This window comes from Pseudomonas sp. QC2 (assembly GCF_002859085.1).
Classification (GTDB): Bacteria; Pseudomonadota; Gammaproteobacteria; order Pseudomonadales; family Pseudomonadaceae; genus Aquipseudomonas; species Aquipseudomonas petroselini.
Genome location: NZ_PKKS01000003.1, coordinates 458,955 through 503,937, shown reverse-complemented (window position 1 = coordinate 503,937; position 44,983 = coordinate 458,955). Strand labels below are relative to the sequence as shown.

44 protein-coding genes, 1 tRNA gene and 1 pseudogene (1 of these 46 running past the window's edge) are annotated in these 44,983 nt (G+C 60.2%); 19 read left to right on the top strand and 27 right to left on the bottom strand.

Annotation, left to right across the window (positions count from 1 at the left end; genetic code table 11):
* Positions 1 to 624: 624 nt before the first annotated feature.
* The 3 genes from QCBJ_RS03855 to QCBJ_RS03845 are packed head-to-tail and all read right to left on the bottom strand — an operon-like array spanning position 625 to position 3,864.
* Complete coding sequence (locus tag QCBJ_RS03855) at positions 625 to 2,100, bottom strand: FGGY family carbohydrate kinase (protein ID WP_102060164.1); 1,476 nt, start codon at positions 2,098 to 2,100, stop codon at positions 625 to 627.
* 5 nt (positions 2,101 to 2,105) lie between these two features.
* Positions 2,106 to 3,038, bottom strand: a complete 933-nt coding sequence (locus QCBJ_RS03850) for a transketolase family protein (protein ID WP_012724865.1) — start codon at positions 3,036 to 3,038, stop codon at positions 2,106 to 2,108.
* Positions 3,028 to 3,864 (bottom strand): transketolase, encoded by an 837-nt coding sequence (locus QCBJ_RS03845; protein WP_102060163.1) that lies wholly within the window; start codon positions 3,862 to 3,864, stop codon positions 3,028 to 3,030. Before QCBJ_RS03845 ends, QCBJ_RS03850 begins: the two co-directional genes overlap by 11 nt.
* Positions 3,865 to 4,227: 363 nt before the next feature.
* Here QCBJ_RS03845 and QCBJ_RS03840 point away from each other — a divergent pair, with 363 nt between their 5' ends.
* From QCBJ_RS03840 to tal, 7 genes are all read left to right on the top strand, one after another.
* A complete protein-coding gene (locus QCBJ_RS03840; RefSeq protein ID WP_012724867.1) occupies positions 4,228 to 5,235 on the top strand; it encodes an ABC transporter permease in 1,008 nt (335 codons plus the stop codon).
* A gap of 50 nt (positions 5,236 to 5,285) precedes the next feature.
* Positions 5,286 to 6,218 (top strand): sugar ABC transporter substrate-binding protein, encoded by a 933-nt coding sequence (locus tag QCBJ_RS03835; protein WP_046034656.1) that lies wholly within the window; start codon positions 5,286 to 5,288, stop codon positions 6,216 to 6,218.
* A gap of 14 nt (positions 6,219 to 6,232) precedes the next feature.
* Entirely contained in the window at positions 6,233 to 7,744 is a 1,512-nt protein-coding gene (locus QCBJ_RS03830) for a sugar ABC transporter ATP-binding protein (protein WP_102060162.1), read from the top strand.
* 145 nt (positions 7,745 to 7,889) lie between these two features.
* Entirely contained in the window at positions 7,890 to 8,654 is a 765-nt protein-coding gene (locus tag QCBJ_RS03825) for an SDR family oxidoreductase (RefSeq protein WP_012724870.1), read from the top strand.
* Between the two features lie 17 nt (positions 8,655 to 8,671).
* On the top strand, positions 8,672 to 9,472 hold the full coding sequence (locus tag QCBJ_RS03820) for a glucose 1-dehydrogenase (RefSeq protein WP_102060161.1): 801 nt from the start codon (positions 8,672 to 8,674) through the stop codon (positions 9,470 to 9,472).
* A gap of 62 nt (positions 9,473 to 9,534) precedes the next feature.
* Positions 9,535 to 10,488, top strand: a complete 954-nt coding sequence (locus tag QCBJ_RS03815; RefSeq protein ID WP_012724872.1) for a sugar-binding transcriptional regulator — start codon at positions 9,535 to 9,537, stop codon at positions 10,486 to 10,488.
* 21 nt (positions 10,489 to 10,509) lie between these two features.
* Positions 10,510 to 11,433 (top strand): transaldolase, encoded by a 924-nt coding sequence (tal, locus tag QCBJ_RS03810; RefSeq protein ID WP_012724873.1) that lies wholly within the window; start codon positions 10,510 to 10,512, stop codon positions 11,431 to 11,433.
* 44 nt (positions 11,434 to 11,477) lie between these two features.
* Here the strand turns inward: tal and aqpZ are convergent, their stop codons facing one another.
* From aqpZ to QCBJ_RS03790, 4 genes are all read right to left on the bottom strand, one after another.
* Positions 11,478 to 12,191, bottom strand: a complete 714-nt coding sequence (aqpZ, locus tag QCBJ_RS03805; protein ID WP_102060160.1) for an aquaporin Z — start codon at positions 12,189 to 12,191, stop codon at positions 11,478 to 11,480.
* 90 nt (positions 12,192 to 12,281) lie between these two features.
* Complete coding sequence (locus QCBJ_RS03800; RefSeq protein WP_012724875.1) at positions 12,282 to 13,466, bottom strand: sugar transporter; 1,185 nt, start codon at positions 13,464 to 13,466, stop codon at positions 12,282 to 12,284.
* Between the two features lie 129 nt (positions 13,467 to 13,595).
* A complete protein-coding gene (locus QCBJ_RS03795; RefSeq protein WP_102060159.1) occupies positions 13,596 to 13,958 on the bottom strand; it encodes a hypothetical protein in 363 nt (120 codons plus the stop codon).
* Between the two features lie 86 nt (positions 13,959 to 14,044).
* On the bottom strand, positions 14,045 to 15,043 hold the full coding sequence (locus tag QCBJ_RS03790; protein WP_012724877.1) for a bile acid:sodium symporter family protein: 999 nt from the start codon (positions 15,041 to 15,043) through the stop codon (positions 14,045 to 14,047).
* 86 nt (positions 15,044 to 15,129) lie between these two features.
* Between QCBJ_RS03790 and QCBJ_RS03785 the strand changes: the two genes are divergently transcribed.
* Together QCBJ_RS03785 and QCBJ_RS03780 are read left to right on the top strand one after the other, a co-directional pair.
* Positions 15,130 to 15,918 (top strand): helix-turn-helix domain-containing protein, encoded by a 789-nt coding sequence (locus QCBJ_RS03785; RefSeq protein ID WP_043205518.1) that lies wholly within the window; start codon positions 15,130 to 15,132, stop codon positions 15,916 to 15,918.
* Positions 15,919 to 16,243: 325 nt separating this feature from the next.
* Positions 16,244 to 17,383, top strand: a complete 1,140-nt coding sequence (locus tag QCBJ_RS03780; protein ID WP_256581450.1) for an MFS transporter — start codon at positions 16,244 to 16,246, stop codon at positions 17,381 to 17,383.
* A gap of 23 nt (positions 17,384 to 17,406) precedes the next feature.
* Here QCBJ_RS03780 and QCBJ_RS03775 read toward each other — a convergent pair whose 3' ends face one another.
* On the bottom strand, positions 17,407 to 18,408 hold the full coding sequence (locus QCBJ_RS03775) for an ABC transporter substrate-binding protein (RefSeq protein ID WP_102060158.1): 1,002 nt from the start codon (positions 18,406 to 18,408) through the stop codon (positions 17,407 to 17,409).
* A gap of 162 nt (positions 18,409 to 18,570) precedes the next feature.
* Here QCBJ_RS03775 and QCBJ_RS03770 point away from each other — a divergent pair, with 162 nt between their 5' ends.
* Positions 18,571 to 18,999: a hypothetical protein gene (locus QCBJ_RS03770; protein WP_012724881.1), complete on the top strand. Its 429-nt coding sequence runs from the start codon at positions 18,571 to 18,573 to the stop codon at positions 18,997 to 18,999.
* A gap of 211 nt (positions 19,000 to 19,210) precedes the next feature.
* Here QCBJ_RS03770 and QCBJ_RS03760 read toward each other — a convergent pair whose 3' ends face one another.
* Genes QCBJ_RS03760 through QCBJ_RS03735 form a run of 6 tightly spaced genes read right to left on the bottom strand, consistent with a single transcriptional unit; the run spans position 19,211 to position 25,134 of the window.
* A complete protein-coding gene (locus QCBJ_RS03760; RefSeq protein WP_012724882.1) occupies positions 19,211 to 20,953 on the bottom strand; it encodes an ABC transporter substrate-binding protein in 1,743 nt (580 codons plus the stop codon).
* Between the two features lie 32 nt (positions 20,954 to 20,985).
* On the bottom strand, positions 20,986 to 21,258 hold the full coding sequence (locus QCBJ_RS03755) for a DUF2160 domain-containing protein (RefSeq protein WP_014718862.1): 273 nt from the start codon (positions 21,256 to 21,258) through the stop codon (positions 20,986 to 20,988).
* 10 nt (positions 21,259 to 21,268) lie between these two features.
* On the bottom strand, positions 21,269 to 22,069 hold the full coding sequence (locus QCBJ_RS03750) for a carbohydrate ABC transporter permease (protein ID WP_003232361.1): 801 nt from the start codon (positions 22,067 to 22,069) through the stop codon (positions 21,269 to 21,271).
* Between the two features lie 10 nt (positions 22,070 to 22,079).
* On the bottom strand, positions 22,080 to 22,946 hold the full coding sequence (locus QCBJ_RS03745) for a carbohydrate ABC transporter permease (protein ID WP_025858174.1): 867 nt from the start codon (positions 22,944 to 22,946) through the stop codon (positions 22,080 to 22,082).
* Positions 22,943 to 24,040, bottom strand: coding sequence for an ABC transporter ATP-binding protein (locus QCBJ_RS03740; protein WP_012724885.1), 1,098 nt, complete (start codon positions 24,038 to 24,040; stop codon positions 22,943 to 22,945). The genes QCBJ_RS03745 and QCBJ_RS03740 overlap by 4 nt, the downstream gene beginning before the upstream one ends.
* Entirely contained in the window at positions 24,040 to 25,134 is a 1,095-nt protein-coding gene (locus tag QCBJ_RS03735) for an ABC transporter ATP-binding protein (RefSeq protein WP_012724886.1), read from the bottom strand. The genes QCBJ_RS03740 and QCBJ_RS03735 overlap by 1 nt, the downstream gene beginning before the upstream one ends.
* Positions 25,135 to 25,395: 261 nt before the next feature.
* On the opposite strand from QCBJ_RS03735, the gene QCBJ_RS03730 reads away from it, so the two are divergent.
* Positions 25,396 to 27,207, top strand: coding sequence for a sigma-54-dependent Fis family transcriptional regulator (locus tag QCBJ_RS03730; RefSeq protein WP_012724887.1), 1,812 nt, complete (start codon positions 25,396 to 25,398; stop codon positions 27,205 to 27,207).
* On the opposite strand, the gene QCBJ_RS03725 is transcribed toward QCBJ_RS03730, so the two are convergent.
* The 3 genes from QCBJ_RS03725 to QCBJ_RS03715 all read right to left on the bottom strand — a co-directional run bounded on the left by QCBJ_RS03725 (position 27,204) and on the right by QCBJ_RS03715 (position 31,784).
* On the bottom strand, positions 27,204 to 28,136 hold the full coding sequence (locus QCBJ_RS03725) for a FecR family protein (RefSeq protein WP_102060156.1): 933 nt from the start codon (positions 28,134 to 28,136) through the stop codon (positions 27,204 to 27,206). The genes QCBJ_RS03730 and QCBJ_RS03725 overlap by 4 nt on opposite strands.
* Positions 28,133 to 28,675, bottom strand: a complete 543-nt coding sequence (locus tag QCBJ_RS03720; RefSeq protein WP_102060155.1) for a sigma-70 family RNA polymerase sigma factor — start codon at positions 28,673 to 28,675, stop codon at positions 28,133 to 28,135. Before QCBJ_RS03720 ends, QCBJ_RS03725 begins: the two co-directional genes overlap by 4 nt.
* A 991-nt stretch (positions 28,676 to 29,666) precedes the next feature.
* The gene (locus QCBJ_RS03715) at positions 29,667 to 31,784 is read right to left on the bottom strand and encodes a TonB-dependent receptor domain-containing protein (protein WP_102060154.1); all 2,118 of its coding nucleotides are present in this window, start codon (positions 31,782 to 31,784) and stop codon (positions 29,667 to 29,669) included.
* A 223-nt stretch (positions 31,785 to 32,007) separates the two neighbouring features.
* Here QCBJ_RS03715 and QCBJ_RS30165 point away from each other — a divergent pair, with 223 nt between their 5' ends.
* Complete coding sequence (locus tag QCBJ_RS30165) at positions 32,008 to 32,166, top strand: hypothetical protein (protein WP_012724891.1); 159 nt, start codon at positions 32,008 to 32,010, stop codon at positions 32,164 to 32,166.
* 5 nt (positions 32,167 to 32,171) lie between these two features.
* A complete protein-coding gene (locus tag QCBJ_RS03710) occupies positions 32,172 to 32,798 on the top strand; it encodes a helix-turn-helix domain-containing protein (protein WP_102060153.1) in 627 nt (208 codons plus the stop codon).
* 48 nt (positions 32,799 to 32,846) lie between these two features.
* On the opposite strand, the gene QCBJ_RS30295 is transcribed toward QCBJ_RS03710, so the two are convergent.
* The 4 genes from QCBJ_RS30295 to QCBJ_RS03690 form a co-directional block, all read right to left on the bottom strand.
* Positions 32,847 to 33,344: a hypothetical protein gene (locus QCBJ_RS30295; protein ID WP_163825850.1), complete on the bottom strand. Its 498-nt coding sequence runs from the start codon at positions 33,342 to 33,344 to the stop codon at positions 32,847 to 32,849.
* A 270-nt stretch (positions 33,345 to 33,614) separates the two neighbouring features.
* Positions 33,615 to 33,884 carry a hypothetical protein gene (locus QCBJ_RS03700; RefSeq protein WP_012724893.1) on the bottom strand — a complete coding sequence of 90 codons (270 nt, stop codon included), beginning with the start codon at positions 33,882 to 33,884 and terminating at the stop codon, positions 33,615 to 33,617.
* Between the two features lie 178 nt (positions 33,885 to 34,062).
* Entirely contained in the window at positions 34,063 to 34,776 is a 714-nt protein-coding gene (locus tag QCBJ_RS03695) for a hypothetical protein (protein WP_371916649.1), read from the bottom strand.
* A gap of 517 nt (positions 34,777 to 35,293) precedes the next feature.
* Positions 35,294 to 35,611 (bottom strand): hypothetical protein, encoded by a 318-nt coding sequence (locus QCBJ_RS03690; RefSeq protein WP_177410643.1) that lies wholly within the window; start codon positions 35,609 to 35,611, stop codon positions 35,294 to 35,296.
* Between the two features lie 513 nt (positions 35,612 to 36,124).
* Here QCBJ_RS03690 and QCBJ_RS30290 point away from each other — a divergent pair.
* Both QCBJ_RS30290 and QCBJ_RS03680 read left to right on the top strand, forming a co-directional pair.
* Entirely contained in the window at positions 36,125 to 36,520 is a 396-nt protein-coding gene (locus QCBJ_RS30290) for a glycine zipper domain-containing protein (RefSeq protein ID WP_370636064.1), read from the top strand.
* 111 nt (positions 36,521 to 36,631) lie between these two features.
* Positions 36,632 to 37,504 (top strand): sensor domain-containing diguanylate cyclase, encoded by an 873-nt coding sequence (locus tag QCBJ_RS03680; RefSeq protein WP_102060150.1) that lies wholly within the window; start codon positions 36,632 to 36,634, stop codon positions 37,502 to 37,504.
* 57 nt (positions 37,505 to 37,561) lie between these two features.
* Here the strand turns inward: QCBJ_RS03680 and QCBJ_RS30285 are convergent.
* Positions 37,562 to 37,714: pseudogene (locus QCBJ_RS30285) on the bottom strand (IS5/IS1182 family transposase); the annotation flags it as partial.
* A gap of 104 nt (positions 37,715 to 37,818) precedes the next feature.
* Positions 37,819 to 38,316, bottom strand: a complete 498-nt coding sequence (locus tag QCBJ_RS30280) for a hypothetical protein (RefSeq protein ID WP_256581449.1) — start codon at positions 38,314 to 38,316, stop codon at positions 37,819 to 37,821.
* A 522-nt stretch (positions 38,317 to 38,838) separates the two neighbouring features.
* Between QCBJ_RS30280 and QCBJ_RS03670 the strand changes: the two genes are divergently transcribed.
* The 3 genes from QCBJ_RS03670 (at position 38,839) to QCBJ_RS03655 (ending at position 41,910) form a co-directional block, all read left to right on the top strand.
* The gene (locus tag QCBJ_RS03670; protein WP_102060149.1) at positions 38,839 to 39,708 is read left to right on the top strand and encodes a GyrI-like domain-containing protein; all 870 of its coding nucleotides are present in this window, start codon (positions 38,839 to 38,841) and stop codon (positions 39,706 to 39,708) included.
* 867 nt (positions 39,709 to 40,575) lie between these two features.
* Positions 40,576 to 41,025, top strand: a complete 450-nt coding sequence (locus tag QCBJ_RS03660) for a hypothetical protein (RefSeq protein ID WP_080943311.1) — start codon at positions 40,576 to 40,578, stop codon at positions 41,023 to 41,025.
* Positions 41,026 to 41,094: 69 nt separating this feature from the next.
* Positions 41,095 to 41,910 (top strand): hypothetical protein, encoded by an 816-nt coding sequence (locus tag QCBJ_RS03655; RefSeq protein ID WP_102060148.1) that lies wholly within the window; start codon positions 41,095 to 41,097, stop codon positions 41,908 to 41,910.
* Between the two features lie 467 nt (positions 41,911 to 42,377).
* Here QCBJ_RS03655 and QCBJ_RS03650 read toward each other — a convergent pair.
* A tRNA-Ser gene (locus QCBJ_RS03650) sits at positions 42,378 to 42,468 on the bottom strand.
* A 152-nt stretch (positions 42,469 to 42,620) separates the two neighbouring features.
* On the opposite strand from QCBJ_RS03650, the gene QCBJ_RS03645 reads away from it, so the two are divergent.
* Entirely contained in the window at positions 42,621 to 43,292 is a 672-nt protein-coding gene (locus tag QCBJ_RS03645; protein WP_003174664.1) for a Bax inhibitor-1/YccA family protein, read from the top strand.
* Positions 43,293 to 43,368: 76 nt separating this feature from the next.
* On the opposite strand, the gene murB is transcribed toward QCBJ_RS03645, so the two are convergent.
* The 3 genes in view from murB to kdsB are tightly spaced (each overlapping or abutting the next) and all read right to left on the bottom strand, a layout consistent with a single transcriptional unit that may run on beyond the window.
* Positions 43,369 to 44,388 (bottom strand): UDP-N-acetylmuramate dehydrogenase, encoded by a 1,020-nt coding sequence (gene murB / locus QCBJ_RS03640; protein WP_102060147.1) that lies wholly within the window; start codon positions 44,386 to 44,388, stop codon positions 43,369 to 43,371.
* On the bottom strand, positions 44,385 to 44,849 hold the full coding sequence (locus QCBJ_RS03635; protein ID WP_012724907.1) for a low molecular weight protein-tyrosine-phosphatase: 465 nt from the start codon (positions 44,847 to 44,849) through the stop codon (positions 44,385 to 44,387). The genes murB and QCBJ_RS03635 overlap by 4 nt, the downstream gene beginning before the upstream one ends.
* Positions 44,849 to 44,983, bottom strand: the 3' end of a protein-coding gene (gene kdsB / locus QCBJ_RS03630) for a 3-deoxy-manno-octulosonate cytidylyltransferase (RefSeq protein WP_064055417.1). 630 nt of this gene lie beyond the right edge of the window; the window shows 135 of its 765 coding nt (coding positions 631–765); its start codon lies off the right edge, out of view; its stop codon occupies positions 44,849 to 44,851. Before kdsB ends, QCBJ_RS03635 begins: the two co-directional genes overlap by 1 nt.

Genomic DNA, 44,983 nt, shown 5'->3' with positions numbered 1-44,983 from the left:
ACACACCGCTATCGGGGGCAAGCCCCCTCCCACATTTGCATCGCGGTCTAACCGTTAGATGGCGCTCGGCTGTCGGGCAGCCAGCGGGAGCAAGCTCCCTCGCCACAGGTCCAGCGCCATAGCCAGATTGGTGTAGATACCGAGGCCCCGATGGCGCTGAATCAGTCACCTGATGAATCGACTGGAACACCGCTATCGGGGGCAAGCCCCCTCCCACATTTGGATCGCGGTCTAACCGTTAGATGGCGCTCGGCTGTCGGGCAGCCAGCGGGAGCAAGCTCCCTCGCCACAGGTCCAGCGCCATACACAGAGTGGTGTAGATACCGATGCCCTGATGGCGCTGAATCAGTCACCTGATGAATCGTCTGGAACACCGCTATCGGGGGCAAGCCCCCTCCCACATTTTGATCGCGGTCTAACCGTTAGATGGCGCTTGGCTGTCAGGCAGCCGGCGGGAGCAAGCTCCCTCGCCACAGGTCCAGCGCCATAGCCAGAGTGGTGTAGATACCGAGGCCCCGATGGCGCTGAATCAGTCACCTGATGAATCGACTGACACACCGCTATCGGGGGCAAGCCCCCTCCCACATTTGGATCGCGGTCTAACCGGGAGCACGCGCCTACACGTCACAACAGTGTCCGAGCCAGCGCCTTTTTCCACGCTGAATAACGCCCCGCCATCGCGCAATCATCCTGCGGCTCAAACCGCTCCCGCTGCCGCTCCAGCGCGCCCAGCGCTTCATCACTCACCCACACCCCCAACGCCCTCCCCGCCAGGTGCGCCGCGCCCAGCGCCGAGACCTCCGGCGACAGGCTGCGCACCACCGGGCGTTGCAACAGGTTAGCCAAAAACTGCATCAACCAACGGTTGCGCGTCGCGCCGCCGTCCACCCACAGCTCCTTCAACGGGCTGCCGATGTCCTGCTGCATGGCCTCGAAGACATCCCGGATCTGATACCCAATCGACTCCAGCGACGCCCGCAGGATATGCGCGCCGGAAGTGGCCTCGGTCAGCCCGCAGATCAAGCCTCGTGCATCCGCCTGCCAGTGTGGCGCGCCCAGCCCGGACAGCGCCGGCACAAAATACACGCCACCGTTGTCGGGTAGTTGCGCGGCCTGCTCGGTGAGCACATCCAGGGATTCCCCCGCCACCAGGCGCGAAGCCCACTGCACGGCGGCGCCGGTGTGGACGATGTTGCCTTCCATACCGAACGTCGGTTGGCCGCCGTCATGCCAGGCCAGGGTGGTGGACAGCCCGTGCGTCGAGGCAATCGGGCCGCCCATGGGCGTCATCAACGACGAGCCGGTGCCGAGCGTCGCTTTCACCAGCCCCGGCGCAAAACCGCCCTGCCCGTACAGCGCAGCGTGGGAGTCACCGATCATCGACATCACCGGGATGCCGGCGGGCAAACCACCCGCCGCGACGGTTTCCGCAAAAAAGCCGGCGCTCGGCTGGATGGGCGCCAATGCGGCCAGTGGAATCTGGAACAGGTCCAACAGCACCGGGTCCCAGGCACAGGTGTGCAGGTTGAACAGTTGAGTGCGCGCCGCGTTGGAGTAGTCGGTGGCGAACACCTGACCGCCGCTGAGCTTCCACAGCAGCCAGCTGTCCACCGTGCCCAGGCAGATATTGCCGGCGGCGGCGCGTGCGTGGCCATCCTCAAGGTGGTCGAGAATCCAGCGGAACTTGCCTGCCGAGAACATCGGGTCCAACGCCAAGCCGGTTTTGTCCAGAATCAGTGCCTCATACCCCTGCTCATGCAACTGGGCACACAACGCGGTGGAGCGTCGGCATTGCCAACTGATGCACGGCGACAGCGCTTCGCCGGTATGCCGGTCCCAGGCCACCACCGATTCACGCTGGTTGCTGATCGCCAGCGCGGTGATCGGCCGGTCCACTTGGGCCAGGCATTCTTCGATGGCGGCCAGGGTGCTGTACCAGATCAGCAGCGGGTCCTGCTCGGAAAACCCCGGCTGCGGATGGGTGATGCTCAGCGGCCGCGAGCCCCGCGCAATCACCTGCCCGCGTTCGTTGACCAGCACCGCCTTGGCGTTGCTGGTGCCTTCATCTATCGCCAGGATCAGCGGAGTGTTATTCGTCATCGCCTTCACCGCAACCGAGTGGCAGCCGCCACAATCCCAGCCGCGTCGATGTTATGCAAGGCGCGGGTCGGTTCGCGGGCGCCGGCGGCGGCATATTCGCCATCACCAATACCCAAGCGCACCAGGGCAATGCCCAGCCCGGCTTCGGCCAGCACTTCGGCGACCAGGCTGCCGACGCCACCGTTGATATTGTGTTCCTCGACGGTGATAACCGCCCGCGTGCCACTCAGGGCGCTAAGCAAGACGTCACGCTGCAACGGCCGGATCGACGACAGGTTGATCACCTGCGCCTGGATGCCCTGCTCCGCGAGAACCCGTGCCGCGTCCACCGCTTCATGCACCACCGAGCCCAGGGCGACGATGCTCACGTCCGCGCCCTGGCGCAGGATATCCACCTGCCCCGGCACGAATTGATAGTCGCCCGTGTGCACGTCCGGCAAGGCCTTGCCGTCGAGACGGATATACACCGGGCCGTGGTAGCGCAGCGCATAGTCGACGATCTGCCGGCATTCAATCGCGTCGGCCGGGGCGAAAATCTGCACATTGCCAAAGCCGCGCATCACCGAGATATCGTCGAGGCTGTGGTGCGTGCTGGCCAACGGGCCATAACTGGCGCCGGCATTCAGGCCGAACATTTTGACGTTGGCCTGGTTGTAGCAAACGTCGACTTTGATCTGCTCGTTGGCGCGCGAAATCAGGAACGGCGCCGCGTTGCAGGTCGCGGCGATCTTGCCGCCCAGGGCCAGGCCGGCGGCGACGCTGACCAGCGACTGCTCGGCAATGCCGACATTGATCAACCGCTCGGGAAAACGCTGCGCAAACGGGCCGATCTTGGCCGTGGAGGTGGAGTCGCTGACCACCGGCACCACGTCCAGTCCGGCATCGACGGCGGCAATAAAGGCCTCCACCATGACGCTCGCCAGATGTTCACTCGCCATGATTCAACTCCTCCAGTGCCGCGTTGATTTCATCACCCTTGGGCACGCGGTGGTGCCATTCGGGACGGGCTTCGATAAACGACACGCCCTTGCCTTTGATGGTGTGCGCGATCAGCACCTGGGGCACGCCGGTCTTGGCCTGCATGCTTTCCAAGGCTTCGATCAACTGGCCCACGTCGTTGCCGTCGCACTCGCTGACACGGAAGCCGAAGGCCGCCCATTTCACATCCAGCGGGTCGAGGGGCATGATCTCGGCCGTCAACCCCGCCAGTTGCAACTTGTTCTTGTCGACGATCACGAACAGGTTATCCAGGCCGTACTTGGCGGCAGCCATCGCCGCTTCCCAGTTGGAGCCTTCGGCCAGTTCACCGTCGCCGGTCAGCACGTAGATGCGTTTTTTGCTGCCGGACATCTTCGCCGCCAACGCCAGCCCTACCGCCACCGGCAAGCCGTGGCCGAGGGCACCGGTGTTCAGTTCGATGCCGGGGGTTTTCTGCCGCACCGGGTGGCCCGGCAGGTGGGAGTTGAAGTGTTGGTAGGTGGGCAGCCAGTCCACGGGAATGTAGCCCGCCTGCGCCAGGCAGCAGTACAAGCCGCCGACACCGTGGCCCTTGCTCTGGATATAGATATCGCGCTCAGGGTCTTCGATACGCTCCGGCCCGGTATTGAGAATGCGGAAATACAGGGTGGCGAGGATATCGGTTTCCGAAAGGTCGGCCCCGGTGTGGCCGCCGGCCGGTGAGTCGGCATTCAGGCGGATCACATGGCGCCGGATCAGGCGGGCCTGTTCTTTGATCTGGTGGGCGTCGTACTGGAAGGCATTCATGCAGCGGCTCCTTTGAGGCTGACCACGCGGGGGTGAACGTGTGCAAAGCTGTCTTTGAATATTTATTCAGCAATGACAATATATTTCTATTTAGACGCCGAACGTTCAGCAGGTCAAGTGAATGACCGGTGGAAAAATGAAATAAAAACGGGAAATACCCCTCGGACAAACGGCCAAAATCCCACGCGCGCTTATCTATCCCGTGGCTTTGCGCGGGGTGAAAGTGGCGCCCTAGAGGCATATTGGAAAAATTAAGCGCTTGACTTTGACACGGTGTCACTGGAATCTGAATTAACAGTCAAGTACGCATAAATATTCAACGCGCTTGAAAGCACTCCAAAAAAAATAAATCAGGAGAACACTGTGGACGCCAAAGCTATTGTCCAGCACCCGGCCGAACTCAAGCCGCCCCACCGCCCACGGTTGGTGAAACTGCTCCCCAGCAATATCGGCGGCCCGCTGATCGGCCTGGTGCTGCTGGTGCTGGTCTTCTCCTTCAGTTCCGAATTCTTCTTCTCGCTGCGCAATGGCCTGAACATTCTTGATCAGGTCACGGTGCTGGGCATCCTTGCGATCGGCATGACCGCCGTGATCGTGATCGGCGGCATCGACCTGTCGGTCGGCTCGGTGCTGGCCTTCTCGATGATGATGCTCGGTTGGCTTTACCAGGATCAGGCGGTGCCGCTGGGCTTTGCGATTCCCATCTCGATTGCCAGCGGCATGCTTGCGGGGCTGGTGTCCGGCGGCTTGATCACCTACGCCAAGCTGCCCCCCTTCATTGCCACGCTAACCATGATGTCGGTGGCGCGTGGCCTGGCGAACATCCTCACCGAAGGCCGGCAGATTGTCGGCTACCCGGACTGGTTCACCAGCCTGGCCACGGTGCGTCACTTTGGGTTTCTGTCGGCAACCGTCGGGCTGTTCCTGGTGATGCTGGTGGTGGCCTGGGTGTTCCTGCGCTTTCGCGCCGGCGGCCGTAACCTGTATGCCATGGGCGGCAGCCCGGAAGTGGCGCGCCTGTCCGGCATCAAGGTGCGCGCGATCACCCTGTGGGTGTACGCCATCAGCGGTGCGCTGGCCGGTATCGCCGCCGTGACCCTGGCGGCACGCCTGGACTCCTCGCAACCCAGCGCCGGGCTGAGCCTGGAACTGGACGCCATCGCCGCCGTGGTGATTGGCGGCGCCAGCCTCAGCGGCGGCGTCGGCAGCATCGGCGGCACCCTGGTCGGTGTGCTGATCATTGGCGTGTTGCGCAATGGTCTGAACCTGCTCGGTGTTTCGCCCTTTATTCAACAAGTGGTGATCGGCGTGGTCATCGCCCTCGCCGTCACCATCGATACCCTGCGACGCCGCTCCAGCACTGCCCGTTAAACCTGTTCGACAGTTGACACCCTCCAACAATAAAACCAGGAGTCACCGACATGTTCAGCCCCAAGAAACTGCTGTTGGCCACCGCCCTCGCGGCCGCCACCCTCACCGCTGCCGGCACCACCTGGGCCAAGGACCTGACCATCGGCCTCGCCGTGGCCAACCTGCAGGCCGACTTCTTCAACCAGATCAAGCAATCGGTGGAAGCCGAGGGCAAGGCCAAGGGCATCAAGGTGATCACCGTGGATGCCCAGGGCAACTCCTCCACCCAAGTCAGCCAGATTGAAGACCTGATCACCCGCCAGATCGATGTGCTGATCTACATTCCGGCCGGCGCCACCGCCGCCGGTGTGCCGGTGAAAGCCGCCAAGGCCGCCGGGATCCCGGTGATCGCCGTCGACCGCAACGCCCCCGATGCACCGGGCGATACCTTCATCGCCAGCGACAGCGTGGCCGGTGCCAAGACCCTGGCCGAATACGTCGGCAAGCTCACCGACGGCAAGGGCCGCATCGCGATCCTGCAAGGCCAGCTCGGCACCACCCCCGAGAATGATCGCGCCAAGGGTTTCGAAGAAGGCTTGAAAGCCTTCCCGGACCTCAAAATCGTCGCCCAGCAACCTGCTGAATGGGCCCAGGACAAAGGCTTCGCCGTGGCCCAGGACCTGCTCCAGCGTGACCCGAACATCACGGTGTTCTTCGGCCGCGCCGATGCCATGGCCTTGGGCGCCGCCCAGGCGGTGAAGGTCGGCAACCTCGATCACAAGGTGGTGGTGGTCGGTTTCGACGGCGATGTGGCCGGGCTCAAGGCGGTGCAAAGCGGTGTGCTGAACGCGACCATGACCCAGCAGACCCAGAAAATGGGGCGTCTGGCCGTGGCGTCCGCCATCGACCTCAAAGCCGGTAAAGACGTGCCTAAGGAACAACTGCTGCCCACCGTGCTGACCACCAAAGAAAACGTCGCGCCGTTCCTGCAACAGCACCCGTAGCCTTGGAGGTCGTCATGCAAGCAGCAGCCCTGGACACCACCCGCGCCGACGCGGTGCTGTGCCTGCGCAATATCAGCAAGGCCTACGGGCCGGTGCAGGTACTGTCGCAGGTCAACGTGGACATTCGCCCCGGCGAAGTGTTGGCCCTGCTCGGCGAGAACGGTGCGGGCAAGTCGACCTTGTCGTCGATCATCGCCGGGCTGGTACAGCCTGAAGCCGGGGGCAGCATGACCTGGCTCGGCGCGCCTTACGCACCGGCTTCACCGGGTGCGGCACTGGGCGCAGGGATCGGCCTGATCCACCAGGAAATTCGCCTGCTGCCGCAATTGTCGATCGCCGAGAACATCTTCGTCGGCCGCCTGCCCATGCGTCACGGGCGGGTGGACCGCGAGTACATGGAGGCCCAGGCGCAGATCCAGTTGGAGCGCCTGGGCCTCAAGGTGCCGGCGTCGCGCAAGGTCGAAGGCCTGAGCGTGGCGGCCCAGCAATTGGTTGAAATCGCCAAGGCCCTGACCCTCAAGGCCAGCCTGTTGATTCTCGACGAACCCACCGCTGCCTTGGGCGGGGAAGAAACCGAGTTGCTGTTCAAGCAGGTGGAACGGCTCAAGGCCGAAGGCGTGTCGTTTATCTATATCAGCCACCGCCTGGAAGAAATCGCGCGCATCGCCGACCGCGTGCTGGTGCTGCGCGACGGTCGCCAGATCGCCTTGCACGCCACCGCGCAAGTGCCGGTGCGCGAACTGGTGGAGCAGATGGTCGGGCGCAGCCTGGAGCGGATTTTCCCTGCCCTGCAAGCGCCACAAGAGCGGGTGATGTTGCAGGTCAAGGATTTGAGTTGCCGCGAATTCGCCTTGCACGGCATCGACTTCAGCGTGCGTGCCGGTGAAGTGTTCGGCATTGCCGGTGTCGTCGGTGCCGGGCGGACTGAACTGGTACGCACCATCGCTGGCGCGGCCCAGGACATCCAAGGACATTTAGTGCTGGATGGCGAAGTGCGCCACTTGCGCTCGCCCTTTGAGGCGATCCAGGCCGGCGTGGTGCTGGTGCCCGAAGACCGTAAGCAGCAAGGCGTGGTGGTGGAACATCGCATCGAAGACAACCTGATCTACGGCAACACCGACCTGCTGGATAAACGCGGCTGGGTGTTCCCTGCCCCGCTGCGCGAATTTGCCCGCACGGCGGTGGCGCGGCTGGGGGTGAAAGGTGCGCCGCAGTCGCGAATTTCCAGCTTGTCGGGCGGTAACCAGCAGAAGGTGATCATTGCCAAATGGCTGGCGCGTAATCCCAAGGTGTTCATCCTTGACGAGCCGACACGCGGCATCGACGTGGGTGCACGGGCGGCGATCTATGAAGTGATCGCGGACCTGGCGACCAAGGGCATGGCGGTGATCGTGGTCAGTTCCGACCTGGATGAAGTGCTCGGCCTGTCCCATCGGGTGATGGTGATGAGCCGGGGGCGGCAGATGGGGATCCTGGAGCGTGGCGAGGCCACCCCGGTGTCGGTGATGGAAATGGCTACTGCATAACCCACAAACAATGAAGATCCAATGTGGGAGGGGGCTTGCTCCCGATGGCGGTGGTTCAGTTGAAAAAGTATGACTGATACACCGCCATCGGGAGCAAGCCCCCTCCCACAGGGGATCCACTGTGATTTCAAGAATGGAGTGATTCATGCAACTTTTCAGTCTTCAGGGCCAAGTGGCCTTTGTCACCGGCGCCGGCAGCGGCATTGGCCAAGCGATTGCCGTCGGGCTGGCCGAAGCCGGCGCTGACGTAGCCTGCTTCGATCTACCAGGCAGCCCCGGCATCGCCAGCACCGTCGAACGCATCCAGGCCCTCGGTCGTCGCGCCCTGGCCTTGAGCGGCACCGTCACCGAACGCGCCGCGCTGGATGCCGCGGTCGCGCGCACCGAATCCGAACTCGGCGCATTGAGCGTCGCGGTCAACTGCGCCGGCATCGCCAATGCCCAGGCCGCCGAAGACCTCGAACTGCAACGCTGGCAAACCACCCTGGACATCAACCTCACCGGCATCTTCCTCAGTTGCCAGGCCCAGGCGGCGGTGATGTTGCCCCGAGGCAAAGGCGCCATCGTCAATATCGCCTCGATGTCCGGCAGCATCGTCAACCGTGGCTTGCTCCAAGCGCACTACAACACCTCCAAGGCCGGCGTGATTCACCTGAGCAAAAGCCTGGCGATGGAATGGGCCGACAAGGGCTTGCGGGTCAATTGCATCAGCCCCGGCTACACCGCCACGCCAATGAATTCGCGCCCGGAAGTCGCCGACCAGGTGAAGATTTTTGAACAGACCACGCCCATGGGCCGCATGGCCAGCGTCGAAGAAATGGTCGGCCCGGCGATTTTCCTGGTCAGCCAGGCCTCGTCTTTCTGCACCGGTGTCGACCTGTTGGTCGATGGCGGCTTTGTGTGCTGGTAACCATGGGAACCCTTGTCATGTCGCAACGATTCAGCGGTAAAACTGTGGTGATCACCGGCGCCTGCCGGGGCATCGGCGCCGGCATTGCCGAGCGCTTCGCCCAGGAAGGCGCCAACCTGGTCCTGGCCTCCAATGACCTGGAGCGCGTGACCTTCACTGCCGACCAACTGGCCCAGGAATACAAAGTAGACACCCTCGCCCTGGCCATCGACGTCACCCGTGAAGACGACATCGAAAAGCTCTACCGCGAAGGTCACGCGCGCTTTGGCAGCATCGACGTGTCGGTGCAGAACGCCGGCATCATCACCATCGACCATTACGACAAGATGCCCCGCGCCGATTTCGACAAGGTGCTGCAGGTCAACACCACCGGCGTCTGGCTGGGCTGCCGGGAGGCGGCCAAGTACATGGTCAAACAAGGCAGCGGCCGGCTGATCAACACCTCTTCCGGCCAGGGCCGCCAGGGGTTCATCTACACGCCGCACTACGCCGCGAGCAAGATGGGCGTGATCGGTATCACCCAGAGCCTGGCGCTGGAGCTGGCGCGGCATAACATCACGGTGAATGCGTTCTGCCCCGGCATCATCGAGAGCGAGATGTGGGACTACAACGACCGGGTATGGGGCGAGATCCTCAGCACCGACGAGAAACGCTACGGCAAGGGTGAATTGATGGCTGAATGGGTCAAGAACATTCCTCTGCGCCGCGCCGGCAAACCCTCGGATGTGGCGGGATTGGTGGCGTTTCTCGCCTCGGACGATGCGGCGTACCTGACCGGCCAGGCGATCAATATCGACGGCGGCCTGATCATGTCGTAAGGGTTTGGTATCCTCACGGCCATTGTGTCATGCCTTTTACTATAAAGAGCCCTGAGGCCTTCATGAGCCAGATCGAAGAACAGCGCCTGATCACCAAGATCGCGAGCCTCTATTACGAAGAAGGGCTCAAGCAGTCCGAGATTTCCGCGCAACTGGACCTGTCCCAATCCTTTATCAGCCGCGCCCTGCGCCGGGCGCTGCAGGAAGGCGTGGTGAAGATCACGGTGATGCGCCTGCAAGGCCTGCACCTGGAACTGGAAACCCAATTGCAGCGCCGCTACGGCGTACGCCGGGTGATCGTGGTGGAAGCCACCGAGCCCGGCAATGACGAGAGCATCAAGCAGGCCATCGGTTCGGCTGCCGCCCACTACCTGGAAACCAGTCTGTCGCCCCAGGACCATATCGGTATTTCGTCATGGAGCAGCACCATTCGCGCCATGGTTGGCCACTTGCATGCGCAACCCGGCAAACAGGCCGCCCAGGAGGTGGTACAACTGTTGGGCGGCGTCGGCCACAAGGGGGCGTTTGAAGCCACCTTGCTCACCCAGCGCCTGGCGACCCTGCTCAACTGCCCGGCGTTTTTGCTGCCGTCGCAGAGCATCGAGCAATCGGTGCAGAGCAAGCAGCGCATCGTGCAGATGGAAGAGGTCAAGGAAGTGCTGCAGCGCTTTGACAGCATCACCCTGGCGATTGTTGGCATCGGCGACCTGGAGCCCTCGCAACTGCTGCGCAACAGCGGTAACTACTACACCGAGGACATGCTGCGCCTGCTCGCCGAACGCGGCGCGGTGGGCGATATCTGCCTGCGCTACTTCGATGCCCAGGGCAAACCGGTGTTGGAGGAAGATGAAGAATTTGTCGTGTCAGTGGCGCTGCCCAAGCTGCGCGCCATCCACCGTGTGCTTGGCCTGGCCGGTGGGTTGAACAAGGTCCAGGCCATTCGTGGCGCGCTCACGGGCGGCTACCTGGACATCCTGATCACCGACCTGGACACCGCACAGGCCCTTAACCAATAACTTTTTTGGAGACCGCCGCTCATGACGTCCAAGCTCGAACAACTCAAGCAATTCACCACCGTGGTCTGCGACACCGGCGACCTGGAAGCCATCAGCCGCCTGCGCCCGGTGGATGCCACCACCAACCCGTCCCTGCTGCTCAAGGCCGCCGCCATCCCGGAGTACGCCGAACTGCTGCGCAGTGCGGTGAGCCTGTCCAAGGGTGATGTGGACCTGGCCTGTGATCGCTTTGCGGTGTCGGTGGGCTGCGGCATTCTTAAAGTGATTCCGGGGCGCATCTCCACCGAAGTCGATGCGCGGCTGTCCTTCGACGAAGACGCGCTGTGGGCCAAGGCCAACCAGTTGATCGCGTTGTACGACCAGGCCGGCGTCGGCCGCGACCGCGTGCTGATCAAACTGGCCTCCACCTGGGAAGGCATCCGCACCGCCGAACGCCTGGAAAAGGCCGGCATCCAGACCAACCTGACCCTGCTGTTTTCGTTCGTCCAGGCCGCCGCCTGCGCCGACGCCGGGGTGTTCCTGATTTCGCCGTTCGTAGGCCGCATCTATGACTGGTACCGCAAGAACACCGGCCTCGATTACACCGGCGCCGAAGACCCAGGCGTGCAGTCCGTGACGCGGATCTACAACTACTACAAAGCCAACGCCATCAAGACCGTGGTCATGGGCGCCAGCTTCCGCACCCTGAGCCAGATCGAGCAACTGGCGGGCTGTGATCGCCTGACCATCAGCCCCGAGCTGCTGCAAAAGCTCGATGAAGACCAGGGACTGCTGGAACGTCAATTGAATCCGGGGGCGGCCGGCGAGTCGCGCCAGACCCTCACCGAAGCGCAGTTTCGCTGGGGTTCCAATGAAGACGCGATGGCCACCGAAAAACTGGCTGAAGGCATTCGCCAGTTTGCCCGCGACCAGGAAAAACTCGAGGCGGTCCTCGCGGCACTGTAAGCCCCGCCCTGCCCCGATCAATCCCGAGCGCCCGCCGATGATCGTCAGGCGGGCGTTGGTTTGTCGCCGTCACCCAACGACCGCGCCGCCCAGGCGCCCATCACCCCACCCACCACCGGCGCCAGCCAGAACATCCAGAGCTGCGCAATGTACTCCCCACCGGCAAACAACGCCGGCCCGGTGCTACGAGCGGGGTTCACCGACGTATTGGTCACCGGGATCAGCACCAAGTGGATCAAGGTCAGCGCCAGGCCGATGGCGATCGGTGCAAAGCCCGGCACCGCGCCCGGTGCGGTCACGCGCATGATGATGAATACGAAGAAAAACGTGGCGATCAGCTCGGCCAGCAACGCGGCCTTCACGTCGAAGAGCCCAGGGCTCAATGGGCCGTAACCGTTGGCGGCAAAACCACCCACCGCGAAGTCAGGCTGCCCGGTGGCGATCAAGTACAACGCCGCTGCGGCCACTATCGCGCCGCAGACCTGCGCCGCGATGTACGGCAGCACGTCTGCGCCGTCAATGCGCCGCCCCGCCCACAGGCCAATGGTCACTGCCGGGTTGAAATGCCCACCGGAAATACCGCCTACCGCATAGGCCATGGTCAGGACAGTGAGACCAAACGCCAGCGAAACACCGACAAAACCAATACCCAAACCCGGGAATGCAGCCGCCAGGATGGCGCTGCCACAGCCGCCGAACGTCAGCCAGAACGTACCGATAAACTCTGCGGTCAAACGCTTTTGCACAATCGACTCCATTGCTGTTCAAGTGCCGTCGCCACGGGAAGTGGGCGGTCGCGGGCGACGGTAGCAATGGGTATCAAAATGTTGTGTAAGACTTATCCTGTATCAACCGTTTACAACGCCCTGGCCAAATTTCCTGATCGCCAGGCAATACCCAATCAACGCCACCGCTGCCAGCAAACCGCCCGCTGCGCCGATCCAGGCGAAGCCGAACTGGCTGCCGACCCAGCTGCCCATCAGGGCGCCGCCGCCGATGCCGATGTTGTAGATGCCGGAGAACATCGCCATGGCCACGTCGGTGGCATCCGGCGCCAGCACCAGCACCTTGGATTGCATGGCCAGGCCGAAGCCCATGATTGCCATGCCCCAGAAAATGCTCAGGGTCACCAGGTACGACTCGGCGCCGCTCAACGGCAGCATCAGCGCCAGGCACGCGGCCAGGATAAACACGGCGCCCACCACGAACAGGTGGGGGTTGAAGCGGTGCACCAGGCTGAACAGCAACGAGCCGATGATGCCAGCGCCGCCGAACACCAGCAGGATCAGGGTCACGGCGCTGCCGCTCATGCCGGCCACACCCTCGACGAAGGGTTCGATGTAGCTGTAGGCGGTGAATTGCGCGGTGACGGTCATGGCGGTGAGCACATACAACGCCACCAGCGCCGGGCGCTTGAACAGCAGCGGCAGGCTGCGCAGGGAACCGGAGTTCTGGCTCGGCAACAACGGCAAGGTGCGCGCCAGCCAGAACACCAGTGCGGCGGCAAAGGCGCCGATGACCAGGAAGGTGGTGCGCCAGCCCATGGCTTCGCCCAGCAGGCGGCCGAGCGGAATACCCAGGACCATCGCCAGGGAGGTGCCGGTGGCCAACAGGCCGAGGGCTTGCACCTGCTTGCCTTCCGGCGCCAGGCGTACCGCCAGGGACGCGGTAATTGACCAGAACAAGGCGTGGGACAAGGCAATGCCGATACGGCTGACCATCAGCAGCCCGAAGCTGGTGGCGACGCTGGAGAGGATGTGACTGACGATAAACATGCAGAACAACACGATCAGCAGCTTGCGCCGTTCGACGTTACGGGTCAGCAGCATCACCGGCAACGAGGTCAGGGACACGATCCAGGCGTAGATGGTGAGCATCAGCCCGACGCTGGACACCGGCATGTCGAAGCTGGCGCCGATGGCGCTGAGCAGCCCGACGGGCACGAATTCAGTGGTGTTGAATACAAACGCGGCCAACGCGAGAGCGATGACCGGTTGCCAATTGGCTTGGGGCGTTGCGGCTGAAATGCTCATTGAACGGCGCGGTACTCTGGCGGTGATGACGCGGGGGCGGTGATCAAGCGGCCACCCGGGACAAGCGCCGCCGCCGAGTATTCTATAGGTTTCTGGCCCCGCTGTTGATGCGGATCGTCGCCCGAGGGCTCAAAGCAACGTCAGCGTGATCACGTAGTTACCCGACTGAACCCGCTTACCGGCGCCATCCACCAGCACATACTGTTGGTCGTAGTAACGCCCGCTGACGCTGTCCGCCACCAGCCGCACATGGGCTGCGTTGACACTGGCAACCGGCGCCATCTCGCGCACCTCCAGGCGACTGCCGCGGTTGGCCTGGACGCAGCCTTTCAACTCCACGACGGAGCCGCTGCGCGCATTTGTCGCACACCCCGGCTCAACAATACTGCCCCTGAATTCAATCGTGCCCTGCCCCACGGTTTGCGCCGCATCGCTTACCCCCGCCCATAGGCACAGCAGGCTGGTAAACATCGAAATACCTTTACTGCTCATCGCGACACTCCTGACTGGGCGCTTACCCACTAAGTCGTCTGGCCGAGCATTTACTTGAGGTTATTCGGTAACGGCTGCGACATTGATCAAGGATCCACCTGCCCCATCAGCTCTGGAATGCTCTCCGGTCGCTTGGCATAACGCTGGGCCAACGCCGCGCAGACCATCAACTGGATCTGGTGAAACAGCATCAATGGCAGGATCAGCACCCCCATGGTCGCCCCGGCGAACAGCACCTGGGCCATCGGCACACCGGTGGCCAGGCTCTTCTTCGAACCGCAGAACAAAATGGTGATGCGGTCTTCCTGGTTAAAACCAAAAGCCTTGCCCAGCACCGTGGAGGCCACCAACACCAAGGCCAGCAACACGCAGCACGCCACCACCAGGCCGCCAAGTTCCCACAACGGGATCTGGTGCCAGATGCCTTCGTTGACCGCCTCGCTGAACGCGCCGTACACCACCAGCAGGATCGAGCCTTGGTCGACGAACTTCAGCCAGGATTTATTGCGCCCCACCCACTCGCCGATCCAACGGCGGGCGATCTGCCCGGCGATGAACGGCAGCAGCAGTTGCACGCTGATTTTCAGGATCGCGTCGACGGTCGAGCCACCCTCGCCGTGCACGTTGAGCAGCAGGGTCACCAGCAGCGGCGTGAGGAAGATGCCGAACAGGCTGGACGCCGCCGCACTGCAAATCGCCGCCGGGATATTGCCCCGCGCCAGCGACGTGAAGGCAATTGCCGATTGCACCGTGGCCGGCAAGGCGCAGAGGTAGAGCATGCCCATGTACAGGTCTTTGCCGATCAGCGGCGACAACACCGGCTTGAGCGCCAGGCCCAGCAGCGGGAAGAGCACAAAGGTCAGGCTGAACACCAGCAGGTGCAGGCGCCAGTGGCCGGCGCCGGCGACGATAGCCTGGCGCGACAGCTTGGCGCCGTGCAGGAAAAACAGCAGCGCGATGGCCAGGTTGGTCACCCAGCCGAATGCCACGGCGGTCTGGCCGCTGGCGGGCAGCAGGGAGGCGAGGATCACCGTGGCGATCAGCGTCAGGGTGAAGTTGTCGGGCAGAAAACGGGGGCGAGTCATAAGCAGGATCTTCCGGGGGTTGCCAAGAGCGTCATCGCGACTCTAACGTAACGACCTGTTACCGACTAACGCCAATGAGCCAACAAATGCCGCCTAAAGGACATGACAAGACCGTCCGCCGCAGCGTGCCCGGGCTTTCCAGCCTGCCACGGCCGGTGTATGGGCGCACTGAATCCTTGCCTAATCGTGCGCTGACCCGCCGGCACAGCCATCCGTGGGTGCAATTGTCCTACGCGATTTCCGGGGTGCTGGAGATCCAGACCAGCGTCGGCCGCTTCGTCGCGCCGCCCCAGCGTGCAGTGTGGATTCCGGCGGGAGTGCCGCACCGGGTGTTCAGTTCGCCGCATACCGAAATGCGCAGCCTGTACCTGGATTGCAGCGTCACCACGTGGGCGACGCAGCGCTGCCATGTGTTGGAGGTGAGCAGTTTGCTGCGCGAGTTGATCCGCAGCTTCAGCGCAGTGCCGGTGGAATATGCCGAGGACGGCCCGGATGGACGCTTGGCCCAGGTGCTGCTGGATCAGTTGGCGGCGGCGGCGCAAATCGACTTGATGTTGCCGTTGCCCCTGGACCCGCGCTTGCGGCAGATCTATCGCAGCCTGAACCTGCACCCGGAGCAGCAGACCACGTTGGGGCAATGGAGCCAGAAGCTGGGGGTGAGTGAGAAGACACTCAGCCGGTTGTTCTTGAGTGATACCGGGCTGACCTTTCGTGCCTGGCGCCAGCGCCTGCGGTTATTGAGCGCCCTGCCCGCCCTGGAGCAAGGCGAGCGGGTGACGGACGTGGCGCTGGGGTGTGGTTATGAATCGACGTCGGCGTTTATCAATGCGTTTCGGCAACAGTTCGAGGCCACACCCGGTGAGTTTTTCCGCTGACCATCCCCGTACAGGACGTTGGCCGCGGTCACCGCACTGGATATCAAAAACGTTGGCCAAGCGCCTGCGCCCTTTGGCAGTCACTGTCAGCGCGCGCGAATCGAGCGTTCGCGTCAGCCACCCATTCGGATGACTCAACATCCATTGTTCGATGCTCCTCGAAGTGACAGCGATATCGGCAGAATACTCTACACGCCAACCCAGGAGAGATGCCGATGAATAACACACGTTTTTTTGGCCAGACCGTACTCAGGTGTACGTTCGTGCTGGCAATCATTGTTGGGGCGTCGGGTTCTACGGCCCGCCGATTTATATGCAGGCCGTCATGGATCGCACCGGGTGGCCGATTACCCAAGTTTCAGCGGCGGTGACACTGCATTTTCTCAGCGGCACCCTGGTCATCGCCAATCTGCCGCGGCTGTACGGGCGTTGGGGTGTGCCCGCGGTTACTTGGCTGGGGAGCCTGATCCTGGGCATCGGGGTCAATATCTGGGCTCAAGCCGACGCGCTGTGGGTGTTGTATTTCGGCGCCATGTGCTCGGGTATCGGCTGGGTGACCTTGGGCGCTGCGGCCGTCAACACGCTGATCGCGCCCTGGTACATCAAAGGGAGGCCGAAGGCGCTGGGCAAGGCCTACAACGGTGCCAGCCTGGGTGGCGTGATCTTCTCACCGCTGTGGGTACTGTTGATCGAGCGGTTCGGCTTTGCCATCGCGGCCCTGGTAATCACCCTGGCAACCATTACGCTGACTGCCGGGTTTGCTTTGTGGGTGTTTGGCAAAACGCCGCAGAGCATGGGACAGCAACCAGACAATCTCGCCGCGCCGCCAGCACCGCCGCTCCATGCCCCCGCCATCCCCTGGACGACCGCGCAGACATTCCGATCAGCACAATTCCGCACGCTGGCCGCCGGCATGTCCCTTGGTCTGTTTGCACAGATTGGATTGATTGCCCATCTGTATTCGATCCTGGTCGTATACCTGGGCGCCCGCCCTGCCTCATTCGCCATGGGCTTGGCCACCGCCAGCGCCATGGGCGGGCGATACATCGCCGCGCACTGGATGACCCAAGACATCAATCGTCGCCATTTGGCTTGTCTGGCTTATGGGGTTCAGTTGCTGGGCACCTTGATGTTGCTTGGCCTGCATTTGCACCCTGCGGCCGCCTGGATAGCCGTCGTACTGATCGGTTCCGGGATCGGCAATGCCACATCGCTCCCACCGCTAATCGCGCAGACCGAGTTCAGCCACGAGAATACCGCGAAGGTCATTGCGCTGATGGTTGCCCTCAGCCAGGCAATCTACGCTTTCGCACCTGCCTGCTTCGGCCTTGTACGCGCTGCCCTTGCCGACCCGGAAGAGGCGATCGTTGCCGTGGTGATGGTGGCCGTCACCGTTCAACTGCTGGCGATTCTGACCTTCTATCGCGGCGCGGCCAGGCGTCCAAGCAGAACGACCGCTTACTGAGCCCTCACTTTAACCAGGCAACCTCAGCTGCCGTTGCCGCCATGCGCCTCTTCGAAGAAGTAATCCTTCCAACTCGCGGCTTTGTTTTTCAACACACCCAGTTCCTGCAATTTCTCGGCGTAGATGTAGGTACGCTGCGGCACGATGGTGAAGTCAATCTCCGGGTCCTGGACGATCTTCTCCACCAGGTCCAATGGCAGCTTCGACTGCTCTACGCGGATATACGCCTTGGCGGCGGCGGGCTTGTCGGCCTTGATGATCTTCTCGGCTTCGGCCAGCGCGTCATAGAACGCTTTGTAGGTCTTGGGGTTCTCGTCGTGGAATTTCTGCGTGGTGTACAGCACGTTGAACGTCGCCTGGCCACCGAGGATGTCGTAGGAACTCAACACCTTGTGCACATTCGGATTGAGCAATTCCCGGTACTGGAACGGCGGGCTGGAGAAGTGCGCGTTGATCTCCGAGCCACCGGCAATCAAGGCAGCGGTCGCGTCGGGGTGCGCCAGGCTGATGGAGATGTCGTCGAACTTCTTGTAATTGGCATCGCCGAACTGCTTGGCGGTCTCGATCTGCAAGGTGCGCGACTGGAACCCCACACCGGCGGCGGGCACGGCGATACGGTCTTTTTCGCTGAAGTCCTTGAGGGTCTTGACGTTGGGATTGTTGGTCAACAGGTAGTTGGGCATCGAGCCCAGGGAGGCGATGGCCTTGACGTTCTGCTTGCCCTTGGTGCGGTCCCACAGCGTCAGCATCGGCGGCACACCGGCGGAGACTACGTCGAGCGCACCGGCCAGCAGCGATTCGTTCATTGCGGTGGCGCCGGAAATGCTGTTCCACTCCACCTGGATGTCCAGGCCCTGCTCCTTGCCGTGCTTTTCGATCAGGTGCTGGTCGCGCACCACATCGAGGATCAGGTAGCCGATACCGAATTGCTGGGCGATGCTGATCTTGCCTTCGGCCTGGGCGCCGATACTGATCAAGGCTGTCGCAGCCGCCATCAGGGTCAGGGAGGAGCGCTTGAAAGTCATGGGAGTCTGCCGCGTTTTAAGAAGGTGATGGAGCCTAGCGACGTTTTTTAAGACTGGAAAAGAATATCGGGATCTATTGTTATGCAAATGGCCCACAAACAAGCGCCTGGCTGCTATTGTGCCGCGCTTTGAAAAACTGCCGAACCAGCGAGGAAATGGACGTTGAACACTGACGAAAAAATGACCGGGGACCTGTTCGAGGTTGATAAACGCCTGTCACTCAAGCCCGTGGTGGACTTCAACACCTACCTGCGCAGCGCATTCGGCGACGGCCCGTGCACCTGCATCCGCTGCACCACCGGTAACGGCGATGAAAGCGGCTATGCGTTCCAACACAGCTTCACCTTCGACGGCAAGCCCACCCAGCGCCGCTTCGCCACCACGGCGGGCAGTGATGTGTTGCAGGTGTTGAAGAAAGCCTGGTTGTCGTACACCAAGGCCGAGCTGCCGCTGAGCGGTGTGCTGGCGCTGGATACGGTGAAGGAATTTGTCGAGCCGCAATTACATAAACGCCTGACACCGCTGTTTTTGGCCAGTGGCTTGGTCAAGGACGTGGACGGTGAGTTGCAGATTCAGCCGCAGGCGGCGTAATACCGACTACCCCATAGGGGCGCTGTTGCGGATGGCGAGGAAGGCGGCACCGCAGATTCTGGCAGTGAAAACACCGTAAAACGTGGCGAGGGAGCTTGCTCCCGCTGGACTGCGCAGCAGTCCCAGTCTTTTTAACAAAGAGCTGGGGCCGCTTCGCGGCCCAACGGGAGCAAGCTCCCTCGCCACAGGTACAGCGTGCACCCTGTTGGGTTTACTTGCGTGCGGCCTCCCACTGCTTAAGCAAGTCGTTGTAGCTCACGGTTTCGCCTTTCGGCTTCTCATTCGCCAGTTTCGGTTTCGGTGCGCCCGGTTGGTCGAACCAGTATTGCGCATCACGCTCGGGGTTCATTTTCGGGCCGCAGACCGGTTGCACCTTGGAGCGTTCCAGGCGCGTCATGATCGCGTCCTGTTCCTTGGCCAGGTTATCCAACGCTTGTTGTGGGGTTTTCTCGCCGCTCGCTGCTGCGGCGATGTTGCTCCACCACAGTTGCGCCAGGCGTGGGTAGTCCGGCACGTTGGTGCCGGTCGGGGTCCATTCCACACGGGCTGGGCTGCGATAGAACTCCACCAAACCACCGAGTTTCGGCGCCAGGTCGGTCATGGCCTGGGAGTTGATGTCCGACTCACGAATCGGCGTCAGGCCGACGATGGTTTTTTTCAGCGAGACGGTTTTCGAGGTCACGAACTGCGCGTAGAGCCAGGCCGCGAGTTTCTGTTTCTCTGGGGTGGATTTGAGGAAGGTCCAGGAACCCACGTCCTGATAGCCCTTCTTCATGCCCTTTTCCCAATACGGCCCGACCGGCGACGGGGCCATGCGCCATTTCGGCGTGCCGTCGGCGTTCACCACCGGCAGGCCCGGCTTGGTCATGTCGGCGGTAAACGCGGTGTACCAGAAGATCTGCTGGGCGATGTTGCCTTGGGACGGCACCGGGCCGGACTCGGAGAAGGTCATGCCCGCCGCTTCCGGTGGCGCGTAGGCTTTCATCCAATCCACGTATTTCTGGGTGGCGAACACGGCGGCCGGGCCGTTGGTGTCGCCGCCACGGGTCACGCTGGAGCCCACCGGGTGACAGTCCTCCACACGAATGCCCCACTCGTCCACAGGCAAACCATTGGGCAGGCCCTTGTCGCCGCCACCGGCCATGGAGAACCACGCATCGGTGAAGCGCCAGCCCAGGGACGGGTCTTTCTTGCCGTAGTCCATGTGCCCATAGATACGCTTGCCGTCGATCTCCTTGACGTCTTCGCTGAAGAACTTGGCAATGTCCTCATAGGCCGACCAGTTCACCGGCACGCCGAGGTCATAGCCGTACTTTTCCTTGAACTTGGCTTTCAGCTCCGGGCGCTCGAACCAGTCTGCGCGGAACCAGTAGAGGTTGGCGAACTGCTGGTCGGGCAGTTGGTAAATCTTGCCGTCCGGCGCGGTGGTGAAGGAGATGCCGATGAAGTCCTTGATATCCAGGGTCGGCGAGGTGAAGGCCTTGCCTTCATTGGCCATCAGGTCGGTGATGGATTCGGTCTTGCCGTAGCGAAAGTGTGTACCGATCAGGTCCGAGTCGTTGACCCAGCCGTCATAGATATTCTTGTCGGACTGCATCTGGGTTTGCAGCTTCTCCACCACGTCGCCTTCCTGCAGCAGGTCGTGGGTCAGCTTGATCCCGGTGATTTCACTGAAGGCCTTGGCCAGCACCTTGGATTCGTACTCGTGGGTGGTGAGGGTTTCCGACACCACGTTGATTTTCATCCCACGGAACGGTTCGGCGGCCTTGATAAACCACTTGAGTTCCTCGAGCTGCTGGTCAGCCGTGAGGGTGGACGGTTTGAACTCGCTGCCGATCCATTTTTTTGCGGCATCTTCATACGCATCGGCCCACGCCGAAGCGCTCAAACCGCTGAGGGCCAGTACGGCGGCCAATGAAATGCTATGTCGCAGCTTATTGTTTTTATTCAACATAGAGACCTCCTGGTTGTTTATTCATAAGGGCATTAGCCCCAACGCATCACACTCAACAGCCATACCAGGGAGAGCGCGGACGCCACCCAGATGCTCCAGTCGGTAACGCCGATGACCAGCAAATGCAGGTAGGCGCTGCCGAGAAGACCGATAAACAAACGATCACCACGGGTGGTGCTGATCGGTAACAAACCGCGCCGCGGGATGCTCGGCGAACGCAGCTCCCAGGTGGTCATGCCCGCCAGAATCAGGGCTATGCCGCCGAAGAACAGTGCGGTGGGGGTGGTCCAGGCCATCCATTCCATCATCGACTCCTCAGACCCGGCCCAGGGCAAAGCCCTTGGCCACGTGGTTGCGAACAAACCAGATCACCAGCATGCCGGGAAGGATAGTCAACACCCCCGCCGCCGCCAGCACGCCCCAATCGATACCCGACGCCGAGACCGTGCGCGTCATCACCGCCGCGATGGGCTTGGCGTTGACCGAGGTCAGGGTGCGCGCCAGCAGCAGTTCGACCCAAGAGAACATGAAGCAGAAAAACGCGGTCACACCGATGCCGGAGCCGATCAACGGGATAAAAATCTTCACGAAAAACTTAGGAAACGAGTAGCCGTCGATGTAGGCGGTTTCGTCGATTTCCTTGGGCACGCCGGACATGAACCCCTCCAGGATCCACACCGCCAACGGCACGTTGAACAGGCAGTGCGCCAGGGCCACGGCAATGTGCGTATCGAACAGGCCGATGGACGAATACAGCTGGAAGAACGGCAGCAGAAACACCGCCGGTGGCGCCATGCGGTTGGTCAGCAGCCAGAAGAACAGGTGCTTGTCGCCGAGGAAACGGTAGCGTGAAAACGCATAGGCCGCCGGCAGCGCCACGCTCAGGGAGATCACCGTGTTCAGGCTCACGTAGTACAGCGAGTTGAGGTAACCGGTGTACCAGCTCGGGTCGGTGAAGATCACCTTGTAGTTGGCCAGGGTGAAATCCTGCGGAAACAACGTCAGCCCACCGAGGATTTCGGTGTTGCTCTTGAAGGACATGTTCAACAGCCAGTAGATCGGCACCAGCAGGAACAGGATGTAGATCAGCAACGGAATTAGCTTGCGCTTGCTCATGTTGGCGGCCTCAGCGGTTGGCGTCGGAGTGGGTCATGGCGGTGTAGAACAGCCAGGACACCAACAGGATGATCAGGAAGTACACCAGGGAAAACGCCGCGGCCGGGCCCAGGTCGAATTGGCCTACGGCCATCTGGGTCAGGGTCTGACTCAAGAACGTAGTGGCGTTACCCGGCCCGCCGCCAGTGAGGACGAAGGGTTCGGTGTAGATCATGAAGCTGTCCATGAACCGCAGCATCACCGCGATCAGCAGCACGCTTTTCATCTTCGGCAACTGGATATGTCGGAACACCGCCCACGCTGAGGCACGATCAATACGGGCGGCCTGGTAGTACACATCCGGAATCGCCCGTAGGCCGGAGTAGCACAGCAGCGCCACCAGGGACGTCCAGTGCCACACATCCATCACCAGCACGGTGACCCAGGCATCCATGGTGTTGGCTGCGTAGTTGTAGCTGATGCCCAGGGCATTGAGGCTGTAACCCAGCAAGCCGATATCGGCGCGGCCGAATATCTGCCAGATGGTGCCCACCACGTTCCACGGAATCAGCAGCGGAATGGCGAGGATGATCAGCACCAGCGACGACCAGCGACCCTTGGTCGGCATGGTCAGGGCGATGGCGATGCCCAGCGGGATTTCGATCAGCAACACGCAGGCCGAGTAGATGAACTGGCGCAGCAGTGAGTCATGCAGACGTGGGTCAAGCAGCACCTGCTTGTACCAGTCGGCGCCAACGAAGTAGCGGCTGGACTGGTCGAAGATGTCCTGCACCGAGTAGTTGACCACGGTCATCATCGGGATCACCGCACTGAACGCCACCAGCAGGAACACCGGCAATACCAGCCACCAGGCCTTGTTGTTCTGCACCTTGTTCATGGCAGCACCTCCAGCAGGTAGTCGTCGGCGTACACCATCAGCCACTGCGCGGGAAAGCTGATGGAGGCCTTGCCTTCAGGCACGGGTTTGTCTTCGGCCAGGCGCACCTTGAGCAGCGCGCCGTCGAGGTTGAGGGTCATGATTTTGTAGGTGCCGAGGTCTTCGAGATGAGAGACGTCGGCCTGCAGGGCGTCAGGGTTGTACTCGTCCCACACATGGATGAATTCCGGGCGGATGCCGACCTGCAATCTCTTGTAATCGGTTTTGGCCAGGCGTTGCTGCAGGGCCTCGGACACTGGCAGGTGGGTGCCAGCAAACCGCACCCCGCCCGCCTCGGCCTGCACGTCGATAAGATTCATCCCAGGGCTGCCGATGAAATACCCGACAAAGGTGTGGCTTGGCCGTTCGAACAGGTCACGGGGAGTGCCGAACTGCACGATCTGGCCGCCGTACATCACCGCGATCTTGTCGGCGAAGGTCGAGGCTTCCAACTGATCGTGGGTCACGTAGACCATGGTGATGTTGAACTGCTCGTGGATCTGCTTGAGTTTGCGCCGCAGCTTCCACTTGAGGTGCGGGTCGATCACCGTCAGCGGTTCATCGAACAGGATCGCCGACACGTCGTCACGCACCAGGCCGCGGCCCATGGAGACTTTCTGCTTTTCGTCGGCGGTGAGGTTGCGGGCTTTTTTGCTCAGCAGGTTTTGCAGGTCGAGGACCTCGGCGATTTCCTGCACCTTGCTGTGAATTTTCGCCTCGGCCATGCCCTGGTTACGCAACGGGAACGCCAGGTTGTCGAACACCGTCATGGTGTCGTACACCACCGGGAACTGGAACACCTGGGCGATGTTGCGTTTTTCCGGGGTCAGGTCGTTGACCACTTTGCTGTCAAACAACACCTGGCCTTCGGACGGGCTGAGCAGGCCGGAGATGATGTTGAGCAACGTCGATTTGCCGCAGCCCGACGGCCCGAGCAAGGCGTAGGCTCCGCCCTGCTCCCACACGTGGTTCATTTCCCGAATGGCGTAGTCCTCGGGGCCGCTCGGCGTAGGGCTGTAGCTATGCGCCAGGTTCTGCAAATGGATCTCGGCCATCAGGCAACCCTCGCGACACGGCGCCCGGGGGCCTGGACCAAACGGCCCTGGCCATCGAACACAAACAGTTTATGGGTGGGGATATACACGCGGATCGGCGCGTCGACGTCATACTCGTGCACGCCCGGCAGGTGCAGCACCAGCAGAAAGTGTTCGCTGCGCACATGCAGGAAGGTTTCCGAACCGCTGATCTCGGCGACTTCCACCGTCACCGCCAGCTCCAGGTCGTCGTCGTTGCTGGGCACCAGGCTGATGTGGCTGGGGCGTACGCCGAAACGGAATTCGCCTTCGCCAATGGGCCGTAGGTCGACGTTCAGCGGGAAATGCACGAAATTGGCGAAGCTCACTTCGTTACCGCTGATGCGCCCCGGCATCAGGTTGATCGGCGGCTCGGAAAACAGCTCGGCGGCCAGCACCGTCTGCGGCTGGTGATAGACCTCGGCCGCCTTGCCGCTCTGAATCACCCGGCCTTCGTGCAGGATGGTGGTGGTGCCACCGAGGGCCAGGGCTTCGTTGGGTTCGGTGGTGGCGTAGATGGCGATGGTGTGGCGCGCGGCGAACAGCTCGCGCATTTCCTGACGCAGCTCTTCGCGCAGTTTGTAGTCCAGGTTCACCAGCGGCTCGTCGAACAGGATCAGTTCGGCATCCTTGACCAGCGCACGCGCCATGGCCGTGCGTTGCTGCTGGCCGCCGGAGAGTTCCAACGGGTGGCGCTGGAGGAATTTCTCGATGCGCAGCATCTTCGCGGTTTCCAGCACCTTGCTCTGGATCAGCTCGTTGGACACCCCGGCTTGGCGCAACGGCGAGGCGATGTTCTCGAACACGGTCATGGTCGGGTAGTTGATGAACTGCTGATAGACCATCGACACATTGCGCAGGCGCACCGGCTTTTGCGTGACATCCACGCCGTTCATCAGGATGCGGCCGCTGTCGGGCTTGTCCAGCCCGGCCATCAGACGCATCAGGCTGGTCTTGCCGGACAGCGTGCGGCCGAGCAAGACGTTGAAGGAACCGGCTTCGAAACGCAGGTTGGCGTCGTCGATCCAGGTCTGGCCTTCGACAACGCGGGAGACATGTTCCAGGGTCAATGACATGACACGACCTTTTTATTATTGGAATGAATCTGGCCAAGTGTCAGAGCGAGTTTCGTGCCAAAACGGCAAGTGCTTGATGCGCAAGGAAATGGCGTAAATGGGATGTTCAGGAGTGAACAATTTGGCTGAACAACTGAACAGTCAGGGCCTTGACAATGAACAGTTCTGAACAACACTCTGACGATCGCCCCTCCCACATTGGAATGATTTCCAGCAGTCAATTGCGCAAGCCCCCATAACAATAAAAACGAAGGTCACCCCATGGCCGAACCACTGGCTCACGACACCCTTATCCAGGAATCCTGGCGCCGTTGTCGCGCCTTTGGCCTGGACCACCAGAGCACGCCCAGCTTCGACCAGCTCCCCGCCGAGGGCATCAGCCAATTGCTGGAGAGCCAGCACTCGCTGGTGCAGACCACGCACCAGGAAGTGCTGCCCTACTACGAAAATATCCTCAGCAATTCCAACTGCCTGATCATGCTGGCCGACAATCAGGGCCAGGTGCTGACCAGTTGGGGCACCCAGCGGTTTATCGAACCCAAGCTGGCGCGTGGCTTCAACCCCGGCGCCAGCTGGAGAGAACGCTCCAGCGGCACCAATGCCATCGGCACCGCACTGGCGTGTGCCCAGGCGGTGCATATCGAACACGATGAACACTTTCTGAAGGCCAACCGCTTCATGACCGGCTCGGCGGCGCCGATCTTTGATGCCCAGCGCGAGATCATCGCGGTGCTGGACGTGTCCAGCGACAGCTACCTGCCGCCCTCCCACACCCTGGGCATGGTCAAGATGATGAGCCAGACCGTGGAGAACCGGCTGATCCTCAACCTGTTTCGCGGCGAACACTTCCAACTGACCTTCAACACCGGCCTGAGCAACCTCGACAGCCAGTGGGCCGGCCTGCTGATCTTTGATGAAAGCGGCCAAGTGCTGTCGGCCAACCGGCGTGCCGACAACCTGCTGGGCATCAGCCTGTCGCGGGTGATGATCGACAGTTTGTTCAAGGTGTCGCTGCTGGAGTTGTTGAACCAGCCGGAAGGGCTGCCCTTTTCCCTGCAAGCGGCGGGACGTAATCGGTTCCAGTGCCTGTTGCGGCGACCCAAGCAGGTGCCAGTGCAGGCGCGCGTGTTCACGGAGCCGACACCGCCTAAGCCCGCCTCCATTGGCCTGAAGACCTTGCACTTCGGCGATGTGCGCGTGGAAAAAGCCGTGCGCCAGGCTGAACGCCTGCTGGAGAAGGACATCCCGCTGCTGATCCACGGTGAAACCGGCGTGGGCAAGGAAGTGTTCGTCAAGGCCCTGCACCAGGCCAGCTCGCGCAGCCAGAAGGCGTTTATCGCGGTGAACTGTGCGGCGATTCCGGCCGAGCTGGTGGAGTCGGAACTGTTCGGCTACGAAAAAGGCGCGTTCACCGGCGCCAATCAAAAAGGCAGCATCGGCCTGATCCGCAAGGCCGATAAAGGCACGCTGTTTCTCGACGAGATCGGCGATATGCCGCTGCCTACCCAGGCCCGCTTGCTGCGGGTACTGCAGGAACGTTGCGTGCAGCCGGTGGGCAGCAGCGAGTTGTTCCCGGTGGATTTGCGCATCATCTCGGCCACCAACCGCGCGCTGCGCGAGCTGGTGCAGGCCGGGCGTTTTCGTGAGGATTTGTACTACCGCATCGGCGGCCTGACCCTGGAGCTGCCGCCGTTGCGCGAGCGCACCGACAAACGGGCGCTGTTCCAGCAACTGTGGCAGCAACACCGTGAGCCGACCCAGTGGGCGGGCCTGAGCGCTGAGGTACTGGCGCTGTTCGAGCAGCATCCGTGGCCGGGGAATTTACGCCAAGTGAGCAGCGTGTTGCAGGTCGCGCTGGCGATGGCTGAAGAACAACCGATCCGCCCGGAGCATCTGCCGGATGATTTTTTTGTGGATTTGAACGTGGAATCGCCGCTGCCTGCCAGTGAATACCTGGATGCCAGCATCGACCTGAACCAGCGTTTGAAGGCCGTCGGCGGGAATATTTCCCACCTGGCGCGGGAGCTGGGGGTAAGCCGCAATACCCTGTACAAGCGCCTGCGCCAGCACTAACGCGGCTTGACCACCACCAGCAGGTCGGTGAAATACTCCACCTGGATCGGCAGGTTATCCGCCAGGGACGACAGTGCCGCTGCTGTGTCGTCGAGCTTGAACACGCCGGAAACCCGCAGGTTATGCAGGGCCTGGGGGTCAAAGCGCAGCATGCCGTGACGGTAACTGGCGAGGGTTTGCAGCACGTCGCTCAGGGGTTGGTCGTTGACCTTGAGCAGGCCACGGGTCCAGGCGTCGGGATCGGCATCGTTGATGGCTTGCGGTGGCTGGGCGCGGCCGTGGTCGAGGACCGAGCGCTGGCCAGCCATGACCTTGACCCCATCGGTGGCGCCGCCTTTGACCGCTACCGTGGACTCGATCACCGTGACCACCGTGGTGCCATCTGCCGCACGTTTGACCAGATAACGCGTGCCCAGTGCAGTGGCCGTGCCTTGGTCTGTGCGGACCACAAAGGGCCGTTGCGCATCCTTCGCCACGTCTACCCAGAGCTCGCCTTGCAGCAGTTCGATCACGCGTTGATGGCCGTCGAATTTCACGTCCACCGCCGAATTGCTGTTGAGCTGCAACTGGCTGCCGTCCTCAAGGGCGATCTGTCGGCGCTCGCCGACACCGGTGCGCTGGTCGGCCATCCAGATAGGCAGGTGTTGCAGGCCCAGCCAACCGCATAGCACGACGCCGAGCAAGCCCACCGCCCGTGCGCCACGCGGGCGGTGCGGGGTGAATGCACGGCTTAGGGCAATGCGCGCGGGCTTGGCCGGCAATGTATCTAAGCTGCCCCACAACGCACTCATACGTTCGATGGCCACGGTGTGACGTGGGTCGGCCTGGCACCAGGCGTTGAACGCCTGGCGGTCAGCGTCGGTGACGTCTTCGTCGTGCAGGCGGGTGAGCCACTGCGCCGCTTGCTGGATGATCTGTTCGGTGCTCATACCAGCGGGTCTGCCGGGTGCAGGCTGTGGTAGCAATGCACCAGGGCGCTGGAGATATAGTTTTTGACGGTGCTGGAGGACACGTCCAGGCGCGTGGCGATTTCGCTGTAGGTCAGGCCATCAAGGCGACTCAGCAGGAACGCTTCGCGGGCCTTGGCAGGCAGGCCGGCGAGCATCTCGGCGATGCGTTCCAGGGCTTGCAACGCCACATGAATCGCGGCTGGGTCGGGCATGCCGGCGTCTTCGCACTGGATCACCAGGGCTTCCATGTAGGCTTTTTCGATGCGGCGGCGACGAGCGCCGTCGATCAACAACCGCCCTGCCGTGGTGGCGAGGAAGGCGCGAGGTTCCTTGATGTTTTGCGGTTCGGCCAGCATCAGTACGCGGATGAACGCGTCGTGGGCCAGGTCGGCGGCATGCTGGGAGCACCCGAGTTTCTTGCGCAGCCAGCCGTGCAACCAGCCGTGGTGCTCGCTGTACATCGCCGTAAGGGTCTGCTGCCGGACGGAGTCGCCCAGCGCGGCCGGAATGTCATGCATGCGCAAAAATTTCTCAAATGGGAAGTGTTACCAATTGCGCGAACAATGCCAGTAAAACAGAGAGGGGGCAAGGGGCTTACCGCTGATGGAGGTGGGTCAGTCGATATATCTGCCAGCAGTGCCGCCGCTTTCGAAGCCTCGCTGAAGCTCGACATCTCCCACAGGGGATGGGGGTGTTTGGTAGAGCTGTAGCCGAACACTTTCTGCCTGCTGACTCAGATCTACTGTGGGAGGGGGCTTGCTCCAGATGGCGGTGCGTCAGTCGCCATGTCTGCCAGCAGTGCCGCCGCCTTCGAAGCCTCGCTGAAGCTCGACATCTCCCACAGGGAATGGGGGTGTTTGGTAGAGCTGTAGCCGAACACTTTCTGCCTGCTGACTCAGGTCTACTGTGGGAGGGGGCTTGCCCCCGATGGCGGTGGGTCTGCCAGCCCATTTACCAGCAGTGCCACCGCCTTCGAAGCCTCGCTGAAGCTCGACATCTCCCACAGGGAATGGGGGTGTTAGGTAGAGCTGTAGCCGAACACTTTCTGCCTGCTGACTCAGGTCTACTGTGGGAGGGGGCTTGCCCCCGATGGCGGTGGGTCTGCCAGCCCATTTACCAGCAGTGCCACCGCCTTCGAAGCCTCGCTGAAGCTCGACATCTCCCACAGGGAATGGGGGTGTTAGGTAGAGCTGTAGCCGAACACTTTCTGCCTGCTGACTCAGATCTACTGTGGGAGGGGGCTTGCCCCCGATGGCGGTGGGTCTGCCAGCCCATCTACCAGCAGTGCCAACGCTTTCGAAGCCTCGCTGAAGCTCGACATCTCCCACAGGGAATGGAGGTGTTTGGTAGAGCTGTAGCCGAACACTTTCTGCCTGCTGACTCAGGTCTACTGTGGGAGGGGGCTTGCTCCCGATGGCGGTGGATCTGCCAGCCCATCTGCCAGCAGTGCCAACGCTTTCGAAGCCTCGCTGAAGCTCGACATCTCCTACAGGGGATATCGGGGGACTGTCAGCGCCAGCTCCAGGACACGCCGGTGTAGATGCCACGGCCATCCGCCGGTGTGGAGCGTGCAACATCCAGCCCCTTGTCGTCATAACCCGGTGTGACGGTATTGGCGTAGCGCCGGTTGGTCAGGTTGCGCAGGTCGACCCAGGCTTGCCAGTCCTGCTTGGGCGCGTCGTAGCCAAAGGTGGCGCCGAGGAGTGTGTAGGACGCAGCGTAGTAGGAGTTGGCGTAGTCCACCGCCACCTTTGAGGAATGCTCGGTGTTGAGGCTGGTGTAGAAGCCCGTCGGGTGGCTGTAGCGCAGTTGCGCCTGGTAGTAGTGCTTGGGGATGCCCGGCAAGGTGTTGTCGCCAAAGCGGTCATCGTCACGGTAGTGGAAGTCGCTGAAGGTGTAAGCCTGGCGCAGGGCGAGCTGGCCGCTGCGGCCGCCCTCCCACAACGGGCTGAGCAGGCTGAGTTCCACGCCCTGGTGCACGGTGGGGCTGGCGTTGGATTCGGCAACGATGGCATTGCTGGTGGAGGTCTGGGCCTGGGTTTCCACGGTGAGCAATTCGTGGCGCACTTGCGAACGGTACAGCGCCAGGTCCCACTGGCCGAGCCACGCTTCACCGCGCCCGCCGATTTCCAGGGTGGTGGCGGTCTGGTTTTTCAGGCTCACGCCTTCGCGCTGCAAGCCGGTGGCCGCTCCACTGCCGGCGGGGAAGTATTTGTTGGAACCCCAGATCATCGACCAGGCGTGCGGCGGTTCGACCGAACGGCTCAGGTTGCCGTACACCTGCAGTTGCGGGGTGACGTCATAACGCAGGCCGACACGCGGCGCGTAGTCCCAATCATGCTGGCTCAGCGGTGCCTGGCCTTCGGGATAGGTGACCTGGGTTTCGCGACGGGTGTAGATCGCGGCCAGGCCGGTGGTCAGCCACAGGTCGGGGATCAGTTCCAGGTCGTTGCCGATATGCAACACGGTATCGGAGCCCAGGTAACTGTAGTCGCGAGTCTTGGTGCCGGGTGCGTAGGTTGCCGTGTTGCCTGCCGGCGTACGCACATATTCCGAGGCGCCGTTGTTGGGCATCGCCTGGGTGGTGCGCAGACCCACCGTGGTGTTGCTGTCGTGACCGAACAGCGTGTCCTGGCGGATGTAGTTGAAGGTACTGCTGATATCGGTGTAGGCGACTTTCAGACGGTTGGTGCCTTCGCGCAGGTCCATCGGGTAGTCGTGGTAGGCGAGCCCGACTTCGACCCGGGCATTGTCATCCAGCTGCAACGTGGTCTTGTTGGCGATCCAGGTAGAGCCCGGTTGCAGGCGCTTGGAATCGCGCGCGGCGTTGAGGCTGTTGGCCGCGCGCGGGTCGTGGCTGATCTGGTGGCGCGTGAGTTTGCCGGGGGTGTCGTTGGTGGTTTCGCGGTAGCGGAAATAAAAGCGGGTTTCCAGGTCCGGGTTGAAACGGTAGCCGAAGTTGGCCGCTACACCTTTGCCGGTGCCGGCGCTCTGGTGCTGGTAGCCGTCGGACTCGGAGTCAGTGAGGCTGATGTAGTAATCGGCATCCCCCAGCACCTGGCCCGAACTGATCTCGCGCTGCATATAGCCTTTGCTGCCCGCTTCATAGCGTAATTGCAGCTTGGGCGCGTCGTAACCCGTGCGCGTCACATAGTTGACCGCGCCACCAAGAGCCAGGGCGCCCTGGTCGAAACCGTTGGCGCCGCGCAGCACTTCGACCCGACTTTGCCACAGCGGGTCTTTCAGCTCATAGGGCGTGCCGCCCGGGCCGGTCAGCGGCAGGCCATCGAACATTTCGTACAAGCCGGAGGCATGGGAACCCGGACTGCGGTTCAGGCCCGAACCGCGAATCGAGAGTTTCACCCCTTCGTTATTCGCCGCCTTGGCGTACACCCCGGCCTGGTACTTGAACACGTCTTCGTTGGTGCTCACCCGTCCCTGCTGCACGCTGTCCATGTCGATGTAGTTGGTCGCACCGGGCACGCTCTTGAGCTGCGCCTGGGCCACTTCGCCGGCGCTGGCTTCGCTGCTGGTGACTTCGACCGCGGCCAATTGCAGGCCTTCGGCGTGCACCATTGAGCTCAACGTCAGGGCGGCAAACAGGAACGGAGGGTGGCGCAACAGCATGGGGCGGGTCCTTGGAGTTCGGGGGGCACGTGGTGGGAAGACAGGGACGCCCGCCAGGTCACGCCTTATTAACGGACCAGACCTTTCCCACAACAGCGTCAGACGTGGATTATTTGCTAAGTCCGAAATCGAATTACCACATGCAAACTCAGTATTTAACGAAATAACCGCCAAGCATTACTGTGGAACCACTGAGTCACCCACGTACCACGAGACCACCCCCATGCAGACATCCGCCACCCTCATCGACTTCACGCTCCACCGTAAACGCCGCCAGGCGCGTGCAGCAGCCGAGTTGATGTGGGCGATGTACGCCGCGCGTGCCGGGCTGGCGGTGTTTACCGCTCAAGCCGCTCCGTCCAGCGATACTCGCCGGGCGTAAGGCCGATGAGTTTCCTGCACGTGCTCCCCGAACCGCCTGAACCGCTGCCCAAGCCCAGCCCTGATGATGATGTGATCAGCCTGTGCGTGGCCCACAACCTGCAACGCTTGCGCAGCAAACGGCACTTGTCCCTGGATGGATTGGCGCGGGTCTGCGGCGTGAGCCGGGCGATGCTCGCGCAGATCGAATCCGGGCGCAGCGTGCCGTCGATCAAGGTACTGTGCAAGATTGCCAAGGGCTTGAAGGTGTCAGTGGCGGCGTTCCTGGAAGACCGTGCCTTTGAGGGGGTGGAAGTGCTGCCGGCACGACAAAGTAAGCGCCTGGTCAGTGCCGATGGCGGGTTTATCAGCCGTGCCTTGTTCCCCTACGATACCGCGCGTCAATCCGAGTTCTACGAGATCCGCCTACGAGCGCTGGGCGAGGAGATTTCCGAAGGCCACGGCCCCGGCATCCAGGAAAACCTGGTAGTGGCCCAAGGCGTGTTGGAAGTCAGCGTCAACGACGAGCGTTACCTGCTTTCCACCGGCGACTCGATCCTGTTCTACGCCGACCAGCCCCACCGCTACCGCAACCCGGCAGACAGCGAGGCCGTGGCGTTTCTGGTGATCACCTACCCGGAACGCCTGGATTGACATGCAAAACGCCCCGAATAATCGGGGCGTTTTTTTGTGCGGGACCTATCAGCAGGTGCAGCACATCATCGGCATGCCGTTGCAGCTCATCATCATCGGCATGGCGCAGTCGTTCATCATTTTGTTCATGAGCATGCAGCAGTTTTCCATCATGGCCATGCTCATGCCCGGCATCGGCATCATTTTGCACATCATGCTGTCGCCCATCAGGGTGCATTCCATCACACACTTCATCATCGGCATCGGCATGCCCATCATGGGCATCATGTTCATGCCGGTCATCATCGCCATGGCGTCGGCCGACAGGCACATCATCGACATGTTGGCGCACTGCATCATCATCGGCATGCCACAGTTCATCATCATCGCCATCATTTCGGCGTTGGTCTTGAACTGAGCCATGTCCATGCCGGCAGCCGGCTTCATGGTGCACATCATGGCGTCCGCAGCCATTTCGCATTTCATGGTGGCCATCATCATCGGCATGCCCATCATCGGCATCATTGGCATGGCGCTGTTCATCGGCATCTGCATGGCGTTCATCATCTTCGAAACTCCGTAATCGACAGGAAATGAGTAAGTTCTGGGGCCGATTCTAGAGACGCCAGGCGGTGGCGCAAGACGGCGGCAGAGCAGCAGGAATGGATGTTCACAGGGAAACTTAGTTGAAGAAAACAGCTGCAAACGTTGTGATAACGAGTATTTCGGCGCTATTACGTATGTCATGACTGTCAAACGAGACAGACCGACGCGATGGATATTCGATTGCGCAATCTCGACCTATCTTATGGAAATAAACGATCTAACCGGGCGTACCTAGCGTTCAGTTTCCTTCAACGTTTGCATCAGTTCCTCCGCTTCCGACCCTGGCGGGAGGCGGAAACCGTACATCTCATCCGCCGCCAGGATCTCGCTCAACGCATCGAGCAGTTGCATCTGCGTCGGCGATTCACGCAGCAGTTTGTGTGCGGGCAGTAATAACTCGGAGGAAACACCCTGGACACTCGCTACATCGATCACGGCAAACAGAATAAAGCGCAAACGTATTTCGCGATCCGTAGGCCAAACCGTTTTTAGCTTACCCATGGTGCATGGCCTCCATTTTTCGGAAAAATCCGAGGCTATTGATGACCGCAGGGTGTTTCAAGCACAGGGAAGCAAGATAGGCCGCGTCCTACAGAAGAAAGAGAAATACCGCACCGATCACTCAATGAGGCCACAGGTTCAAGCGTTGTGCTGACGTTGTCGCGTGCCCGTCAAACGGTCATTGCACGGGCAGGAAATTCATCAGCAATAAACTCTGGGCGTAGTTGAGGCCTATGCGTCGATAGCGCTCATCGAGCATCTGGGTCAGCAAGTCGAGGCGCGCAACAATCTTGCCGAACTCCACCGCGAAACTGAGGTTGCTGCCCTCCTCCGAGATCTCATTGGAAAACAACAACAGCACGCCATTCGCATCCTGGCGCTTGCTCAGCAGCCAGGTGGCCTTCTCGATGTTACGCGCGGCGTTGCTGACGAATTCAGGATTGATCGCGTCAGTGATGTAGAACTCGGTACGGCCACCGTGAGCGGTCACGATCATGCTGCCGATGGCATAGATAAACGCCCCGACCCGGTCACCTTTGAATTCAGGGCTCAAGGAGTAACTCAGTGCCGCCAGGTCACGACGCTCCCCCAGCGCCGGAAGGGTTCGACGTTGCTCGATAGCCTGGCGAATCTCGCGGGCCGCGCTCACAGCATCCGGGTAACCCGACTGACGCCACTGGCTGGGGTTTCGCAGATAGAGCTTATTCATCAGCAAATACAGGCTTTGCAGATTGTCACGCATGCCCAGCGTTGCCATGCGATCGACACTGGTCTGGAAGAACTCATCGGGTTTGCCATTGCTGAACTGCTTGGCGATATCCCGGCCCTGTTGCTGGCTGCAACCGCTGGCACAGAGCATTAACGCGGCGGCCAGCAGCAAGGGGCGGCGCATCCGTCGAATGTGCAAACAAGTAAACGTGCGATCCATCGGCACCCGATCTGGTTCATCTGCCCACGCGGGGATCGGCGGGGCTGGGACAAGGATAGAGCCGAGAAATCCCAAAAAGTGCAATGCTGGTGGGGAGATAGTTGTAAGCAGAGACCGCCGGGACGGCGAAAAGACGTATCCGTGACGAATATTTTTTCCAGGGTCTATACTGCTTGTAACAGTTGCGTGTGTTGTCGGCGATTCAGGGTGGCATTTCAACCTTTTAACGGCCTGACACGGTTGCCTACATCGCCCCCGGCATACTCACCAGCAACTGTACTTGAGGGTGACGGCAATGAAACATCCAATTCGAGCACAAATGGTTGTTCAGGTAATTTGCCTGCTTTCGGTGGCACAGCTTTTTTGCTGAGCTAGGTATTACCGCTTTAAAACTCAACCGCAGGCGCGGCGGTGGAAGGTATTGCCTGTGACACACGGGTGAACCGGCCCGACATCCTTTCTGTCGGGCCAGAACATGCACCTACAGCAAGACCGTGGCGAGCATGCCCAAGGCGCCCAGGCAAAAGCCGATCAATGCGCCTCGCCCGGGGATTTCATGGAACAGCGCCCAGATCACCACAGGCTCCAGCAACAATAACGAGGTGACTGAAACCACCGTGACCACCCAGATGTCACCGACCGCCAGATACCCCAGCCAATAAGCACCCAACAGGCAAAGCCCGGCGAAGCACATCACGGCCACCGGAATAATGAACCCCTGCCATGAGCCGTCACCGGCTTGAGCCAGCCTGGCGGTTACCACCTCACTGTAGATTGCACAAAACTCGCCGATAACCATTAACCCTAGAGCAGAAACTCCGAGTAATTCTTTGGACATATCAAAAACTCCTTCGTATTCAACGCACTGTTTTTCAACTCCCAACTGGCGATGCCATTGCTGAGGGTTTCGCTGCACAGATACGAAGCAGCCTTGAACAGGCCTGAATGACCGAAGTGCTTTTGCATGCTCATGTCCTTCAAAAGGGGGTGAATCTCAGCGCCCAGGTAAGGCGCACTTGGTGATCATACGTTCCGACAATCACGGTGAACAACCAGCCCCCCAAAAGCACCGCAGACGCCTGATTGTTTTGGCGTGTTTGTATAGGCTCGCGGCTCTAGCTCTCGACCAAGCGACTGAATTTATTGCGGCACACCTTGTTACAACCATTTGAGCCTGGACATTGCCCCCTTAAGAACTTCGACTGTTTGTTTCAATCCTAATGCCAGGCGTGCTTTAACCCATGAGCGCCTGCTGACAACCCATAGAGGTTCAAAAATGAAAATGACACTACCCGCCCTGGTTTTAGGCGTGATGATTTCGCAAGGAGCGATGGCTGCCGGAGACGGTACAGCCGCTCTCGGAGGCGGCGTTGGTGGTGCACTTGGCAATATCGTAGGCCAGCAGCTTGGCGGCTCGACGGGCGCTGCAGTAGGCGCAGGCTTGGGGGGTGCCGCCGGTGGAGCCGTCGGTGCTCAGAAAGGCAATAGGGCAGAAGCCGCTATAGGGGGTGGGGTTGGGTCTGCAGGTGGATCGCTCATAGGCAATCGCCTCGGCGGCACAACCGGCTCAACTATCGGTGCTGGTCTCGGCGGTGCTGCAGGTGGCGCGCTCGGCAACAACCTGGCGGATGATGAGAGCGGTCATCGATCGGACGGCAAAAAGCACAGAGGCAACAATAAGCACAAACATAAGAACAAGCGCCACTGATAAACCGGGGCTCGACGGGCATGAACGGCATTAAAAATTTGCAGGACTGCCCGCCGCCCCCTTCATGATAGGGCTATGATCAGGCCATCTGAACCTGACGCCCGACGCCCCATGCCCGTTGACCTGCAAGCTCTGTATCCAAAACTGATCCACTTGATGCTGGATACGGTCTTCGTCGTCGATGGCGAAAACCAGATTGTCTTCGTGAGCGATGCCTGCGAGGCACTGCTCGGCTACCGTGCGCAAGAGCTGACAGGCACCCTGATCACTCACTACATGCACCCTGAAGACCTGGCGCGCACCCGCGCCTCCATTGTCCGAGTCATGAACGGGCAACCCCATGTCGACTTCCGCAACCGTTACCTCCGCAAGGATGGCAGCGTCGTGCACATCCTGTGGGCGGCCTTCTGGTCCCAAGAGGTGGGTGCGCGAATTGGTGTCGCGCGAGACATCACCGCCCTCACCCAGGCCGAGGAGGAACTACGCTTCCTCGCCCACCATGATCCGCTGACCGCCCTCACCAACCGCTCACTGTTCAATGCTCGGTTGGACCACGCCCTGCAAACCGCACGCAGTCACAACCACACGCTCGCGTTACTGTTCCTGGACATCAATGACTTCAAGGGCATCAATGACGTGCATGGCCATGCCATGGGTGATCGCGTGCTCTGCGTGATTGCACGACGACTGGAGCGCTGCGTGCGCGAGACCGACCTGGTGGCCCGGATGGGCGGCGATGAATTCACGGTGATGATCACGGATATCCAATCACCGGATGCGGTTGCCGGGAAGGTGGCGCAAATACTTGCGGTCATGGCTGAGCCGCTGGGGGCTGAGTTTGGCGGGGTGAAGATGCCGTCCTGCAGTGTTGGCGTGGCGTTTTATCCGGGGGATGGGGAGGATGCGGATACGTTGCTGAGTCAGGCAGATGGGGAGATGTACCGGATAAAGCGGCAACGATTTGCGACTGAGGGGCGCAGTTAATCGAGGTCGACTGCCTTCCCGACTGATCCATAAACCGATACGCCGCAGATCATCTCCACCTTTCGGATACTGCAGCACCCTCAAGGCAATCAAACCCTTCCGGGGCACCACCTGACCTTTCTAGACCAATTTCTAGACCAAGAAGCGCTCGCGGCGGGCCTGCTGATGTTTGCCTGCATAGCCGGCATCGGCGAAGGCAGCCTGCTTCATCGGCGCTTAACCGTTCGATTCGCGTGAGGCAAGTATTTCACCAGAGAGGGAAGTCTTTTTCAGCGCTTCTTAACCGGCAAAAGACCTACCCTGACGTGGAATCATTATTTGGCTTGGCGAAGCACAAGCTCCGACAGACGAGTCTTAACCCGGAAGCAGAATTCGCGAATTTGAAATTGATAAGCGGGCATAACCATGTAGTTCAAATCAGGACCTAATGAGTCTTTGACTTCCATGTACTTGGCAGTCTTGACCGCAATGGCTTGGTATTCCGCCTCGTATTTAGCGTAAGACGCTTTGTTATAAAGCTTTAAAACATCGATTTCTTTACGGCATTGCTCAGCGCGATTTTGGTTAAGGTTTGTTTCTGATTCTGCCTGAGCGGCCTTCGCAGAGGTGGCGATTGGGGCGTCAGTGCTGGCGTTCGCAGGTACAGCCTCATATCCCGCAGGCGAGTGTGCTGGTGTCGAAGGTGCGACTTCAGAGGGTGATTGCTGAACGACGGCAGGTGGAGCAGCCACTGCAGGTTTTTCTGGGGTTTTCGTAGCGCATCCCGCGAGGGCAAGTCCTACCACTACAACGATGCCACACATTTTATCCATCGGTTTCACCAAGAGGTATTTATGGTTGGCTGAGTCGTTAGGTTCTGGGTAAAAGCAATAACTCGTTCAATGATCGAGTATGAATTTTCTACCAGCCTCAAGGCGCTCAGCCTCTCTTCCTTGAGTGCGCAGGTGAACGATAATAGTAAAAAAACAAAGAGATGACGAGTAAAAGCTCGTCAGAAAAGCCACAAATTTAATGCGGCAATTACTGGGAAGCCAAGCTGCGCACGTACCCTGATTGTGCCGCGTCGCAAGCGGACAATCGCTTTCGCAAACGGCCACGATGAAGTGGGGTGCGGTGCACTTGTATGACGCCGAACTGAAACTATCCGCCGCGCCTGCCTTGGCGACGTGTAACGGACTTACGCATGCTCAATGGAAGACGTCGCGAGGGTAAAAGGGGTGGTCACTCATCTACGGGTGTTCCCTCCACAACCCGCGTTGAGCAAACCCGGCTAGGCAGGCTACCTTCGCTATAGTCGACGCTATTGCCGACCGTACTTCCAGGAGCTTGTACCAGTGTCCGACACGCCGATCAACGTCGCTTACACAAAGCGCTTCAACGCCGTACTCGCCTACATTGATGAGCATCTCGAAGATGATCTGTCGGTGAAGACGTTGAGCCATGTGGCGAATTTTTCGACGTTTCACTTCCATCGCCAATTCACCGCGTTCGTCGGCGTGCCGGTTTCACGTTATGTGCAACTGATGCGGCTACGACGCGCCGCCCATCGCTTGGCCGCCGTCGCGGATCACTCGGTACTGGAGGCGGCACTCGGTGCCGGTTTCGACAGTCCCGAGGCGTTTTGCAGGGCGTTCAAGCGAGCGGTCGGTATGACGCCGAGTGCGTTCAGGAAGGCGCCGAACTGGCAGGTCTGGCATGCGGTGTTCACCATCCCTCATTTTTCCAGGACTATCATCATGCAAGTACGAATCGTGGAGTTCCCCGAAGTCCGGGTCGCAGCGCTTGAACATTGCGGCCCCCCCGGGCTCGTCAATGAGAGCGTGAGCAAGTTCATCGAGTGGCGCATGCAGAGCGGGCAGTCGCCGGTGGCATCGAGTCGCAGCTTTGGCATTCCCTACGGCAACCCCGACACCACGCCAGCAGAAGCATTCCGCTTCGCCATTTGCGGCGAGATTCACGAGGCGGTGGAACCGAATGCGTTCGGCGTGCGCGAACTAGTCATTGCTGGCGGTCGCTGCGTCGTAGTGCGGCACGTGGGGTCACCGGACCACATCGGCGAATCGATCTATCCGATCTACCGCGATTGGCTGCCTGCCAGTGGCGAAGAACTGCGTGATCAGCCACTGTTCTTCCATTACCTGAGCGTGTATCCGCAAACACCACAGGATCAATGGAAAACGGACGTGTATGTCCCGTTGCAATAACGGGTCGAGCTGCTTGTTGAACGTGGCTGACGTTGGCGAGTCTCCGTTCACGGGGATAGCTTTTTGTGAAAAGCTGCAATCGGCCAAAAGTAGACCGTCAGCCATTCCATTGATGAGCCTAAATCCGGCGTCGATTGGCACTGGCATGGGGACTGTCACTTGATTTCGTCCCCACAATTTCGGCGGCTACGTCAAATAGCAAAAGACGATAATCTTCCTCCGACAAACCGAGGTGGGTTGCTGATAAACCTACAAGTAGGTTTTCCCTCTTCCAGGAGCAGGTTACGTTTGGCTCTATCTTGAACTTGAAGGACACCGGCGTATCAGAGGGCAACAAGTCCACCCCTACTCTTTCGCCATCACTCAAGAGATACATCGATAGAGTTTCTCGCTCGCCAAACCGTCATTCTAGAGAACCTATGTCTCCCAGATATTTCTCGTCGTTGAAATAGTATTGGTCGTGCAGCATCACGCTCAGTCGCTTTCCCAAGAGCATAGTGGTGCCGCCACAGGCAGTGGCGAAAATGAGTCACTCAACCTATGTACTATGACTAGCGTGATAGCCGGTAGCGGCAACCAGAACCACTGCGCAAGCTATTGAAATTGAAGGGTTGCAGGCTGGATATGTGTTAGTTTCTGCAGGTTGTGAAATCTTTATCCATCCGATGTGTCAAAAACAGCAACCCTTGGCTTAAAGAATTCTGGTTACCTGCCGCTATAGAGGTTGAGTCTTGCTGTCTTTTCTATACAAGACGAGGGAAAATGCTTTCGCGTCATGGATGTATGACCTAAAGCTACTATCCTTCTGCATCAAGAAGGCACTTGTAGTTAAGGTGCTTACCGAAACGCGGAAGGACAAGAGTTATAGTGATTATCAAAATTAAAGGGATATTTATGAGATTCGCTAAACTGTTCGGGGCAGCAACTCTATTCGCCTCTATGATTGCATCTGCCCAAGCAGGCACCATCGTCACCGTGAAGGTGAAGAACTCTACGACCGGTCCAGCCGCGTACACTTTCGAGTACTTTTCAGGGAGTGTAGCCCCCACCCCAAGTACTATTCTGCCGTCTGCAACGACAACATTTGCCCTGACCAGTGTCGCGGATACGGTTTCAGGAATGCGGTTCGTCTATACGTCAGGTAATAAGAAATGTCGTTTTGCAGCAAGCCACCAAGTCAATCCAACGACTAAAGCCCCTAGCTGGACTAAAATGGGCACTAGCACTGGTTTCGATAACGCTACTTGCAATGCAAATATCACAGCAATTCAATCAGCGCCTCCCTATAACTACACTGTCGAATTTGAAATCAAATAATCCGACATTTGTATAGGAACCCTAGCTGAAGATAGCTCTCGAGCCATCTTCAGCGTATGGAGTATCACCATGGACATTTCGATTAAATCGTATCAAGCAAGTACACAGGCAAAGGTTTCTACACAAGAGAAGCTTCCTTCGTCCAACCCTGTAAATTTACCTTCAGGGGATGCCGCCCTCAAGACGACGGAGACCGTCACAATCTCCGATTCTGCACGGGCACTGTACGCATTAAGTAAGGCTGATGACAAACAAGCCTCTATGTCCAATAGGGATTTAAAAGGACAATATGCAAAAGGTCAGAGCGATATGTACAATTTCGGGCAGCGGATTGCTGGCGGGAATCTTAATAATGAGGATCTACTTCCCAAAACAGACGACCCTGCCCGTTTGGCGTTAGGTCAGCAATCACTGGATTACGCAATTGGGCTTTCTAAACTCCCTCCCGAAAAACTTCCAAACCCATTTGAAGGTATGGCCCGAAACGGGCTAAGCAATATTGTTTATGATGATTCAGGAACCTATACGGATGCAGAACGATATGCCGCTTATGGGGAGCTTAGTAAGCAGGATGAAACATATTTTTCCAAGTTGTACGCCACTATAACGAACGGCGGAGACAACAGTGAAATCTTCAAAGGCATCATGGACTATTTCGATGATCTTCCAGGGGTCGAAAAAGCGGCATACCCTGATGGTTTTAGGGACAGTATAAAAAGTCTTTACCAAGAGCAGTTAGGACAATCGGGGCCGGTCGCCCTTCTCCGGCAATCGACTGAAAACGACGCTGATAAATTGTCACCGAACTTCTTCAACAAGGAACAATCACCGGAGCAGATGTTACAGGCCGTCTTAGAAAAAGCGATTGCTCTTTCGACGGTCTGACCAGCCCAAAGCACTGGTGCAGGAGTTGGGCGTTGAAGTGGAGCGTCAGCAGGATTTCCGGTTTACTCTGCTGGAGATCGCCGACCTTCACTCCATGCCGCAAGAGATTGATGCACGTGAAAGCCACTGGAAAGCCGTGCTAATGACGCGAACATTTGGCTACAACCTCAACTTAGCGCATGTCACTGTCTGGCTGCGCTACCGTCTCAGAAGTCAGGACGCCGAAAGATGCCGCACAGCCGACGCGCTGGGCGCCGCTAGGCCGATCATTGCAGGTATTCCGCCTCAACACCCGCGAAACGCTTGCAGCATGGCGAAGCCCCATTCGCCTGTCAATTTCAGTAACCCACCCTACCCCGTCGGCCCAACACGTCCCACTTAATGCCAACACATCAGTAGGTAGCCAACAAACTGCAGGCAAAAAAAATCCCGCAAAGCCTCCGGCTCGCGGGATTTCTTTATGTGTTTGGCGGGAAACCAGGGATTCGAACCCTGGAGACGCTATTAACGTCCGCCGGTTTTCAAGACCGGTGCATTCAACCACTCTGCCAATTTCCCTTGTGCATCACGAGATTATAATAGCCCATCCCGTCTCAGCGGGCGCCATAATACCCGAATGAAACACACTGTCAAACTCTCGCCATCGCTTGTTACAGAGCGTCTGTTATGATCTTTGCGACTGAACGTTTCAAAACCGAAGGAGTGTCGCCATGCGCGAACAGAATTACGCAGTGAATGGCAACGCGCAGGCTGAGCAGCTTGAAGTCAGCCGCGTGTTGCGCAACACCTATGGCTTGCTCGCCCTTACCCTCGCCTTCAGCGGCGTGATGGCGTTCGTGGCGCAGCAGATGCGCGTCGGCTACCCGAATATCTTTGTCGTGCTGATCGGCTTCTATGGTCTGTTCTTCCTGACCAACAAGCTGCGTGACTCGGCGTGGGGCCTGGTGTCGGCGTTTGCCTTGACCGGTTTCATGGGCTTTATCCTCGGCCCGATCCTCAACCGCTACCTCGGCATGGCCGGTGGGGCGGAAGTGGTCAGTTCGGCGTTTGCCATGACGGCCCTGGTGTTTGGTGGTCTGTCGGCCTACGTGTTGATCACCCGTAAGGACATGAGCTTCCTGGGCGGCTTCATCACCGCGGGCTTCTTCGTGCTGCTGGCGGCCGTGGTCGCAGGCATGTTCTTCCAGATCAGCGGTCTGCAACTGGCGATCAGCGCGGGTTTTGTGCTGTTCTCCTCGGTGTGCATCCTGTTCCAGACCAGTGCGATCATCCACGGCGGTGAGCGTAACTACATCATGGCGACTGTCAGCCTGTATGTGTCGATCTACAACCTGTTCATCAGCCTGTTGCAGATCTTCGGCATCATGAGCCGCGACGACTGATCGCTAGCGCAATAAAAAATGCCCCGCATCGAAAGATACGGGGCATTTTTGTTTCTTACGTATCGAGAGCAGCCGATCAGTACTGGTTGGGCTCCATTTCCAGGTCTACCTTGAAACGCTCTGCAATGTCGCGCTGGATACGCTGGGCCAGGTTGGCGATATCGTGCCCGGTGGCACCGCCGTAGTTGACCAGCACCAGTGCCTGCAGCGTGTGCACCCCGGCATCCCCCTCACGAAAGCCCTTCCAGCCGGCCTTGTCGATCAGCCAGCCGGCCGCGAGCTTCATCTGCCCATCGGCCTGTGGGTATGCCACCAGGTCCGGATACAGCGCCTGCAGTTCAGCCGCCAGCGCCTGGGACACCAATGGATTTTTGAAGAAACTCCCGGCATTGCCCAGCTCTGCCGGGTCCGGGAGTTTTTCCCGACGGATGCTGCAGATGGCCCGGCTGACATCGCTCGGCGTCGCGTCGGTGATGCCCTGGGTTGCCAGGCGCTGCTGCACCGGGCCGTAGTCGAGTGTGAGGTGGCTGGCGCGACTCAGGGCAAAACGCACCCTCAGGATCAGCCAGCGCCCGGTCTCGTGCTTGAACAGGCTGTCACGGTAGGCGAAGTTGCATTCTTCCAGGCTGAAGTCGCGCAGTTCGCCAGTGTGTCGGTCCAGGGCGGTGAGGCCGACGAACACATCCTTGATCTCCACACCGTAGGCGCCGATGTTCTGCATGGGGGCCGCGCCAACGGTGCCGGGGATCAGACTGAGGTTTTCCAGGCCGCAGAACCCCTGTTCCAGGGTCCACAGCACGAACGGGTGCCAGGCTTCACCCGCCTCGGCTTCGACCACCACCTGCGTGCCGTCATCGTGCAGCACACGGATGCCTTTGGTGGCCATGCGCAGCACCAACGCCTGGATGTCCTGGGTCAGCAGCAAGTTGCTGCCACCGCCGATCACCAGCAATGGCACCGCCTGCGCAGCTGAATAGGCCAGGGCCTCACGGACGTCGTCGTCGCTGTGGGCCTCGGCGAATAGCCGGGCACGTACGTCAATGCCAAAGCTGTTGAATGGCTTGAGCGATACCTGCGCAAGCACCTGCAAGGTCATAACCGCCCCTTCAATTCGATCACCAATAAATCACAGGCACGTTCGATCAAGTCCAGGACCCGTTCGAAGCCTTGTTCACCTTCGTAATACGGGTCGGGGACTTCGTCCACTTCAGCCTCGTAGCGGCGCAGGAACAGGTCCAGCTCCGCCTTGCCCTGCGCCGGCTGCATGGCCTTGAGGTTGCGCAGGTTGCTGTGGTCCATGGCCAGGATCAGGTCATAGCGCGCAAAGTCGGCGCGCGAGACCTGCTGGGCCCGCTGGGCCGACAGATCGTAGCCACGCACCAACGCCGCACGCTGGCTGCGTGGGTCCGGCGGGTTGCCGATATGCCATTCGCCGGTACCGGCGGACGCTACGTCGACCTGCCCCGCCAGCCCCGCTTCACGCAATTTATGGCGCAGTACGCCTTCTGCGGTGGGCGAGCGACAGATATTGCCCAGGCAGACAAACAGGACCTCCATCAGGCCCCCAGCAGGCGACGGACGCGCTCAAGGTCTTCCGGGGTGTCGACACCGGCCGGCGGCGCTTCCAGCGCATCGCCAACGTGGATGCGCACGCCGTGCCACAGCGCCCGCAGTTGCTCCAGGGATTCGGT

Excerpts from the sequence above, each read along its gene's own strand:
- QCBJ_RS03855 (WP_102060164.1), bottom strand. The coding sequence starts at position 2,100 with ATGACGAATAACACTCCGCTGATCCTGGCGATAGATGAAGGCACCAGC.
- QCBJ_RS03850 (WP_012724865.1), bottom strand. The coding sequence starts at position 3,038 with ATGGCGAGTGAACATCTGGCGAGCGTCATGGTGGAGGCCTTTATTGCC.
- QCBJ_RS03845 (WP_102060163.1), bottom strand. The coding sequence starts at position 3,864 with ATGAATGCCTTCCAGTACGACGCCCACCAGATCAAAGAACAGGCCCGC.
- QCBJ_RS03835 (WP_046034656.1), top strand. The coding sequence starts at position 5,286 with ATGTTCAGCCCCAAGAAACTGCTGTTGGCCACCGCCCTCGCGGCCGCC.
- QCBJ_RS03830 (WP_102060162.1), top strand. The coding sequence starts at position 6,233 with ATGCAAGCAGCAGCCCTGGACACCACCCGCGCCGACGCGGTGCTGTGC.
- QCBJ_RS03825 (WP_012724870.1), top strand. The coding sequence starts at position 7,890 with ATGCAACTTTTCAGTCTTCAGGGCCAAGTGGCCTTTGTCACCGGCGCC.
- QCBJ_RS03820 (WP_102060161.1), top strand. The coding sequence starts at position 8,672 with ATGTCGCAACGATTCAGCGGTAAAACTGTGGTGATCACCGGCGCCTGC.
- QCBJ_RS03815 (WP_012724872.1), top strand. The coding sequence starts at position 9,535 with ATGAGCCAGATCGAAGAACAGCGCCTGATCACCAAGATCGCGAGCCTC.
- tal (WP_012724873.1), top strand. The coding sequence starts at position 10,510 with ATGACGTCCAAGCTCGAACAACTCAAGCAATTCACCACCGTGGTCTGC.
- aqpZ (WP_102060160.1), bottom strand. The coding sequence starts at position 12,191 with ATGGAGTCGATTGTGCAAAAGCGTTTGACCGCAGAGTTTATCGGTACG.
- QCBJ_RS03800 (WP_012724875.1), bottom strand. The coding sequence starts at position 13,466 with ATGAGCATTTCAGCCGCAACGCCCCAAGCCAATTGGCAACCGGTCATC.
- QCBJ_RS03795 (WP_102060159.1), bottom strand. The coding sequence starts at position 13,958 with ATGAGCAGTAAAGGTATTTCGATGTTTACCAGCCTGCTGTGCCTATGG.
- QCBJ_RS03790 (WP_012724877.1), bottom strand. The coding sequence starts at position 15,043 with ATGACTCGCCCCCGTTTTCTGCCCGACAACTTCACCCTGACGCTGATC.
- QCBJ_RS03785 (WP_043205518.1), top strand. The coding sequence starts at position 15,130 with ATGCCGCCTAAAGGACATGACAAGACCGTCCGCCGCAGCGTGCCCGGG.
- QCBJ_RS03780 (WP_256581450.1), top strand. The coding sequence starts at position 16,244 with ATGGATCGCACCGGGTGGCCGATTACCCAAGTTTCAGCGGCGGTGACA.
- QCBJ_RS03775 (WP_102060158.1), bottom strand. The coding sequence starts at position 18,408 with ATGACTTTCAAGCGCTCCTCCCTGACCCTGATGGCGGCTGCGACAGCC.
- QCBJ_RS03760 (WP_012724882.1), bottom strand. The coding sequence starts at position 20,953 with ATGTTGAATAAAAACAATAAGCTGCGACATAGCATTTCATTGGCCGCC.
- QCBJ_RS03755 (WP_014718862.1), bottom strand. The coding sequence starts at position 21,258 with ATGGAATGGATGGCCTGGACCACCCCCACCGCACTGTTCTTCGGCGGC.
- QCBJ_RS03750 (WP_003232361.1), bottom strand. The coding sequence starts at position 22,069 with ATGAGCAAGCGCAAGCTAATTCCGTTGCTGATCTACATCCTGTTCCTG.
- QCBJ_RS03745 (WP_025858174.1), bottom strand. The coding sequence starts at position 22,946 with ATGAACAAGGTGCAGAACAACAAGGCCTGGTGGCTGGTATTGCCGGTG.
- QCBJ_RS03740 (WP_012724885.1), bottom strand. The coding sequence starts at position 24,040 with ATGGCCGAGATCCATTTGCAGAACCTGGCGCATAGCTACAGCCCTACG.
- QCBJ_RS03735 (WP_012724886.1), bottom strand. The coding sequence starts at position 25,134 with ATGTCATTGACCCTGGAACATGTCTCCCGCGTTGTCGAAGGCCAGACC.
- QCBJ_RS03730 (WP_012724887.1), top strand. The coding sequence starts at position 25,396 with ATGGCCGAACCACTGGCTCACGACACCCTTATCCAGGAATCCTGGCGC.
- QCBJ_RS03725 (WP_102060156.1), bottom strand. The coding sequence starts at position 28,136 with ATGAGCACCGAACAGATCATCCAGCAAGCGGCGCAGTGGCTCACCCGC.
- QCBJ_RS03720 (WP_102060155.1), bottom strand. The coding sequence starts at position 28,675 with ATGCATGACATTCCGGCCGCGCTGGGCGACTCCGTCCGGCAGCAGACC.
- QCBJ_RS03715 (WP_102060154.1), bottom strand. The coding sequence starts at position 31,784 with ATGCTGTTGCGCCACCCTCCGTTCCTGTTTGCCGCCCTGACGTTGAGC.
- QCBJ_RS30165 (WP_012724891.1), top strand. The coding sequence starts at position 32,008 with ATGCAGACATCCGCCACCCTCATCGACTTCACGCTCCACCGTAAACGC.
- QCBJ_RS03710 (WP_102060153.1), top strand. The coding sequence starts at position 32,172 with ATGAGTTTCCTGCACGTGCTCCCCGAACCGCCTGAACCGCTGCCCAAG.
- QCBJ_RS30295 (WP_163825850.1), bottom strand. The coding sequence starts at position 33,344 with ATGATGAACGCCATGCAGATGCCGATGAACAGCGCCATGCCAATGATG.
- QCBJ_RS03700 (WP_012724893.1), bottom strand. The coding sequence starts at position 33,884 with ATGGGTAAGCTAAAAACGGTTTGGCCTACGGATCGCGAAATACGTTTG.
- QCBJ_RS03695 (WP_371916649.1), bottom strand. The coding sequence starts at position 34,776 with ATGCGCCGCCCCTTGCTGCTGGCCGCCGCGTTAATGCTCTGTGCCAGC.
- QCBJ_RS03690 (WP_177410643.1), bottom strand. The coding sequence starts at position 35,611 with ATGGTTATCGGCGAGTTTTGTGCAATCTACAGTGAGGTGGTAACCGCC.
- QCBJ_RS30290 (WP_370636064.1), top strand. The coding sequence starts at position 36,125 with ATGATTTCGCAAGGAGCGATGGCTGCCGGAGACGGTACAGCCGCTCTC.
- QCBJ_RS03680 (WP_102060150.1), top strand. The coding sequence starts at position 36,632 with ATGCCCGTTGACCTGCAAGCTCTGTATCCAAAACTGATCCACTTGATG.
- QCBJ_RS30280 (WP_256581449.1), bottom strand. The coding sequence starts at position 38,316 with ATGGATAAAATGTGTGGCATCGTTGTAGTGGTAGGACTTGCCCTCGCG.
- QCBJ_RS03655 (WP_102060148.1), top strand. The coding sequence starts at position 41,095 with ATGGACATTTCGATTAAATCGTATCAAGCAAGTACACAGGCAAAGGTT.
- QCBJ_RS03645 (WP_003174664.1), top strand. The coding sequence starts at position 42,621 with ATGCGCGAACAGAATTACGCAGTGAATGGCAACGCGCAGGCTGAGCAG.
- murB (WP_102060147.1), bottom strand. The coding sequence starts at position 44,388 with ATGACCTTGCAGGTGCTTGCGCAGGTATCGCTCAAGCCATTCAACAGC.
- QCBJ_RS03635 (WP_012724907.1), bottom strand. The coding sequence starts at position 44,849 with ATGGAGGTCCTGTTTGTCTGCCTGGGCAATATCTGTCGCTCGCCCACC.